Consider the following 55689-nt stretch of genomic DNA (forward strand, 5'->3'; position numbering starts at 1 on the left):
TAGTGAATAGTGAATAGTGAATAGTGAATAGTGAATAGTGAATAGTGAATAGTGAATAGTGAATAGTGAATAGTGAAGCAGGTCTCTTTGTGGCCTATGGTCAAGCACGATTTTCACCATTCACCATTCACTATTCACCACTTCACCATTTACCGCTTGATACACCTCATCACGACCCCTGCAGCGATGTCGCCAGACGGTCTGTCGACGGCCATGCGTCTGGCCACCTCGGCAAAACCGTCCTTCTGCCATGCGCGATAGGCGGTGTCGGAAAACAGCGCCTCCAACTGCCGCGCCAGATAGTGCGGTCGCACATATTCGTTGTAGCTTTCCGGCACGATCGGGCGGTCGGCGATGAGATTGGGCAAGGAGGCGCTCCATACGGTGACCAGGCGTTGGGCCATCCGCATGACCGGATCGAGCCGGTAGCAGGAGATCATCGGCACACCCGACAGCGCCAGTTCCAGCGACACCGTTCCCGATGCGATCAGCGCTGCGTCGGCCTTGCCGAAGGCCTGCCATTTGCGCTCGGGATCAAGGATGATCTCCGGCTTCTCGTCCCAGCTTGCCACCGAAGCCCTGACCAGGTCGGCGACATGCGGCACCGTCGGCAACAGCAGGCGCAAGCGGTGTCCGCGAGCACGCAGGATCGAGATCGTCTTGCCGAACGGGCCGGCCAGCCGTCGCACCTCGCCGCGACGCGAGCCGGGCAGCACAAGCAGTGTCTTCACACGATCGTCGGACAGGTCGCGCGGCAGGCTTTGCGCCTTGGCGGCGCCGAGCACGCCCGGATCGTGGGTAAGGCGATGGCCGACATAGGTGCCGGTCGGACCGCCGAGGCGGGCGAGTTCCCTCACTTCGAAAGGCAGGATGCAGAGGATGTGGTCGACATACGGTTTCATCGCCACCGCCCTGCCCGGCCGCCATGCCCAGACGCTCGGGCAGACATAGTGGACGATCGGGATTGCCGGATCGGCGGCACGCACCTTTTTCGCCACGCGCAGCGAAAAATCCGGGCTGTCTATGGTGATGAGGCAGTCCGGCTTTTCATTGGCGACCGCACCGGCCGTCTGGCTGATCCGTCGTATCAGGCGCGGCAGATCGCGCAGGATGGCGCTCAATCCCATCAGCGCGATCTCGCCGCCGTCGAACAGCGGCGTGAGGCCGAGCGCCTGCAAATGCCGGCCGCCGATGCCGACGAGCCGGACCTCGCGGCCGGTCACGCGCTTGAGCGCCTCTACGATGTCGGCGCCAAGCAGGTCGCCGGATTCCTCGCCGGCGACGATGGCGATCTTCAGCGGTCGCTCAGTCGCCATGCACCGGCTCCGCAGCAGGCAGGCCGATCACGAACAGGCCGAGCGCGTTGGCGCGAGCGACGACTGTCGGGCCTTCGAGAACCAGCGAGCGGCCGGCTTCGACGGCAATGCCGGCAAGTCCGGCGGCATGCGCCGCCTCGATCGTCTGCGGGCCGATGGAGGGCAGATCGGCGCGCAACTCCTGGCCAGGCTTGGCGCATTTGACCAGGACGCCGCGCGTTCTGCCGGCCAGCCTGCCATGGCCGCGCAACTGCCGTGTTCGATCGAGCAATCCGTCGGTACCCTCGATGCCTTCCAGCGCGATGGCGCGGCCGCCGATCGCAACAGCCGCCTGGCCGATATCCAGCGCGCCGATGGCCATTGCCGCTGCGTGGGCCGCTTTGATGTCGCGCCAGTCGGATTTCCGCGGCGCTGCCTTGGTCAGCGCGCCTTCGGCGGCGACCAGTTCCGGCACGATCTCATGGGCGCCGACCACCTTGATGCCGCTGCGCTCGACCCTTCGCACGAACAGTTTCAACACGGTGTCGTCGCCTTGGGTTACGCCGACAAGAAGGCTGGGCACCCAGGCGAGCAGGCCGAGATTGAGGCGCATGGCGCTCAGCCTGGGGCGGCGTGTGATATGGCCCGCTGTCACCAAATGGGTAACATGACTATTTTTGAGCGTCGGCAGCAGTGAGCCGACATCCTCCAGCCTCAACGTCGCCTGCTCATAGGCGTCGAAGTCGGCTATCCGGTCGACCTCGCCCGCCACTATTACCACGAAGGGAGACTTGCCTTGCCCAGCAAGCGCCTTGGCGACTTCGACCGGCAAACTGCCGCCGCCGGCGATGATGCCGACCCTGGCGTCTGGCGCGAGATCAAGGCCCGTCCGGGTGCCCTCAATCTTCGTCATCTGCATCGTCGCCGCCGCCAGCCTTGAGCGACGGGACGGCATAGTGCCGCTTACCGCGACTGGCGATGAAATCGATGATCTTCATGGCGGTCGGTGACGAGGCGAATTCCGCCTTGGCGAACTCGATGTTTTCGCCGACGGTTCGGGAGCGATCGAAGATCGTCTTGTAGGCCTTGCGCAGCGTGTGGATCTCGGAGCGCGGCAGGCCGGCGCGCTTCAGGCCGATGATGTTGAGGCCGCGAAGGCTGGCGCGATTGCCGACGGCGATGGCGTAGGGAATGACATCGCCGACGAATGCCGAGCAACCGCCGAGAAAGGCGTTGTCGCCGACGCGGACAAACTGATGAACGGCGCTGAGACCACCGATATAGACGTTGTCGCCGATCTCGCAATGGCCGCCCAACGTCGCCTGATTGGCGAAGGTGGCGTTCTTGCCGACGATGCAATCATGGGCGATGTGGGCGTAGGCAAGGAAGTTGCCGTTGTCACCGATCGTCGTCTCGCCGCGGCTGGAATCGGTGCCGACGTGCATGGTCACGCCTTCGCGGATCGTGCAGTTCTCGCCGACGACCAGCGTGGTGCGGCCGCCCTTGTGCTTGTTGTTCTGCGGCGGCGCGCCCAGTGTCGCCATCGGATACACCTTGGTCGTCGCACCGATGGTGGTCGCGCCCATCACCGAAATGTGGCTGACCAGTTCGACGCGGTCGCCGAGCACCGCGTCGGCGCTGATGTGGCAGAATGGCCCGATGCGGACGCCTTCGCCGATTTTTGCGCCGGCCTCGATGACCGACGATGGATGGATGACTGTCTGGATTTTCATAAGCATTCGATCGTCAGTCGCTCGCGACCATCATCGCCGAGATCTCGGCTTCCGCGGCCTTGACGCCGTCGACGAGAGCCTCGCAGGCGAATTTGAGAAGGTTGCCGCGTTTCTTGATTTTCTTCACATGGATCTTCAACTGGTCGCCGGGAACGACCGGTTTACGGAATTTGGCGTTGTCGATGGTCAGGAAATAGACCAGCGACGGTTTTTCGGTGCCTAGGCTGCGGATGCAGATGGCGCCGGCCGTCTGCGCCATCGCCTCGACGATCAGCACGCCGGGCATGACCGGCTGATCCGGGAAATGACCTTGGAAATGCGGCTCGTTTATGGTCACGTTCTTGATGCCGGTGGCGGACTCGTCGCCATCGATATCGATGATGCGGTCGATCATCAGGAACGGATAGCGATGCGGCAGGAGCTTCATCAGCCCCAATATGTCGACCGCCTCGAGCGTTGTCGCCGCAACCATCTCAGCTCTTCCCTCCGTCGCCCGATTTGCGCGCCCTGGCCAGTCTTCGCAGAGCCGCGATCTCCCGCATGGCTTCCGCCATCGGCTGCGCCGGGTACCCTCCCCAAATCTCGCCTGCGGGGACGTTGCTCATGAACCCGCTTCTTGCAGCAAGCTTGGCCCCTGTCCCTACCGTCAGGTGATCCGCAAGACCGACACCGCCACCCATGGTGACGTTGTCGCCCACCGTTACGGAACCGGAAATACCCGAAAGGCCGGCGATTATGCAATTGCGGCCGATGCGGACGTTATGAGCGATCTGGACCAGATTGTCGATCTTGGTGCCTTGACCGATAATCGTGTCGGACATGGCGCCGCGATCGACGGTGGTGTTGGAGCCGATCTCGACGTCGTCCTGGATGACGACCCGGCCGATTTGCGGCACGCGCTCCGGGCCCTTGGCGCCGGCCACGAAGCCAAAACCGTCCTGGCCGATGCGGGCGCCGCCATGAATGATGACACGGTTGCCGATCAGCGCGTACTGGATGCTGGCGCCTGGGCCGACATAGCCGTCGCGGCCGAACTGGCAGGAGGGACCGATAACGGCATGAGGAGCAATGACGGTTCCGCTGCCGATAGAAGCGCGAGGGCCGATGATCGCGCCGGCCTCGACGATCGCGCCGGCCTCGACGCGCGCCGATGGATCGATATGGGCATGCGGCGAGATACCAGTTTCGCCGGTCATCGGCGCCGGTGTCGCAGCCGCCGGGAAAAGCAGGCGGCCGACCATCGCGAAAGCCTGTTGCGGGCGCGGATGGATCAGAACCGCGATACCCGCCGGCGCCTTGCCGGCAAATTCGGCCGGGCATAGAACCGCCGCTGCTCGCAGCGATTGCATCAGCGCGAAGTTGCGTCTGCCATCGACAAAGACAAGAGCGTGCTCGCCGCCTTCGCTTGCCGGCGCCAAGGCTTCGATCGATCTATCGGAGAGGTCGGAATCGACAAGCACCGAGCCGGTCAGATTCGCGACTTCGCCAGCCGTAAACCGGCGTGATGGCGCGAAGAACACCGGATCGGTCATTCCAGAAGCTATATCCAGCTAGCGCACGACCCCGAAAATCGGAATCGATTTTCGGAAAGGATAATGCGCAAAATCAAAGTCCTGCAGCGTCCTTTGCGCGTCCAGGAGGACACGCGGCGCCGTAGTGTCGAATTACTTTCTTCCGGACCGCTACGGCCCGGACGTATCGTTGCCCGCCGATCAGAACCGGGACGATATGCCGAAGTTGAATTCCTGCACGTCGTCGGTGTCCTCCTTGAGGACCGGGATCGCATAGTCGATGCGGATCGGGCCAAAAGGCGACGCCCACATCAAGCCGACGCCGGCCGAGGCACGCCATTCCATGCTGGTTGTCGATGGATCAACACCCGCCACATCGTTGCCATAAAGTGTCGCCGCATCGGCAAAGACCGCGCCGCGCAGGCCGAAGCTCTCCGGAATGATCGGCATCGGAAACTGAGCTTCCGCCGAGGCGTTGAAATAGGTTGTGCCGCCGAGATGGTCGTCAAAGCCCTGGTTGTCGACAGGACCGATGCCGCCATAGGCGAAGCCGCGGATCATGCGGTCGCTGCTCTGGAAATGATCGAAGATGCGCAGGTCGTCGTTGCCGAAGCCCTGGATATGGCCAGCCCCGCCCGAAATCAAACCAACCAGATCAAGCTGCTCCGACAACGTCTGATAGACGCTGCCGCGCGTTGTCACCTTGACGAATTTGGCGTCGCCGCCGAGGCCGGCGAATTCCGTGGTGACATTGGCGAAGATGCCTTCATGCGGGTTCTTCATGTCGTCGATGGTGTTGTAGACCAGGCCGAGACTGACCGACGACTTGAGCCACGGGCTTTCCGCAATGCCATTTAGGATAGCCGTAGAGACGGTGCAGCCAGGGAGATCGCAATCATCGTCGAGCTTGTACTTCTCCTGCGAGATATTATACGCCAGCTGCGTCGAGATGTCGTCGGTGATCGGCAGGCCGAAACGCACTGTCGCGCCTAGCGTCTCGCTCTTGTAGTCGTCGTATTCCCTGGTCCGGTTGAAGACATCGAAACCGGCGGCAATGCGCCGCCCGAGGAAATAGGGCTCGGTGAAGGAGAAGCTGTAGTCGCGCGAATTCTTGCCGCCGCCCGCCGAAAGCCTGATGAACTGGCCGCGTCCGAGGAAGTTGCGTTCGCTGATCGATCCTTCGACGGTTGGGCCTTCGGTGTCGCCACCGCTCGAATAGCCGGCGCCGACCGAGAACTCGCCGGTCGACTTCTCGACCACGTCGACCACCAGCACCACCTGGTCAGGCTCAGAGCCGGGCACGGTCGAAACCTCGACTTTCTCAAAAAAATCGAGCGCTTCCAGCCGTTTCTTCGCGCGCTGGATGAGAACCTGGTTGAAGGCATCGCCCTCACTCACGTCGAATTCTCGGCGAATGACATAGTCGCGCGTCCGGTCGTTGCCGCGAATCTCGATGCGCTCGACATAGGCCTTGGTGCCCTGGTCGATCGTATAGACCACTGAAATGGTGTGGTTTTCGAAATTGCGGTCGCCGCGCGGCGTCACCTGGGCGAAGGGATAGCCGGAACCGGCGACCCTCTCGGTCAATGCAATGATGGTGTCTTCGACGTTCTCGGCGTTGTAGACATCGCCCTTGTGGGTTTCGACCACCGACTGCAGCGATGCGCCGTCGACTTCGGGAATCGTGCTCTCGACGCTGATGTCGCCGAAGGTGTAGCGCTCGCCCTCCTGCACGGTGATGGTCACCGTGTATTTATTGGTGGTTTCGTCGAGCTCGCCGACCGCGGAAATCACCTGGAAATCGGCATAGCCGTGATTGTAATAAAAACGGCGCAGCAACTCCTGGTCGGCGTTGAGCTTGTCTTCGTCATAGACGTCGTCGCGCAGCACGAACGAAAGGATGGTCGAGCGCTTGGTCGAAATGACATCGGACAGGCGACGGCTCGAGTAGGCGCTGTTGCCGACGAAATTGATCGCGGCGATCTGCGTGCGGCCGCCTTCGTTGATGTTGAACACCACGTTCACGCGGTTGTCGCCGAGATCCATGATCTGGGTGGTCACGGCGGCGTCGTCGCGGCCGATACGCCTGTAGGCGGCCTTGACCGCCTCGACATCGGCATCGAGCGCCTGCTGCGAGAACGTTCCACGCGGCTTCAACTGGACCGCGGCCGCCAGCGCGTTGTCCTTGAGCTTCTTGTTGCCCTGGAACAGCACCTGGTTCACGACCTGATATTCGGAAACCTTGATGACCAGCGTCGAACCGACCTGGTTGATCTGGACGTCCGAGAACAGCCCGGTGCCGAACAGCGCCTTGACCGCCTCGTCGATATCGGCGCTGGAAAACGGCCTGCCGGGCTTGATCGTGACGTAGTTGCGGATCGTCTCGGCGTCGACACGCTGATTGCCGCTGACTTCAACTCTTGAAACAACAGCGGCCTCGGCCGCCGATGTGGCAACGAACTGCACCGCGAGCGCACCTGGTACGACCAGGGCGGCGGACAGGGCCACCGCGGACGCGGCGCTCAGAAACTTGGATGCTGCCTTCATCGGGCTTTTGTACCTTTTCTCGAAGTCCCCACGGCGAGAAAACCGGACGTGCGGTAATTTCTCCTACCGTATTAACCGGATTTTCCCTACACGCAAGGCTCCTGGTTAATTTGTATTTACTTAACCCAATTGCGTGGCTTTCGCGTCACGCATATCCCCACGCATGGTAAACGGCGTCTCAACATGGGCTGTGCTGAAGCCAAATTTCTTCATGATTTCAGCATCCAAACAGGTCGTTCCAGAAAACGAACCCCATGAAGCCCAAGACGAGAAGCAGGCCAGCCCTGTAGCCCAACTCCATCATCCGTTCCGACACCGGTCGCCCAATGATGGCCTCCACGCCGTAGAACAGGAGATGGCCGCCGTCGAGCGGAGGAATCGGCAAAAGGTTCAGAATACCGATCCCGACCGACAGCAGGGCGACAAGTTGCACAAGCCAGTCGAAGCCGAGTTTTGCCGCCTGCCCCGACATCTTTGCGATCTTGATTGGGCCGCCCAGCTGGCATTTGTCTTCGCGACCGACAACGAAACGCTGCAGGAACTGACCGGTGCGCTGAATGATGTATCCGGTCTCCTCGACCGCCGCCCCTACCGCTCCGACCGGGTTATAGGTGATCAGCCTGGGCTGGCCGAATTCCTGGTTGTTGACGACGCCGATCACCGCCACCTTGACCTTGTTGCCCAGCCCGTCTTGCTGCTCCATCAATTCCGGCGTCGCCGTAACGGTGATCTCCTTGCCGTCGCGCAGCATGACGAAGGTGATGGGGTCGCCACCGCGGCCCGAGACCCGGCGCTGGACGTCGGCGAAGGTCTGGACCTTGCTGCCGTCGACGCTGACGAAGCGGTCTCCGGGCAGGATGCCGGCCCTGGCCGCTGGGCTGCCCGCAGTGACTTCAGCCACCATTGGCTCCAGCACGGGCCGGCCATAGGCGGAAAACAGCACCGCAAAGACGGCGATCGTCAGCAGAAAATTGAACAGCGGGCCAGCCACCACAGTTGCCGCGCGCTTCCAGACCGGCTGCGTGTGAAAAGCGATCTTGCGTTCGGCAGCCGTCAGCGTTTCGATCTCCTCCGAACTGGGCTGGCTCGAGGTGGCGTTCATGTCGCCGACGAATTTGACGTAGCCGCCAAGTGGAATGGCGCAGAGTTTCCAGCGCGTGCCATGGCTGTCATTAAAGCCGAAGAGCTCCGGGCCGAAGCCGATCGAAAAGACCTTCACGCCGATGCCGCACCAGCGGCCGACGAGATAATGGCCCATCTCGTGAACGAACACGACGACGGTCAGCACGAACAGGAAAGGCACCAGCGTGCCGAGGACAAAGCCCTCCGTGCTGAAAACCGCGTGAAGAATCTCGTTCAACTCATGTCCTCAAAATTCGTCCGCAGCACGGTGGTACCGCGACTGTGGCATCAATCCAGGCGAATCCATGGCGCATCCTGCGCAGGTCAAGAAACCAGGCCCGGAATCGATGCCGATCAAGCTGGAAACAGCCCCTGTGCCGGATGGTCGGCGGTCGCCGAAATCCAGCCGATGACGTACAGGGCGAACGCCGCCGCGACAAGCCCGTCGACCCGGTCCATGACGCCGCCATGGCCCGGTATCAGCGTGCCCGAATCCTTGCGGTTGTGGCGCCGCTTCACCCATGATTCGAAAAGGTCGCCAGCCTGGGAGACGAGCGAAAGCACCAGCGCGACGACGCCGAGCACTGCGAGATTGCCGGCTCCGGCCGCAGCGGCCAGAAGCAGCCCGGCAACCACGCCGCCGACAGCGCCGCCGAGCGCACCGCTCTGCGTCTTGCCCGGCGAGATCGATGGCGCCAGCTTCGGCCCGCCGACAGCGCGGCCGACGAAATAAGCTGCTATGTCGGTCGCCCAAACCACCGCGAACAGGAAGAGAATGGCGACGAGGCCGGAATGGTCGCCGTCGCGCAAAAGAGCAAGTGACAGTCCGGAAATGGCGGCATAGGCAAGGCCGGACGCGTCCCACTGTCCCGTTTGATGCATCGAAGTCTGGTGCATCGAAGCCACGACCACGGTGACAACGACCATCACCGCTACAAGAAGCAGCAGCCAGGACGCCGACAGGCCGGCGACCAAGGCGCCGACGAAAACCAGAAGCAGCGCTTCCGGCAGAAGACCAAGACCCGTGGCGGCGACCGGGCGGCACATTCGCGTCCATTCGTAGAAGATCAGGATCGTCATGGCGGCGCAAAGCAGCCGGAAGGGCAGTCCGCCGAGCCAGGTCAGGCCGAGCGTGACGACCGCAAGCACGACGGCAGAAATAACGCGAAGCTGGAGGTTGCTCATCCCTTGGCTGTCACGGCGACGCCTTCAGCGCCAAGCCCGCCGAAACGGCGCTCGCGACCGGCAAAGTCGCGCAATGCGTCAGCCAAATGCTCGCGGCTGAAATCGGGCCAGTAGCAAGGCAGGAAGACAAGTTCGCTGTAAGCCGCTTGCCACAAAAGGAAATTCGACAGCCTGAGCTCACCGCTGGTGCGGATGACCAGTTCCGGATCCGGAATACCCTGGGTGTCGAGAGAGCCGGCAAAGGATTCGGCCGTAATCGCCTCGCTGTCGAGCTCGCCGCGCGCCACCGCAGAGGCAAGCTTGCGCGCGGTGCGCACGATCTCGTCGCGTCCGCCATAATTAAAAGCGATGACCAGGGTCAGCGCTTCGTTGCGGACGGTCAGCGTTTCGGCCTCTTCAAGCAGGCTCCTGATGTCAGGTTGCAGCCCTGCCCTGTCGCCGATGATCCTGACCCGCACGCCATTTTGGTGCAGTTCGGCGAGGTCGCGGCGGATGAAGATTTTCAACAGGCCCATCAGGTCGCTGACTTCGGACTTCGGCCGCGACCAGTTTTCCGACGAGAAGGCGTAGACGGTGAGGAACGAGATGCCAAGGCCAGGAGCGGCGCGCACCGTGTTGCGCAGCGCCTCGACGCCGGCACGATGCCCAGCAAGCCGTGGCAAGCCACGCGCCTTGGCCCAGCGTCCGTTTCCGTCCATGATGATTGCGACATGCGCGGGGCTTGTCATGTTCTCGCTTTCGAGCCAGCAGTGGCCAGACCCTAAACCTGCATGATTTCAGCTTCCTTATCGGAAAGCAGATGGTCGATGGTGCCGATCATCTCGTCGGTGAGCTTCTGGACCTGGTCGGACCGCTTGCGATGATCGTCCTCGCTGATATCGCCGTCCTTTTCCGCCTTTTTGAGGAATTCCATGCCGTCCCGGCGCACGTGGCGCACGGCGATGCGCGCATTCTCGGCATAACCATGCGAGATCTTGACCAACTCCTTGCGGCGCTGTTCGTTGAGCTCGGGCAGCGGAATCCTGAGATTGGTGCCGTCGACGATCGGATTGAAGCCGAGATTGGATTCACGGATGGCGCGATCGACCGCACCGACCATCGACTTGTCCCAGACCGAAACCGAAATCATGCGCGGCTCCGGCACCGACACGTTTGCCACCTGGTTGATCGGCATGGTGGTGCCGTAGGCCTGCACCTGGATCGCATCGAGCAGGTTGCTCGACGCGCGGCCGGTCCGCAGCGAAGCCAGATCGTGCTTGAACGCAGCGATCGCCCCGTCCATGCGCCGTTTGAGATCATCGTATTCGCCACTCATCATCGTCTCCTCGACCCGTTAGCCGGATTCACTTCAGGGTAACCTGTATTCAAGCCTCGATCCGAAAACCGGTTCCCGTTTTTCGCCTACGGAAAACCTTCGGTTCGGCATCGGGCTCCCGATCAGTCGTCCGTGACGACCGTGCAACGTCCGCCGCCCCTCAGAATATCACCGAAACCACCCTTCTCGTGGATCGAATAGACGATTATCGGGATGTTGTTTTCGCGCGCAAGTGCAATCGCGGCCGTATCCATGATCGAAAGACCGCGTTTTATGACTTCGCCATGGCTGATGCGCTCGAAGCGGGTCGCATGCGGGTCCTTCTTGGGATCGGCGGAATAGACGCCATCGACCTGGGTGCCCTTGAACAGCGCGTCGGCGCCGATTTCCGCCGCGCGCAGCGCCGCGGCCGAATCGGTGGTGAAGAACGGATTGCCGGTGCCGCCGGCAAAGATGACAACCTTGCCCTGGTTCATGTAGGCGGTCGCCTGGCGCTGCGAAAAGCTCTCGCAAAGCTCAGGCATGGCGATTGCAGACAGCACCACCGCGTCGACCCCGATCTTGTTCAGCGAGGTGCGTAGCGCCAGCGAGTTGATGACGGTGGCGAGCATGCCCATGTGGTCGCCGGTGACGCGATCTCCGCCCTTGGAGGCAACGGCGACGCCGCGAAAGATGTTGCCGCCGCCAATGACAACCCCAACCTCGATGCCAAGGGTGCGGGCCTCGGCGATGTCGGCGGCGATGCGATCGACCACCGACACGTCGATGCCGAAATGCTGCTCACCCATCAGCGCTTCGCCCGACGCTTTTAGCAAGACACGTCGGTAGAGGGGCTTCACCGTCATCTGGTCCTCATCATTATGCGTGTGACGCGCCGGGGCGGCTTCCCGCGCAGGCGCTGCCCCGAAACATTTGGCGTTCCGATACACGAAGGGCGCTGCGATGTCACGCGGCGCCGGAACCGGCAAACGCTCTTCCAGCCATTGGCTTACACCGGCAAATGCAACTTGTGCGTGCAGATCCTTGCATGAGCAGATCCGGGCATGAGCAGATAGCCAACCGGCCTGTCGCCGACGCCTGGCCTTCATCGATACCGCGCAAGAAATCGGCCGGGCATCCTCGCGGACACCCGGCCGTAAAGTCTTTCAGAAAGATAGAGTGCGTTTTACTTCTTGACCGCCGCCGCGACTTCCGCCGCAAAATCGGTCTCGTCCTTCTCGATGCCCTCGCCGAGCGCGAAGCGCAGATAGGCAGTGATCTTGGCCGGTGCGCCGATTTCCTTCTCGGCATCCTGCAGCGCCTTCTCGACGGTGATGTCGGGATTGAGCACGAAAGCCTGCTTGAGCAGCACGACCTCTTCGTAGAACTTGCGCAGGCGGCCCTCGACCATCTTCTCGATAATCGCTTCCGGCTTGCCGGACTGGCGCGCCTGGTCGGCGAAGATCGCCTTCTCGCGCTCGACCGCCGCCGGGTCGAGTTCTTCCGCGGTCAGCGCCATCGGGTTGGTGGCGGCGACATGCATGGCGACCTGACGCGCAAAGGCGTTGGCGGCCTGCGCGTTGCCTGACGTCTCGATGGCGACCAGCACGCCGAGCTTGCCAAGGCCGTCGGCAACCGCATTGTGGACGTAGGTTGCGACGGCGCCCTGCTCGACGGTGAGCTTGGCCGAACGGCGGAAGCCAAGATTCTCGCCAATGGTGCCGACAGCGTCCTTGATGGTGTCGGCAACCGACTTGTCGGAACCCGGATACGGGGCGGCTGCAACGGCCTCGGTCTTGCCGCCATAGGCGAGCGCCACCTTGGCGACATTGGCGACGATCTCCTGGAAGGCAGCGTTGCGGGCAACGAAGTCGGTCTCGGAATTGACCTCGACGACCGCCGCCTCACGCACGCCGGAATCGACGCCGATGAGCCCTTCGGCCGCGGTGCGGCCGGCCTTCTTGTCGGCCTTGGAGATGCCCTTCTTGCGCAGCCAGTCGACGGCCTCTTCCATGTTGCCGTTGGTCTCGTTCAACGCCATCTTGCAGTCCATCATGCCCGCGCCGGTCAAGTCGCGGAGTTCTTTGACCTGTGCAGCCGAAATGCTCATTGTCGCCTCTTCGTTTAAAATGCACCGACGCACCACCGGTCCTCGATGATGCGCCTGGCGCCAGCGCTCAGCGCGCCAAAATATGAGAAGGATGAAGGCCGAAACCGGCCTTCGCTGTTACGCTTCCGGTGTCTGGGCGGCCGGTGTCTCGGCGGCCGGCGTCGGCTCGAGTGCCGGCTCGATCGGAGCCTCGGCCAAAGCGCCGACGTCGACGCCAAGCGCGCCCTGCTGACGAGCAATGCCGTCGATTGCAGCCTTGGCGATCAGATCACAATAGAGCTGGATGGCGCGGGCCGCGTCGTCATTGCCCGGAATCGGGAAATCGATCTTGTCCGGGTCGCAGTTGGAATCGATGATGGCGACGACCGGGATGCCGAGACGCTTGGCCTCGAGGATGGCGATCGCTTCCTTGTTGGTGTCGATCACGAACATCAGGTCTGGCGTCGAGCCCATGTCCTTGATGCCGCCCAGCGCCTTGTCGAGCTTCTCGCGCTCGCGGTCGAGGTTGAGGCGCTCCTTCTTGGTGAGCCCCTGGGCCTCGCCAGCCAGCATCTCGTCAAGCTTACGCAGGCGCTGAATGGAGTTCGAGATCGTCTTCCAGTTGGTCATCATGCCGCCGAGCCAGCGGGAGTTGACATAGTACTGGGCCGAGCGCTGTGCGGCGTCGGCGACGATGTCGGACGCCTGGCGCTTGGTGCCGACGAACAGCACGCGGCCACCCTTGGCGACGGTGTCGGAAACCTGCTTCAGCGCCTGGTGCAGCAGCGGCACCGTCTGCGAGAGGTCGATGATGTGGATGTTGTTGCGGGCGCCATAGATATAGGGCGCCATCTTCGGGTTCCAGCGGTGGGTCTGGTGGCCGAAGTGAATGCCAGCTTCCAAAAGCTGGCGCATGCTGAAATCAGGCAGAGCCATTGTTATGTCCTTTTCCGGTTAGCCTCCACGGACACAGGCATTTCTGGACTTTGTCCTCGAACGCCACCGGAGGTTTCAGCCGGATTTCTCCCGGGCAGACACCAAAGTCCGTGTGTGGAATGAGCGCGCATATAGAGGGGATGCGCGGCAAACGCAAGCGCTGCGGTGTCTTGCGGCTCAGCGTGCGGCGATCAGCGCACCGGTGCCGATCATGGCGCCGCCGGCAAACCTGTTCATCAAGCGCATCCGCCTTGGCGTCTTGAACCAGCCCGAAGCCTGCCCGGCAAGCACCGCATAGACGCCCATAGTGATAATGTTGACGCCGATCACGACCGTAACCACGAGCAGCCCCTCAGCGAAGTTCATTGCATTGAGATCGAGGATCAACGGCATGATGGAGGCGTGGAACAGGATCGCCTTGGGATTGCCCAATGCGATGGAGATGCCGAGGTAAAACGATCGAGACAGTCTTGCCTGCGTAACCTCCAGTCCATTCGATCGCGCGGAAGCCGATCTCCACATCCTGACGCCAAGAAACATCAGATAGGCTGCACCCGCATATTTCAGGATGAGAAAAACCCATTCGAAGGTCTGTGCCAGTGCCACCAGGCCGAGCAGCGCCAAAGTCACCAGCACCGCGTCGCCGGCGGCGATACCGAGGCCAGCCAGGAACGCGCGAACGAACCCGCGCGAGACGCCGTTGGCAATGACCGTGAATACCGCCGGGCCAGGCGTGGCGGCGGCAAATGTGATCGCAGCGCAGTAAGCCAGAAATGCCGTCAACGTCATGGTCGTATCTTCCCCTTCGGCACCCGGACCCGCCGGAAAACAGCAACGATCTCCTCGCGGCTGCATTCGACGGCGCCTAGCCGCACCGCGCGGTCGCGCTCGAAGCCGGTTATGTCATAATGCGGCGCCGATGTCTTCGGCGGCCCCTGATAGGACGAGCGCTTGACGCCGAGCTGTGCTGCAAAACGATGCAGCTCGTCGGTGTCGTCGGCCAGCAGGTGACACCAGCGGTGGCCGACCCATTTCCAGATCGCCGCGTCGACATAGACCGCCATGAGGCTTGCCGCACTCCTTCATCTTGCGCCGACCAGCGGAGCCGCAGCTCACCCGCAGCCGAGATCCAACGTCAGCGATGCCAATGCTAGAGATGCCAATCCTAGCGATGATAGAAGGGATTCGGATAGAAAATGAAGCTGCCGGCGGCTTCGAGTTCGGCCACGGTCGTGGTGATGGTCTCCTGCATGCGCCGGTGCAGTTCGGCGAGAGCATCGTCGATAGAGCCCGGAAAGGCGTGCAATCCCAACGGCTCCGGCACCCGGATATGCGCGCAGCGCGGCCCGGCCGGTTGCGGTACGAAGCAATTGACCGTGTCGCGCAGCGTGCCCTTGCAATAATCGTTGCGGATACGCTTCAGATGCTCTGCGATCTCCTCTTGCGCAATGCGCGGATTGGCTGAGGCCCACGGTCCGACGCGTTGGAGACGCTGGATCGTGTCCGCCAGCGAGCGGATCTGTTTTTGTCGCTCGGCGTCGCCGGTGCCTTCCCGCAGCCAGCGGCGCGCCCGGCGCAAAAGCTCGGCGATCTCGCTGGCGCCGGGATCGACCGAAATACCCTCCCCCAGGCGCCGGCTCAATTCGAGCAGCAATTGCTTGTGCCGCGTAGCATACGTAGCCCGTTCGTCGGGCGCCATGCCGCAGGCAATCTCATCGCGCGACAGCAGCGTCGCATATATATGGTGGACGCGCTCCGGCAGCGTATCGGCGGCACGACGCTCAATCTTCAGGCTCTTCTCGACATAGGCGCATTCCTGCGCCAGCGCCGGCTCGACATTTTTGGTGAAGGCGAGCTTCCAGACAACCGGCGCGATCCAGACTTTGAAATCCTGATCCGTGACGCGACCGCGCTTGAGCGCTTCGAACCCCATCTCGACCGCCCCCGGAAGAAGCGGAGCGACGACATTGCCATGCCAGCCGACGCCGCCTTCGGGATGCAAGAGAACGCCATGCCCTTTCAGCGCCCAGGCGATCGAGTGTTCCTTGGCAGCGCCGCTGTTGCCGGGTATCTGGGCGATCAGATTGTTGGCCAGCCAGAATTTCTGCATGATCCGGCCGAGGCCGTTGACGACGCCATGCGTGGCCCAGGATGCCGCGAGCGGACTGACCCTCGAGACGATCTCCTTGTCGATCATCCAGTCGGTGAAGAATTCCGGATGGTTGGGCGTGATGAACGTTGCCTTGCCTGCGCCGCAACAGGCCTTCAGCCGCTGCCGGTCGTCGTCGGGAAAGTCGATATGGCGGACATTGGCGACACCGCGCAATCCGGCCACGCGGTTGAACGGCAACAGGTCGCGAAACCCGGGAATGCCACGCAGCATGACGACCCGGTTGACGACAGTCATGATCCTGATCAGCGCCGGATTGGGCGTCGGCGCCACGAACACATCGATTTTGCTCAACCCACCCCCCGATCGATCCCTCGGCGTAGAGGTTGAAATGCAATTGCGGCGTGTTCAAGTCATTCGCCGCCGCCTTGCGGGCGTGGCTAACCCAAGGCTCTATTTCGGCGGACAGGGTTTCGTCTGATCGAACAGCGAAAGATTGACCAGCTTGCCGGTCATCGAGAAGTCGTTGTAGTCCATGAGCAGGTCGCGCGTGATGCCGTTCTCATGCAGCTTGAAGCTGATCCGGTATTCCGGCACCTCCTCGCCTGACTTGTCGGTGCTGTCGAAATAGGCGATGTCGACTGGCCAGTATTTGTCGGTGGCGAGTTTTGCCAGTGCCGGCACTTCCGGATCGGTCTTGTCGGCATCGGCCTTCTTGCCGACGACGACGGTGGTGGTCATCACCTTGTTGGCATCTTCCGAACCGTCGAACAGGTTGGTTTCGTAGAAATTTTCGCCCTTTTCGGCCTTGTCGATCAGTTCGGCCAGATGCTGCGTCGGAAACTGTGTGGCCGGCAGTTCGACGCTGCTCTTCTCCGGCTTGTCGATGTCGACCTTGAGGCCGTTTGTCTCCTTCGTCGCGGTGCCCTTGACCTCCTTGTCGAGAGTCTGGTCGACAAAGGATTTTGTCACGAACGAGAAGGTCTTGCCTTCGGCGTCCTCGAAAGTGGTCGTCTGCTGGTCGGTCAGCCTTGTATTCTCGTTGGTGACGATCTGGGTGACGAAACGGAACTTCACCGTATAGCCTTCGCAAGGCGAGCCGTTGAACTCATAGACCATGCGGCCGGAAATGCCGGTGATGCCGGAGCGGTCGGAGGCCTTGTCCAGGGTCAGATCGTAAACCGCGCGATGCGCCTGCAGCGCCGGTACGGCAAAAGCCGGCGCCATCGAGAACACCGCTGGCAGCAGGACAGCGTGGAATGCGAGGCGTGTTGCGCGCATGAGGGGCTCCGATCTTCGCGCCTGATGGCAGGCCGCAGGAAAGAGGGTCCAGCTTAAAAAAAGTCGTGGCGGAAGCGAGGCAAAAATTGCAATTTCGGCCCGGCCTGCGCAGCGTCATCAAGCAATAGGGAAATACCATGAGTGAAACAATCGAAAAGCGGCTAAGCGATCTCGGCGTCACGCTTCCGGTCGCTGCCGCGCCCGCCGCCAACTACGTGCCCTGTTGCAGATCAGGCAATCTGCTGTTCATCGCCGGACAGCTGCCGCTCAAGCAGGGCAAGCTGCAGGCGAGCGGCCTGCTCGGCCGTGATGTCGACATCGCAACCGGCCAGGAAGCGGCAAAATACTGCGCGATCAACATATTGGCGCAGGCCAAGGCAGCACTTGGCGATCTCGAGAAAATCCGCCGCGTGGTGAAGATCACCGTCTTCGTCGCCTCGGCGCCGGATTTTTTCGAGCAGCACCTGGTTGCCAACGGCGCCTCGGATCTACTGGTTGCAGTGCTCGGCGATCCCGGCAAGCATGCTCGCGCCGCCGTCGGTGCCGCCTCCCTGCCGCTTAATGCCGCAGTGGAAATCGAAGCCATCTTCGAAGTCGAATGAGCCCGGCATGACCGACCTTTCATGGCTGACCGCCCGACCCATTGCCCATCGCGGCCTCCACGACATGAACAAGACGCGCTGGGAGAACACGCTTTCCGCCTTTGCCGCTGCGGCTGAACGCGGCTATGCGATCGAATGCGATGTGCATCTGTCGTCAGACCGCATCCCGGTGATCATCCACGATGGCGATCTGAAGCGGCTGACCGGCCAGGACGGTTTCGTCTGGCAGCGCACGGCAGCAGAAATGACGGCCCTCAAGATCGGCGGCACATCAGATCGTCTGCCGACGCTGCAGCAGGCCCTCGACCTGGTCGATGGTCGCGTGCCGGTGGTCGTCGAGTTGAAAGGGGTTCCCGGCCGTGACGAAGGCTTGGTGGAAAGCGTCGGCAAGATGCTCAAGAACTACAGGGGCAAGGCGGCGATCATGTCGTTCGACCACTGGCTGATCCGCGACTTCCCAAAACACGCGCCCGGCATTCCGGGCGGGCTGACCGCTTATGGCAACGAAGTCAAGCTGATCGAGGCGCATTTCGCCATGCTGGCGCACGACATCGCCTTCGCCTCCTACGCCGCCGGCGACCTGCCGAACCAGTTTGTCAGTTTCGTGCGCGAAAGGCTCAAAATGCCGGTCATCACCTGGACCGTGCTCGACCAACCGGCGGTCGACCTGACCTTCAGATATGCCGACCAGATGACGTTCGAAGGATTTGAGCCGGATCTTGTGCAGGTCGCTTGAACTGAGCTTGCATGGACCGGCACGGAGCTTAAATAGGCCTCATGGATCAAGGCGATGAAGGCGACGGGCAAACGGCGAATGGAGAGTATGCGATCCGGGTTGCCTCCGGCATCGGAGCCTTCACCTGCGCCGAATGGGATGGCCTCGGCGGGACCTCACGCGGCGATACAAAAAACGGATACAACCCACTCGTTTCATTCGCTTTTCTGAGCTCGCTTGAGGATTGCGGCTGCGCCGTGCGGCGCACCGGCTGGCAGGGCCATCATCTCAGGCTCGAGACAGCGCAGGGAAAGCTGCTCGGTGCCATTCCTTGCTACCTGAAATCGCACAGCCAGGGCGAATATGTATTCGATCACGGCTGGTCGGACGCGTTCGAGCGCGCTGGCGGGCGTTACTATCCAAAACTGCAATGCGCCGTGCCGTTCACGCCGGTCACCGGCCCTCGCCTGCTGGTCAACACGGGCGAGGACAGTCGCGCCGTGAAGGCCGGCCTGGCAGCCGGCCTGAAGGCGGTGACGGAAAAACTCGGCGTTTCCTCCGCGCATGTGACTTTCGCGCAGCTGAGGGATGTCGAAGCGCTGGAAGCGGCGGGTTTTTTGCACCGCACCGACCAGCAGTTCCACTTCTTCAATGAGGGTTATTCGACCTACGACGATTTTCTCGCCACTCTGGCATCGCGCAAGCGCAAGGCGATGAAGAAGGAGCGGCGCGAGGCGCTCGGTCACGGCATCTCGATCGACTGGCTGACCGGCAAGGACCTGACCGAAAGGGTCTGGGACGACTTCTTTGCCTTCTACATGGATACCGGCAGCAGGAAATGGGGGCGGCCCTATCTCAGCCGCGCGTTTTTCTCGATGATCGGCGAGCGCATGGCCGACGACATCCTGCTGGTGATGGCCAAGCGCAATGGACGCTACATTGCCGGTGCCATCAATTTCATCGGTTCGGATGCGCTCTACGGGCGCAACTGGGGCTGCATCGAGGACCACCCCTTCCTGCATTTCGAGGTCTGCTATCACCAGGCGATCGACTTCGCCATCGACCGTAAGCTGAAGGTGGTCGAAGCCGGCGCACAAGGCGAGCACAAGCTGGCGCGCGGCTACAGGCCGGTGACCACGCATTCGGCGCATTACATCGCGCATCCCGGCTTGCGTAACGCGGTCGCCGACTATCTCAGGCGCGAGCGCCGCGAAGTGGAGCGGATGGCCGGCTATCTCGAAGAGCACACCCCGTTCCGCAAGAATCTGGCGGACGATTAGAGCGACGTGCGTCCAATTGGACGCACAAAGTACGCTCGAAAGCATCGTACTTTCCGAAGATCGATTCCGATTGTCGGGTCGATGCGGTAGGAGCAAGGCACAATCCGGAGCGCACGCCATGGCCGAACAAACCACCTACGACAGCAACAATATCTTCGCGAAAATCCTGCGCGGTGAAATCCCGTCGCATCGCGTCTATGAAGATGACGCGGTTGTCGCCTTCATGGATGTGATGCCGCAAGGTCCGGGTCATACGCTGGTTGTGCCGACGGCGCCGTCGCGCAACCTGCTTGACGCGGATCCGGCAACATTCGGCCCACTCTTCGCCGTCGTGCAAAAGGTGGCGGTGGCGGTGAAGAAGGCCTTCGGCGCCGATGGCGTCACCATCCTGCAGTTCAACGAGCCCGCTTCGGGCCAGACCGTCTACCACCTCCATATCCACGTCATTCCACGCTTCGAGGGCATCCCTTTGAAGCCGCATAGTGGGCAGATGGAGAAGCCGGAAGTGTTGGCTGAGAATGCTGGCAAGATACGGACGGCGCTGACAAACTGATGCCGGGCTTCGCGCGTTCAGCCACCCACCAGCTCTTCATCCAGCGAAAAAAGCCCCGTTTCCGGGGCTTTTTTACTTTCAGGCCATCATCCCTTGCGAGGCAGTTGCGGCACCAGGCTGCGCTTGCTGCCATCCTTGCCCTTGGGCTCCGCCTTCTGCGCGACCGCCTTTTTCGCGGCCGGCTTCTTGCCGGCAGCTTTCCTGGGCTTCGGCGTGTCGTCCGGTTCTTCCTTCTTCGGCTTGACCGGCGCCTCGTCGGCGAGTGACTCGAGCTTCAGCCCGGTTTCGCCGGTCTCCTTCTTGTCGACGGTGACACGCACCGTGCCGCCCTTCTTGAGCTTGCCGAACAGCACCTCGTCGGCCAGCGGCTTCTTGATGTGCTCCTGGATGACGCGGCCGAGCGGCCGTGCTCCCATGCGCTCGTCATAGCCCTTCTCGGCCAGCCAGGCGATCGCCTCCTGCGACAGGTCGAAGGTGACGCCACGCTCGGAGAGCTGGGCCTCGAGCTGCATGACGAACTTCTGCACCACCTGGTGGATGACCGGCACCGGCAACGAGCCGAACGGGATGATCGCATCGAGACGGTTGCGGAACTCCGGCGTGAACAGCCGGTTGATCGCCTCGACATCGTCGCCTTCGCGCTTGGTCGAGCCGAAACCGATCGCCGCGCGCTGCGCATCCGAGGCGCCCGCATTGGTGGTCATGATCAGGATGACATTGCGGAAGTCGATCTGCTTGCCGTTGTGGTCGGTCAGCTTGCCATGGTCCATGACCTGCAACAGGATGTTGAACAGATCCGGATGCGCCTTCTCGACCTCGTCCAGCAACAGCACGCAATGCGGATGCTGGTCGACGCCGTCGGTCAACAGGCCGCCCTGGTCGAAGCCGACATAGCCGGGAGGCGCACCGATCAGCCGTGAGACGGTGTGGCGTTCCATATATTCGGACATGTCAAAGCGGATCAGCTCGACACCGAGCGAGGCCGCAAGCTGCTTTGCCACTTCGGTCTTGCCGACGCCGGTCGGCCCCGAGAACAGGTAGGAGCCAATCGGCTTCTCCGGTTCGCGCAGGCCGGCCCGCGCCAGCTTGATCGCCGAGGTCAAAGCCGTGATCGCGGTGTCCTGACCGTAGACGACGCGCTTCAGCTCGATGTCGAGACCGGCCAGCACCTTCTCGTCGTCGGCGGAAACCGTCTTCGGCGGAATGCGGGCGATGGTGGCGATCGTCGCTTCGATCTCCTTGATGCCGATGGTCTTCTTGCGCTTGGCCTCCGGCACCAGCATTTGCGAGGCGCCGGTCTCGTCGATCACGTCGATCGCCTTGTCCGGCAGCTTGCGGTCGTTGATGTAGCGCGCCGACAGTTCGACCGAAGCCTTGATCGCTTCAGCCGTGTAGCGAACCTTGTGGAACTCCTCGAAATACGGCTTGAGACCCTTCATGATCTCGATGGCGTCCTCGATGGTCGGTTCGTTGACGTCGATCTTCTGGAAGCGCCGCACCAAGGCGCGGTCCTTCTCGAAGAACTGGCGGAACTCCTTGTAGGTGGTCGAGCCGATGCAGCGGATCGTTCCCGACGACAGCGCCGGCTTCAACAGGTTCGACGCATCCATGGCGCCGCCAGACGTCGCCCCTGCCCCGATCACGGTGTGGATCTCGTCGATGAACAGAACCGCGCCCGGATAATCCTCGAGCTCCTTGACGACCTGCTTCAGCCGCTCCTCGAAATCACCGCGATAGCGGGTGCCGGCCAGCAATGTCCCCATGTCGAGCGCGAAGATGGTCGCGTTGTGCAGCACTTCCGGCACATCGCCCTCGACAATGCGCTTGGCGAGGCCCTCGGCGATCGCCGTCTTGCCGACGCCGGGGTCGCCAACATAGAGCGGATTGTTCTTGGAACGGCGGCACAGCACCTGGATGGTGCGGTTGATCTCGGACTCGCGGCCGATCAGCGGATCGATCTTGCCGGCCTTGGCCTTGTTGTTCAGATTGACGCAATAGGCGGTCAGCGCGTCCTGCTGCTGCTTTTTCTTGCCGCCGTCCTCTTGCGGCTCGGCGCCGCTCTGGCCCTGCTCGTCATCGGCGCCGCGCGGCGACCGCGTCTCGGATGCGCCGGGCCGCTTGGCGATGCCATGCGAGATGTAGTTGACCGCGTCGTAGCGGGTCATCTGCTGTTCTTGCAGGAAATAGGCGGCATGGCTCTCGCGCTCGGCGAAGATGGCAACGAGCACGTTGGCGCCGGAGACTTCCTCGCGGCCGGACGACTGCACATGGATCACCGCACGCTGGATGACGCGCTGGAAACCGGCCGTCGGCTTGGAATCCTCGTCATAGCCGGTAACGAGATTGTCGAGCTCAGTGTCGATGTAGGTGAGAACCGTATGCTTCAACTCGTCGAGATCGACGTTGCAGGCGCGCATGACCGCGGCCGCCTCGGTGTCGTCGATGAGCGCGAGCAGCAAATGTTCAAGGGTTGCGTATTCGTGGTGCCGCTCATTGGCGAGCGTCAGCGCCTGGTGAAGCGCCTTTTCCAGGCCTTGGGAGAAAGCCGGCATGTTACCTCACTTCTTCTCCATCACGCATTGCAGCGGATGCTGATTCTGTCGGGCGAAATCCATGACCTGAGACACTTTGGTCTCGGCCACCTCGAATGTATAGACCCCGCACTCGCCCACTCCATGATTGTGAACATGAAGCATGATGCGTGTGGCGGCTTCACGGTCCTTCTGGAAAAAACGCTCCAGCACGTGAACCACGAACTCCATGGGCGTGTAGTCGTCGTTGAGAATGAGGACCCGGTAAAGGCTAGGCTTCTTGGTCTTGGTTTTGGTGCGCGTGATGACGGCCGTGCCGCGACCGGTCTCGTTGCCGTCGCTGCCGTTTTGCATCCGCACCACATCTGTTGTGGCAGTCAAACCTGTCGTCACGTAACCCTGCCTTTTCGAATCCCCATGCGCGTTCGACATGTAGGTGTTCGATGAATGATTTTAAGCCCTTCTGTTTAGCTGACAATATGGCTAGGTGGCCAAACTTGACCGATTTTTCGAAATCGTGAAGGCAGCAGAGCCCCTGATTTCAAAATCGAGGGCATCGGCACGATCCGACAGGCGTGGAGCACTTGCGGTTTATCGTGGGCGCGTCAGCCAACAGACGCGCTTTAATGCATGTCGCGCAAAAGTGTGTAGCGGTTTTGCGATCACGACATGCATAAAACAACAACCTAAAGCGCGTCGCATGAGGCCGGTCGAACGCGACGCGCTTTAGGTGCCAGCGAGACTGTTTAGGCCGGGCACACTCAGGATTTCCATCGTCCAACACGAGCGAGAACAGCGACAGGCAAGGTGCCGACGAGAACTATGGCAAGTGCCGCGATCGAGGCTTCCTCGTAGGTCCCGCGCGCCGCCTCGCCGTAGAGATGCGTCGCCAGGGTCTCGAAATTAAGCGGCCTCAACAGAAGCGTCGCCGGCAACTCCTTCATGCAATCGACAAACACGAGCAAGCCCGCAGCGACGAGCGACGGTTTCGAAAGCGACAGATGAATATGCCGGAATGTGCCAGTCACATTCTGGCCGAGGCTGCGCGCGGCGTGATCGAACGAGCGCGGAATGCGGCTGAAGCCCGCCTCGACCGAACCGACCGCAATCGCCAGGAAGCGTGCGACATAGGCGTAGCCGAGCGCTGCTCCGGACCCGATCAGCAGCAGGCCGGTTGGCGCGCCCAGCCATACGAGCGCGGTTCGGTCGATCATCTGATCGAGAGCCGCGACGGGCAACAATATTCCGATGGCCACCACGGTGCCGGGCATCGCATAGCCGACCGTGGAAATCCGCTGCAAAGCCGCCGTGACACGGCCGGGAAGCGAGCGCGCCGTATAGGCGATGATCACGCCGAAGAGCAGGATGGCGAGCGTCGCCATGGCCGACAGGGTGACGGTGTTGAGCGTTTCCGACAAAAGCCGGGGCGACAGCCCTGCGAAACGGACGCGCTTCCACGCCTCGACGGCAAGATAGCTCGCCGGGGCGATGAACCCGATGAACACCGGCAAAAGGCCGAGCGCAAAAACCACCAGACCCGAAACGGTGCCGAGACGATGCGGTGTGAAATTCCGCGCCTTTTGTGCGCTCGACCAATAACGCTGACGACGGCGCGCCCAACGCTCGATGGTGACGAGCGCGACCACCAATGACAGCATGGCGAGCGCAATCTGCGCCGCGCCCGGCAGGTCGGACCGCGTCACCCATGTCGTGTAGACCGAGACCGTCAGTGTCTTCACGCCCAGGAACTCCGAGGCACCGATGTCGTTCAGCGCCTCCATCAGCGCGAGGCTGACGCCGACGGCGATCGCCGGACGTGCCAGCGGCAGCGCAACGCGCCAGAAGACGCCGCCTTTGCCACTTCCAAGCGTGCGCGACACCTCGACCAGATTGGCCGCCTGGGTGAGAAACATCGCCCGCGTCGTCAGGTACACATAGGGGTAGAGCACGAAGCCGAGCAGCACGATGCAGCCGGCCATCGACCGGATGTCGGGAAGGCGGAATTCGTGTGGGCTGGTGAAGCCAAGGGCCGCTCTGAGCGCACCCTGGACCAAGCCGATCGGATGGAGAAGATCGAGATAGACGTAGGCGATTATGTAGGTCGGCACCGCGAGCGGGAGGAGCAGCGCCCATTCGAGAAACCTGCGGCCGGGAAAGTCATAGGCGGTGACAAGCCAGGCCGTCGAGGTGCCAAGAAGCGTGACGAGGACACCGACGCCGATGAGGAGCGCCGTGGTCTGCTGGAAGGCCTGTGGCAGCACATAGGCGAGGAGATGCGGCCAGAGCCCGCTCGATCCCCGCAGCGCCTGCCAGATAAGGGCGAGAACCGGAGTCGCCACCAGCACAGCGACAAGCACCGTCGCCATGAACCACAGTCGCCCGGACCAGTACCGGGCGACCTTCACAGTGGAGGCTTTCCGCAGGTCGACATCCGACATCGGGAGATCACCGGGCGCAGCACTGCCCACGCCCGGATCGCTCATCAGTTGTCGAAGCCGACCTTCTCGGCCAGTTCGCTTGCCTGCTTGCGATGCTTGACGATTTCCGTCATCGGCACGGGATCGACTTTCAACGCGCCAAACGAGGCGATGATCGGGTCGATCGGAGCGCCGGCCTTGACCGGGTATTCGAAATTTGCCTTGGCATAGAGTGTCTGGGCGTCGTCGGAGACCAGATATTCCAGCAGCTTGACCGCCTCACCCTTGTTCGGCGCATGCTTTGCGACGGCCGCGCCGCTGACGTTGACCTGCGTGCCGCCATCCTTGAACGTTGGCAGGACGACCTTGATCGCGTCGCCCCAGGCGACCTGCTCCTCACCGCCCTTGCCGGAGCGCATCAGTCCGACGTAGTAGGAATTGGCGATGCCTATCTGGCAAATGCCGCCGAGGATGTCCTTGGCCACATCGCGGTCGCCGCCGCCCGCCTTGCGGGCGAGATTCCCCTTGACGGCGGCAAGCCATGCTTCCGTCGCCTCGGCGCCGTTATGTGCGATGTAATCGGCGAAAAGAGCGGTGTTGTAGGGATGCTGGCCGGACCGGATGCAGACCTTGCCCTTCCATTTTGGATCGGACAGGTCCTCGTAGTTGAATGCGGCAAGATCGAGATCCTTGGCCGCGTAGAGTACGCGGGCCCGCATCGACAGAGCAAACCAGTTGTTGGCCGGGTCACGCAGGTTCTCCGGGACCGCGGCTTTCAGAACATCGGATACGACCGGCTGCGTCAGGCCTTTTTCGGCCAGGTCAGCGAGGTTGCCGACATCGACCGTCATGAGAATATCGGCAGGTGAGCTTTCCCCTTCCGAGGCCACACGCTCCGCCAGACCATCTTTCATGAAGACTGTATTGACCTTGACGCCGCTCGAGGCGGTGAAGGCGTCAAGCAGCGGCTGGATCAGCCCAGGCTCACGCGTGGTGTAGATGTTCAGTTCGGCCGCCATGGCGCTGGCCCCGCCAGCGAGGGCGAAGACGCCGCCCACCAGGGCGAGTCGCAATGTGGAAAGGCTCTTCATGAAGCGGTCCTCCATTAATTGATTGGTGCGGCCGGCATTGGTTGACAGCCCGGGAATTGCTCGATCATATGTGACTAATTTAGTCAAGTTACTTTGCGACCAAAGCGCTTGCGACTTATGCCGCAGCGAATATCAGGACGCCGCCTGGATCTATGGTCAGATGGATCGGCTCACCCGGCTTTACATCGATCCGGCTGGTGGTGCGCAAGCGCAAGAGGTCAGCAACGCCCTCGATCCTGACCAGCAATTGTTCGATCTCACCCAGAAAAGAGCGGTTGACGACAAGCGCCGACAGACCTTCGTCGGGACCTGAAAGGGAGATAGCCTGCGGGCGGATGCAGGCAAACGCCTTGCCGCCTTCCGGAAGATCGAGCCGGGCTGGAAAGGTGCCCAGCACCGTTTCGACCCGACCATCGCGGTAGATGCCCTCTACCCTGTTGCACGGGCACAGAAATTCGGCGGCGTAGAGTGAATTGGGATGATCATAGATATCGTAGCCCGTCCCGACCTGCACAACCCGCCCCTCCTGCATCAGCACAACCCGGTCACCGACGGAAAGGGCCTCCTCCGGGTCGTGCGTGACGAGGATCGCCGTCGTCCCCAAGGCTCTCAACGTCGAAATGGTCTCCTCGCGCACCCGCTCCCGCAGGCCACGATCAAGGTTCGAGAAAGGCTCGTCCATCAGCAGGATGACGGGTTTTGGGGCAAGCGCCCGCGCCAGTGCGACTCGCTGCTGCTCGCCACCTGAAAGCGTGTGTGGGTAACGGCCGGAAAGCGCCTGGATGCCGATTCGGGCGATCACCTCGGCCGCACGGGCGCTCGCCTCGCGCCGCGACAGCCGCTTGAGGCCGAAGGCCACGTTCTCCTCGACGGTCAGGTGCGGGAACAGGGCATAATCCTGGAACATGAATCCGATGTTGCGGTCTTCGGGCTCGACAAAGCTGTTCGCGCCCGCGATCTCAATGCCATTGAGCAGAATTCTTCCGCTGTCCGCAGTATCGACGCCTGCAATGATCCGCAAAAGCGAGGATTTGCCGCAACCGGACTGGCCGACGAGGCAGACGATCTCTCCAGGCGCAATCGAAAGCGAAACGTCATCCAGCGCCCGGGTGTCGCCGAAGCTTCGGCTGATGTGTTCCAGCGTTAGCGGAGCGCCGGCATCATTTATCGACCCATGCATCATTCGCCCTTAAGCTAAACCGACAAGCTGGCTCATTGCTGTTTAGATCAGCGTCGATCGGCTGGAAACTTAATTGCCATGAAAAAAACCCGGCCGCACGTTCGCGACCGGGTCCGTCTTGCTGGCCCAAGGGCCGTGTTCACATCTTGTAGCGAGATTATTTCGCCTTTGCGACGATCGATTCGAACGGCTTGTAGGCTTCCTTGGCGAGTTCGGCATAGAGGTCACCAATCTTGGTGGCTTCGGTGACGAAGGCTTCGTACGACTGCCTGGCAAAATCGGACTGGATCTCGATCGCCTTCTCCAGCGACTTGGCCGACAAAAGTTTCTCGGCTGCTGCGCTGCCGGCCTCCAAGCTTTTCTTGGTGTACTCGCCCGCCTCGGTGGCGATGGCCTGCGCGCCCTTGGAAAGGGATGCGAAGCTCTTCAAGCCGCTATCCGCAAACTCCTTGCCGTATTTGCTGAAATCTTCATAGGTCTGGGTCATTCACGCAATCCCTTGCCAGTTGTCCTTGAGCGGTGGACGCGGCCTTTTCCCGGGGCCGCGTTGTGCAATGCAAATAATATATTGTGCACTGCACAAAAGTCAAGTTTTTTACCGAGTGCGGGTTTCACCGGGTGCGGCCCCGGCCATCCGGCCAGCAGATCGGCGCAACCGTCGGGAAATAGCTAAGATTCGAATAAAGAAAAGCTCAAGCTCGAAGAAAATGGTGAACGCCACGGTTACCATAAACGGATTGGTAACGCTGGCCGCGATAGCTTGGCTTGAAGTGAGGCAGGACCCCTTTGCCGCCTCCACCGCAACAAAAATTCAAAGGAACCATCGGTGCGTCAGGCGTTGTCGGGCATTCTCTCCAAATCCGCGTCCTCCTTGAAAACGATCATGATCCTCGCTTTGGCGATGACATTCGTCGTTGCCGGAGCTGCTTCGTCCATGGCGGCGAGGTCGGCGGCCATCGTCATCGACGCCAAGACCGGCAAGGTGCTTTACTCTTCGAACGCCGATGGCCGACGCTATCCCGCCTCGCTCACCAAGATGATGACGCTTTACCTGGCCTTCGAGGCCATGGCGAACGGCAAGATCGGCAAGAACTCCCGCGTCGTCTTCTCGGCCAATGCTGCTGCCGAACCGCCGACCAAACTCGGCGTCAAACGGGGCGGCGCGATAACGGTCGAGACCGCGATCCTGTCGATGGTGACCAAGTCGGCAAACGACTCGTCAACCGCAATCGGCGAACTTCTCGGCGGCAATGAAACCAATTTCGCCCACATGATGACTGCCAAGGCGCGGGCACTGGGCATGAAGGGGACCGTTTTCCGCAACGCCCACGGCTTGCCAAATCCGGGTCAGTTCACCACCGCGCGCGACATGGCGGTGCTCGGCATCGCGCTGCGGGAGCATTTTCCCCAGTATTACAGCTATTTCTCGCAGCGTTCCTTTCTCTACGGCCGCAGGCGCATCAACGGCCACAACCGCCTGCTTGGACGCATCAAGGGCGTCGACGGCATCAAGACTGGCTACACCCGCGCCTCCGGCTATAATCTCGTTTCCTCGGTCGACGACGGCGATCGCCGCATCGTCGCGGTGGTCATAGGCGGGAAATCCGGCGGCAGCCGCGACAACCAGATGGCCGCATTGATCAAAGCCTACCTGCCGAAGGCGTCGTCGCGCGGCAGCGGCATGCTGATCGCCAAGGCCAGTGGTGGCAACCCGATCACCGCGCTGGCGAAAGTATTCCTGCCCAAGCGCGACGCGCCGACGCCGGACAGCAGGCCGGACGACGATGCGGCGTACAACGAGGCCCCGGACGGCGATGCCATTGCCTCTCTGGTGGAGGAAACCGAGCCCGTCGTTGAAGAAGCCACCCCCGTCGTGGAGACCAGGCCCGTCTCTCGGACCAAGAAGGTCGAAACAGTGGCCGCGGCCACGGCGGACGATGTGGCGACCGCACGGGTCGCAGCAGCCTATGGCGAACCGGCAACGGTCGATCCCGTCAACACGGCGTCGGTGCCGTCCGGCTGGGCAGTCCAGGTCGCCTCTTCGCCAAAACAGTCCGAAGCCCAGGCTCTCCTGGACGAGACGAGCAAACAGGCGCCTTCGGTCCTGGCCGATGCTGTGGGCTTCACCGTCGCCTTCGAGAAGGGCGGCGTGACCTACTACCGCGCCCGGTTCGGCTTTGGCTCGAAGACTGCCGCCTCGAAAGCCTGCAACGCCCTGAAGAAAAAGAAAATCGAGTGCTACGCCGTCCACCAGTAGGCGGCGTCGAAACATCTCCCGGAAGAATTCTGCGTCGAAGGAGACTAGTTGTGATTGGAGAGCAAGACGTCCTTGGCTTCGTTGATCCGCGCCGCCAGAAACGAAGTGCCGCCGAGATCGGGGTGCAGGCGCTGCATCAGGCGGCGGTGCGCCTTGCGGACATCCGCCGCGGCGGCCCCCGCTTCAAGACCAAGGATCTTGTAGGCCTCCTCCTTAGTCATGGCGCCCGAACCTGGCGAAACACCCAGCCCGTCGCCACCATTCGCCTCCGCGTCTTTGCGCCAGATGGGAAATCTGCCGTCAAGATACGTCTCTAGCAGCTGGCGGCTCTCAGGGTCGCCGGGGAGTTCGCGATAAAGCTGCTGCAATTCCGCAAGGCTCATCGTGCCTAGCATCTTGCCTTCATGGCGGCCGGCGAGCACGAGGCCCTCCAAATTGCCGGTATCGTGATCAAGCTCCATTTCGAGGGCCGCGGTGCGCACGGTTGAATACTTGCCCGGCTCCAGTTTCGCCGTCGGCCGCTTCATCCGCATCGAGCCATACCAGGCGAGCGCCGTCGACAGGATCAAGCCGCCGATGCCTGCGCGTCCAACCAGAAGCGCGGCGACGCCGATCAGCGCCAGCAGGACAGGCCCAACTGTCCTCATCCAGCTTGCGAGTTTCGCGGGGTCGGCGCGCAGAAACACCATTGCCACGCCGAGCAGCACCAAAAGCAACGCCACGAATGCGATAGTTGCGCCCATCATTTCCTGCCGCTCCGCAGATGCTCGATCATCAGCCGGTCTTCCGGCCTGCCCCTGGCCTCCAGAGCCTTCAGCCCGCCGGTCGCAAACACGGCGACCGCCGATAGCAGGCTGGCCAAGGTTGCTGCGGCCCGCCGGTCAAATCGGAACCAGGCGCCTTTGGACAGCCTCGCAATTTCCTTGAACGCCTTTTCCGCGCCGGCATCATGGCCCTCCTGAAAGACGAAGACAGGAACGCCGTGCAGGCCGAGGCTGCCGGCCTTTTCCGCCAGATCGTCGATATTTTCCTCCATCGCATCGCCGATATAGACCAGCGCGTTGACCTTGGCCGCCGCCGTCTGTTTCAGCGCATGGGCGAGCACCTTGCCGATCTGGGTGTGGCCGCTGCGGCATTCGATCCGCGTCATCAGCTGCTTCAGCGCGTTCGTATCGGTGACGAATGCGGATGAGCGGCACTCGCCAAAACCGCGAAAATAGACCAGTTGGACCTTGAGCGCCCCGGCCTTGCCGACGGCGTCGAACATCTCGCCCTGCAGCGCACAGGCGAGATCCCAGGTCGGCTGGCGGCTCATCGTCGCGTCGAGGGAAAGGATCAGCCTGCCAGTACCGGTCGCGGACGCAGCCAGCGTCCTTGCCTGACGGATAAACGCGTCGATCTCGCCGGTGCTCGATTGGGATTCGACCGGCGCAGGATTGGCCTTTGCGGGCACGGGCTGCTTCTTGTCGCTCATGACATTCAAGATGTGGCGTTGTCGCACAGCTTGCAAGCCCAGCAGAGGCGACCTCGAGGGCCGGCGACCACCGCAGCTTTGAATTTTGGGGATCTTCCTAGAGCAGGCCGAGATCGGCAAGCTCGCGCCTGAGTTTCGGCGGCATTTCGACCAATCCCGCTTTGCCCTTGGAGAGATCGGCCGGTGCGTCCGACGGTTTCAAATAGCGCCAGCCTTGAAAGGCGCGGCGCGGCTGCCATTCAGTCGGCACGACCGCGGGATCGAGGATCAGGTGACAGCGGCCGATACCCTCGTCATCGGTGAAAGGACGGATTTCGGTGATCAACTGGCGGCACTGCACGTTGCCCTTGATTACCCAGTAGAGGGAACCGCCATCGGTGACCTCGGCGCGGCGCGTCGGCGTCATGCGGGTGGTGTGGTAGTGCTCGACCGGTTCACCGGCGCGCCGCCGTTCGTCGAGGCGGAACGCGATCCACTCTTCGAGATCTTCGACGCTGTCGCAGCCAACGCAGAGCTTTATGAGATTGAGGGACATGGATCAAGGTTTAGTCCGGCGCGCGAAGGCGTCAACTGGCCCAATCGACTTTCTCCACAGTGCCGACTTTCTCCACAGTGCCGCTGTTCTCCACGGCGCCAATCCACAGTGCAAGATTTGGCTCAGCATTCCACGATATTGACGGCCAGTCCGCCGAGGCTGGTTTCCTTGTATTTCTCGTTCATGTCGAGGCCGGTCTGGCGCATGGTCTCGATCGCGGCGTCGAGCGGCACGAAATGAACGCCGTCGCCCTTGATGGCCAGCGACGCGGCAGTCACCGCCTTGACGGCGCCGAGCGCGTTGCGCTCGATGCAAGGCACCTGCACCAGCCCGCCGACCGGATCGCAGGTCATGCCGAGATGATGCTCAAGCGCGATCTCGGCGGCGTTCTCGACCTGCTCAGGCGTGCCGCCCATCACGGCGCACAGCCCCGCTGCCGCCATCGCCGAGGCCGAACCGACCTCGCCCTGGCAGCCGACCTCGGCGCCCGAGATCGAAGCGTTGGTCTTGATGATGCCGCCGACCGCTGCTGCGGTCAGCAGGAAATCGCGGATGCTTGGCTGGTCGGCCTCGGGATGGAAATGCAGCCAGTAGCGCAGCACCGCCGGCAGCGTGCCTGCAGCACCATTGGTCGGCGCGGTGACGACGCGCCCGCCGGCGGCGTTCTCCTCGTTCACCGCCATGGCATAGATCGACAGCCAGTCGTTGGCGAGCAGCGGATTGGGCCGGTTCTGCCGCCACTGCTCCTGCAGCTTGTCATGCAATTGTCGCGCGCGTCGCCGCACCTTCAGGCCGCCCGGCATGATGCCGTCCTGCGACAGGCCGCGCTCGATGCAGCTCTTCATCGCGCTCCAGATGCCGTCGAGGCCGGCGTCGAGCTCTTCACGCGACATCTGCGTCTCTTCGTTGACGCGCTTCATGTCGGCGATGGAAAGACCGCTTTTCGCGGCCATCGACAGCATCTCGACAGCATTCTTGAAGGGGTATGGAACGTTTTTGCCTTCCGTCGTCACCGAGCCCTTCGCCTTCATCCGCTGCAGCTCTTCTTCGGAAACCACGAAGCCGCCGCCGATCGAATAGTAGATGCGCTTGAGCAGCAGGCGGTCGTCGGCATCATAGGCAGAGAAAGCCATGCCGTTGGCGTGGCGGGAAAGCGGCGTCTTGCGATCCAGCACCAGATCCGTCGCCGGGTCGAAGCGATAGGACGGATGGCCGGGCGGCGAAATCCGCTTCTCGGCGGCGATACGGTCGACGATGCCGTCCGCCTGATCGGGGTCTACCGTCTGCGGCGTCTGGCCGGCAAGCCCGAGCACGACGGCGCGATCTGAACCATGGCCGATGCCGGTATAGGCAAGCGAGCCGTGCAGGCTGGCGGCGATGCGGTCGACCTTGGCGCCGGCCGGGCGTGGCCAGTCATCTCCCGCGACCTCGTCGAGAAAACGCCGCGCAGCCGTCATCGGTCCCATCGTGTGCGAACTCGATGGTCCAATGCCGATCTTGAACAGGTCGAAAACCGAAAGGAACACGCGTCGCTCTCCTATTGGAATTTACATATAGGAATTCCTGTGATGTTTCCGCTCTTTCGAAGATTGCGGCGCTGCACCTGCCGACCTTGTTTGCTCCGGCAGCGACATCGTTGCGTTCCGCCATCGAAGCGCCGCCACCGCTTGTGGTAAGAGGGTTGCATGGGCGATTCCTTCCATTTGTCGACGGCAGACCTCGTTGCGCTGGGTTTTTTCGTTTTCGTGTGGGTGCTGCATACGCTCGCCTCCGACGGAAAGCTGGTCAGGCGCATGTCGCTGACGACGGCGATGAACGTCCAGCGTCAAGCCTGGATGCGGAACATGGCCGAACGCGAGGTCCGCATTGTCGACACCGCCATCATGGCCGGCCTTCAACAGGGAACCGCCTTCTTCGCCTCCAGTTCGCTGATTGCGATCGGCGGGTGTTTTGCCCTACTCGGCGCCTCCGATCAGGTTGTTTCGGTGCTGAGCGACCTGCCGCTCGGCGCGACGTCGTCCCGCTCCGCCTTTCAGATGAAGGTGTTCGGATTGGTGCTGATCCTTGCCTATTCCTTTTTCAAGTTCGGCTGGGCCTACCGGCTGTTCAACTATTGCTCGATCCTGATCGGTGCGGTGCCGATCCCGCACGGCGAGGCTTCACGCAACCCGGTCAGCGAGACGGCGGTATGGCGGGCGGCGCGGATGAACATGCTGGCCGGAAAACATTTCAATTCCGGCATGCGCGGCGTGTTCTTCTCGATCGGCTATCTCGGCTGGTTCGTCGACCCAAAAGTGTTCGTGCTGTCGACGCTGCTGTTGCTGGCGGTTCTGGTGCGTCGCCAGTTCTTCTCGGCGGCGCGGCAAGCCGTGATCGGTCAGCCGCCCGAGCCGACACCCGGTCCGGGAAAAAGCCGATCGACGCGGCCCGACAGCCGGTAGGCGGCGTCCCTCACCGCTTCAGATGGGAGACGACACTACCACCACTTTTCCGGCTGGAACGTACCCGCAGCCTGTTCGATGACATGGGCGGTCTGGAACAAGGTTTCCTCGTCAAACGGCCGGCCGATGAGCTGCAGGCCGAGCGGCAGGCCCTTGGCGTCGAGCCCTGCGGGCACGGCGATGCCCGGCAGTCCGGCCATGTTCACGGTCACCGTGAAGATGTCGTTGAGGTACATCTTGACCGGGTCGGCGGTCATGTCCTCGTCGGCGATGCCGAAGGCCGCCGACGGCGTCGCCGGCGTCAGGATGACGTCGACGCCGGCAGTGAATGCGTTTTCGAAATCCCGCTTGATCAGGTTGCGCACCTTCTGCGCCTGCAGATAGTAGGCGTCGTAGTAGCCGGCGGAGAGCACATAGGTGCCGATCATGATGCGGCGCTTGACCTCGCGGCCGAAGCCGGCGGCGCGGGTCTTCTCGTACATGTCGACGATGTCCTTGCCCGGCACGCGCAACCCGTAGCGGACGCCGTCATAGCGGGCTAGGTTCGACGAGGCTTCGGCGGGCGCGACGATGTAATAGGCCGGCAGCGCATATCTGGTATGCGGAAGCGAAATGTCGACGATCTCGGCGCCGGCATCTTTCAGCCAGGCAATGCCCTTCTGCCACAGCGCCTCGATCTCGTCGGGCATGCCGTCGACGCGGTATTCCCTCGGGATGCCGACCTTCATGCCCTTGATCGGCTTGCCGATCGCCGCCTCATAATCCGGCACCGGGCGGTCGACCGAGGTGGTGTCCTTCGGATCGACCGAGGCCATGGATTTCAAGAGAATCGCGGCGTCACGCACGTCGCGGGCGATCGGACCGGCCTGGTCGAGCGACGAAGCGAAGGCGACGATGCCCCAGCGCGAGCAGCGGCCGTAGGTCGGCTTGATGCCGACCGTGCCGGTGAAGGCGGCGGGCTGGCGGATCGAGCCGCCGGTGTCGGTGGCGGTGGCGCCGGCACACAGGAACGCCGAAACGGCGGAGGCCGAGCCACCCGACGAGCCGCCCGGCACGAGTTGGGCGTTATCCAGCGTGCGCGCGGTCCTGGTGCCGCCGGCCGAGACAAAACCGCCATCGCCCTGATGCGTGGTCGGCATCACCATCGTGTCGACGCGTGAACGCCGCCACGGATTGACGACAGGGCCGTAGTAGGAGCTCTCATTGGACGAGCCCATGGCGAACTCGTCCATGTTGAGCTTGCCGAGCATGACGGCGCCGTCGGCCCACAGATTGGCGGTGACGGTCGATTCGTAGTGCGGCTTGAAGCCGTCCAGCACATGACTGCAGGCCTGGGTGTGGATGCCTTCGGTGCCGAACAGGTCCTTGATGCCGAGCGGAATGCCTTCGAGCGACCCGCCCTCGCCCTTCGCAAGCTTCGCGTCCGAGGCCTTGGCCATGTCGCGCGCCTTGTCATCGGTTACGACGACATAGGCATTGAGCGCCGGATTGGCCCGCTCGATTGCCTGGAGATAGGCTTCGGTGATCTCGGTTGCGGTGATTTCCCTGGCGCGCAGCTTGGCGCGGGCCTGCGATATCGTCAGGTGGGTCAGGTCGCTCATCAGGCAAGGCTCTTTTCGTAAAACACCGACCACCCGGAATCGGGATAGTCCAGCACCGGGCCGCAGCGCGAAAATCCGGCGCGTTCATAGACGGTCCACGCAGCCGGATGGCGGTCGCCGGTTTCCAGCACCAGACGCTTCAGTCCTTCATTGCGCGCCAGCGCCTCGATTCGCTCGACGATCCCGGCGCCGATCTTCTGCCCGCGATGCGAAGGCCGCGTGTACATGCGCTTGACCTCGCCGACGGCGCCATCGTGGCGTTTCAGCGCGCCGCAGCCGATGGCGAGGCCGTTGTCGCGAGCGATGAAGACAGTCGTGTCGTTGTCGGCCATCTGCTCGACGGTCATGTGGGAGCAGTGCTCCGGCGGCGTCAGTTCCAGCAGCGTGTCGTTGAGCTCCTTGACCAGCCCGCGCACGTCGTCCTGCAGCGGCGTTTCGATGGCGATCTCGATTGCCATCGGCCCGCTACTCCACGACCTTCGGAACGAGGAAGAAATTCTCTTCGGTCGCCGGTGCGTTGGCGACGATGTCGGCCGCCTTGCTGCCGTCGGTGACGACGTCCGGGCGCTTCTTCATCTCCATCGGAATGACCGACGTCATCGGCTCGACGCCGGCGACCTCGACCTCGTTCAACTGCTCGACAAAGCCGAGAATGGCGTTCAACTCGCCGGTCATGCGCTCGGCATCCGCCTCGCTCACCGCAATGCGGGCGAGACGCGCGACGCGCTTCACTGTCTGCAGATCAACGGACATATTTGCTTGTGCCTCGGGAAAACCAGTCCGCGCTATAGCGGCGCGGCGCGTGCCGCGCAACATGCATCGTGCCGAGAACTCAGCCAGAAGGTCTATGGCAGGGCCACACCGTCGCAGAGGAAAAAGCTGCCGCTGTTGCCGCTCGCCTCGCTTTCGTCTTCCGCAGGTCGGACCGAAACCAGATCGATCTGCTTCGGGCTCAATTGCGTTACGGAGAGAACGTCCGGAAAGACATGTCCCGGCTCCTGACATATGCTGTCACCGCCCAACTCGGCGATAGCGTCGCCTTGGTGATCTGAAGGAACTCGCAATCGTATTCGACGCTGTGCAGGCCACGCGCCGAGAGCACGATGTTGCCGGCGTCGATCAGCGCCTCCAGTGTGTACTTCTTGGCCTGCGCACAAAGGTCCTCGGACTGGAGATAGACGCCTTTGATGAAGTCCTCCGCGGCGGGAGCCGGGGAGGCCACAGAAAGAACAGAAATGAAAAGAAAGCCCCTTAAAACCATGTTTTCACTCCATTTTGGCGCCTTATACCTACCGTCTTCTACAAGCTAATCGTCCCGCCGATCTCCGGCAACGCCACCTTCACGCCGGAACCCTCCAGCCCCGCGACAAACTTGTCGGCGGTCTGGTCGATGATCGGAAACGTGCCGAAGTGACTGGGAATGACCGTCTCGAACTGAAAGAAGCGCCGGCAGGCAAGGGCTGCCACCGCGCCGCCCATGGTGAAGCGGTCGCCGATCGGCACGATGCCGATCTTCGGCTCGTGCAGTTCGTTGATCAGCGCCATGTCGGAAAAGATGTCGGTGTCGCCCATATGATAGAGCGTCTTGTCTTCCTGGAAATGCAGCACGAGGCCGCCGGGATTGCCGAGATAGGTGTTCTGGCCCTTGTCGCCCGGGAACGACGAGGAATGCAGCGCCTGGACGAAGGTGGTGGTGAAGCTGCCGCAATCGATCGTGCCGCCGATATTGCCCGGATTGATCTTCTTGTCGCTGACGCCCTTGCCGACCAGATACATGCAGATCTCGAAATTGGCGACCAGCATGGCGCCGCTTTTCCCAAGCACTTCAAGCGCGCCGCTGATGTGGTCGCTGTGGCCGTGGGTCAGCAGCACATGCGTGACCCCTTCCGCCGGCTCTTCCCAGCCGCCCGTCCATGACGGATTGCCGATCAGATAGGGATCGATGAGGATTTTCGCCTCGGTGGTTTCGATGCGAAATGCGGAATGTCCGTACCAGGTCAGTTTCATGGATGCCTTCCTCGATTTTTGCTTCGCCAAAGGATAGAACGCCGGCAGTGAAATTAAAGTCCCACAGCGTCCTTTGCGGCGTATGGTCCGAGGAAAGCCGTTGAGCATCATCACCATCGAGGAGTTGCCGGCGCGGCTCGGCGGCGGCAAGACGCTGGCCGGGCTCGACCTTGGCGACAAGACGATTGGCGTGGCGGTTTCCGACCGGGGCTTTGCCTTCGCCCACCCGCGTCCCGTCATCATGCGCAGGAAATTCTCGCTGGATGCCGCAGTGCTGCTCGCCTTGCTGGAGAAAGAGAATGTCGGGGCCGTGGTGCTCGGCCTGCCGGTCAACATGGACGGGTCGGAAGGCCCGCGCGCCCAGAAATCCCGCGCCTTCGCCCGTAACATGGCTGGTGTGACCGACCTGCCCTTCGTCTTGTGGGACGAGCGGCTGTCGACGGTGGCGGCCGAGCGGACGCTGATCGAGATGGATTTTTCGCGCCGCAAACGCGCCGGCAAGATCGATTCGGCCGCGGCGGCCTTTATTCTGCAGGGCGCGCTCGACCGGCTTCAGGCGCTCGGCGTCGACGCCTGGTCGAAATAGCGGTCGCGCATAATCCTGATCCAGCCACCGATCACCCGGCGGCGGCGAAATGCCCAAAACGCCATCAGCAGCAGGCTGTCGAGGATGCAGGCCTTCGCCACCATGCCGGGAATGAGCGCCGGATCGATGCCAAGCATCTCGCCATAGAGCTGGAAGACGAGGTCATGCAATTGGCGGCTCAGCATGACATAGCCGAAATTGATGTCGTTGAGAGACAGGAAGAACCAGCCCCAGAACAGGGCCAGCGGCGTCGCCCATAGCGCGAACAAGGTGCGCATCAGCGGTCATCCCTCAAGTTCGTGTCCGGCCTCAAGTTTGTGTCCGGCCGGCCGGAAATGCGCGAGAGCGCCGAGTTGTGCGCCGCCGCCTTCGCCATCATATGCGCTGCGGCACGGATTTCGCCGGTGCCCGGATCCACTGCGGCAAAAGCCGACCGCCGCTCTGCGAGCATGGCGACATAGGAAGCCAGCAGTGCCGCCAACTGCACCGCGACGGCCATGAACAGCCCGTTGATGCCTTGCGCGGCGCCGCCGACCACGATCAGCGACAGCACGCCGGAGGCGGAGATGAAGGCCACCCGCACAACGCTGTCGGTGGCGTCCGGATTTGTCGGGATGCTGAATAGAGTCTCGACAAAAGCCCAGCAGAACAGCACCGCGACGATAAGCAATGCCACGGCAAGCGGCGCCACCACGATAGCGTTTTCGAGGTCGACGAAGCGGGTGTTCTGGACGGCAACGCCGAGCACGCCAAGCGCTGCCGCAACGCCGCGATTCCCGTCGATGCAGATGAACGCCAGCAGGGCGAAAACGACCGCCCAGTGCAAGGCCAGAAAGGAGCTCAATATGTGCCGCATAGCGTTCCTGCTTCGGTAAACAGGACAGTGGGCTTTGCAGCTTGCGACCGCAATGGAAACCATTTGTTAAGGTTAACGGCTTTCCACAGAGCAGCGATCGACGAGGGAAATCCGTCCCGAAGCCTTCTCAGGTGACCGGCGGATAGAGCGTGTCGATGATCATGCGCGCGTCATGGCGTGAATCGAGCATGCCATAGGTGTTGCGCCACTGGCCGGCGAGGCGCGTCTCGACGAAGGCGTCGGCGATCCGCCCTGCCCCCAGCCTGCGAAGCTCCGCCGCCGCCGCCGACAGCGCCAGTTGCTCGGTGAGCAGACGCGCCGACCCCTCGTCGGTTGCCGCGACCTGCATGGCTGCCTTGAGCACACCGACGGTGCCGCGCCCGCCGGCGCCGAGATCGCGATCGATGCCGGCCAGCACCTCCTCGAACAGTCCGGGTGCACGCCCCAGCACGCGCAGCACGTCGAGCGCCATGACATTGCCGGATCCCTCCCAGATCGCGTTGACCGGAGCTTCGCGATAGTAGCGGGCGAGCGGGGCCTCCTCGACATAGCCATTGCCGCCGAGGCACTCCATCGCCTCATAGAGCAGCGGCGGTGCGATCTTGCAGACCCAGTATTTGACGACCGGCGTCATGGCGCGCGCAAAAGCCGCCTCGCCGCGGTCGCCGGCCGCCTCGTCGAAAGAGCGCGCCAGTCGGAATGACAGCGCGGTGGCGGCGGCGACGTCGAGCGCCATGTCGGCCAGCACGCGCTGCATTAGCGGCTGCTCGATCAGATTGGTTCCAAACACCTGGCGGTGACGGGTGTGGTGGACGGCTTCGGCCAGCCCGGCTCGCATGATCGCCGACGAGGCGATCGCGCAGTCGAGCCGGGTCAGCGTCACCATATCCATGATCGTCTTGACGCCTGCCCCGGGCTCGCCGACCATCTCGCCGATGGCATTGACGAACTCGACTTCGGACGAGGCGTTGGAGCGGTTGCCAAGCTTGTCCTTCAGCCGCTGGAAGCGAAAGCCGTTGCCCGAGCCATCGCCGAGAATGCGCGGAACGAGAAAGCACGAAAGTCCTTCCGGCGCCTGTCCAAGCACCAGGAACGCATCCGACATCGGCGCCGACATGAACCATTTGTGGCCGGTCAGCCGATAGAAGCTGCTGCCGGCGCGCTCGGCCCTGGTGACGTTGGCGCGGACGTCGGTGCCGCCCTGCTTCTCGGTCATGCCCATACCGAGCGTCAGCCCGGCTTTTTCGACCGGCGGCTTCTGGCTCTGGTCGTATTTGCGTGTCGTCACCCGCGGCGCCCATTCGCGAAACAGTTTTGGGCTTGCCATCAGCGCTGCCAGCGAGGCGCTGGTCATGGTGACGGGACAGAGATGCCCGGTTTCGAGCTGCGCCGTCAGGTAGAAACGGGCCGCGCGCACCTGATGGCGGCGGCCGATCTCGGCATCGCCATTTTCCCAGACCGACGAATGCAGCCCGTTCGCGACCGACCGGCGCATCAGCGCATGATAGGCTGGATGGAACTCGACCAGATCGATGCGCCGGCCCTGGCGGTCATGGGTCCTGAGCTTCGGCGTCTCGACATTGGCAAGGCGAGCCAGTTCCTGCGCCTCCTGCGTCAGCACGAAACGGCCAAGCCCATCGATATCCTTGCGCACCGGATCGGAAAAACGCTCGGCAAGCTGGATCAGCAACGGATCGCCTCGCCAGGCGTTGCCGCCTGCCAGCGGCGGCGGCTGGTTCGTCACGTCGTCGGTCACACACTGTCCTTATCATCACAAGGCCACGAATCCGAAGCCATCAGCTAGATATAGCCCAAGCGTTGCTGCGCGCGCGACGAAAATACCGGGGAGAAAGGCCGCAATCCAAAGCTGGTGCTTGCAGCCAAAGGTCCTCCACCCTATAGCAGCGCCTTGAGATGACCGACGCTTCGTCCCTGCCACTCTACCCTCACCGCCATCTTCTGGGCATCCGCGATCTTTCCCCCGCCGACATCGAGCTTTTGCTGGACAGGGCGGACCGGTCGGTCGCGATCTCGCGGCAGTCGGAGAAGAAGGCCTCGACGATGCGTGGCCGCACCCAGATCAATCTGTTCTACGAAGCTTCGACCCGTACCCAATCGTCGTTCGAACTGGCCGGAAAACGGCTCGGCGCCGACGTCATGAATATGTCGGTGGCCAGTTCTTCGGTGAAGAAGGGCGAGACGCTGATCGACACGGCGATGACACTGAACGCCATGCATCCCGACATCCTGATCATCCGCCACCAGTCGGCGGGTGCCGCCGCGCTGCTGGCGCAAAAGGTCGGCTGCTCGGTGATCAATGCCGGCGACGGCGCCCATGAGCACCCGACGCAGGCGCTGCTCGACGCGCTGACCATCCGTCGCGCCAGGGGCCCGCTGTCGAAGCTGATCGTGGCGATCTGCGGCGACATCCTGCATTCGCGCGTGGCGCGTTCCAACATCATGTTGCTTAATGCGCTCTGCGCGCAGGTGCGCGTCGTGGCGCCGTCGACGCTTTTGCCCGCCGGCATCGAGAAAATGGGCGTGATCGTCACCCGTTCGATGGCCGAAGGGCTCAAGGACGCGGATGTGGTGATGATGCTGCGGCTGCAGCGCGAGCGCATGGAAGGCGCCTTCGTGCCTTCGGTGCGTGAGTATTTCCACTATTTCGGCCTCGACGCCGAGAAGCTGAAGGCGGCCAAGGACGGCGCTCTGGTCATGCACCCCGGCCCGATGAACCGCGGCGTCGAGATCGCCTCGGAAATCGCCGACGGTCCGCAGAGCGTCATCCAGGAGCAGGTGGAGATGGGTGTCGCCGTGCGCATGGCGGTGATGGAAGCGCTGCTCGATCCCCGCCGCAATTATGAGGGCCGCAACCTTGAGGGCCGCGGCGCATGAGCACAACGGTGTTCAGCCGGGCCCGCATCGTCGATCCGTCGCGCGGCATCGATGAGGTCGGCACCGTCATTGTCGAGGGCCGCAAGATCGTCGCCGCCGGCAAGGCGGCCTTGAACCAGGGCGCTCCGCAAGATGCTAATGTCATCGACTGCGACGGCAAGGCAATCATTCCCGGCCTGATCGATGCGCGCGTCTTCATCGGCGAACCGGGCGGCGAACACCGCGAGACCATCGCTTCGGCCAGCGTGGCGGCGGCCGCCGGCGGCGTCACTTCCATCGTCATGATGCCCGACACCGACCCGGTGATCGACAATGTCGCGCTGGTCGAATTCGTGCTGCGCACCGCCAAGGACACGGCCATCGTCAACATCTTTCCGGCGGCGGCGATCACCAAGGGGCTCGAAGGCCGCGAGATGACCGAATTCGGCCTGCTGCGCGAGGCCGGCGCGATCGCCTTCACCGACGGGCGGCACACCATAGCAAGCGCACTGGTGATGCGCCGCGCGCTGACCTATGCGCGCGATTTCGGCGGCGTGATCGCGCATGAAACCCAGGACGCCGAACTCGCTTCGTCAGGCGTCATGAACGAAGGCCTCTATGCCAGCTGGCTCGGCCTTGCCGGCATTCCGCGCGAGGCCGAGTCCATTCCGCTGGAGCGCGACCTTGCGCTGGCGCGGCTGACTGGCGGCGCCTATCACGCGGCCAAGATTTCGACTGCGATGGCGGCAAACGCGGTAACGAGGGCCAAGGCCGACGGCACCAAAGTCACATCAGGCGTCTCGATCCACAATCTGTCGCTCAACGAGAACGATGTCGGCGAATACCGCACCTTCTTCCGGCTGACGCCGCCGTTGCGCGCCGAGGAAGACCGGCTGGCGATGATCGAGGCGGTCAAGGACGGCACCATCGACATCATCGTATCCTCGCACGACCCCCAGGATGTCGACACCAAGCGGCTGCCTTTCGCCGACGCCGCGGCCGGTGCCATCGGACTGGAAACGCTGCTCGGTGCAGCGCTGCGGCTCTACCACAATGGCGATTTGACGCTGCTCAGGTTGGTTGAGACATTGTCCACCGCGCCGGCAAGACTGTTCGGCCTGCCCGGCGGCACGCTGAAGCCGGGTGCGGTCGCCGACCTTGCGCTGGTCGATCTCGACGAGCCATGGATCGTCAGCGAAAGCGGCATCCGTTCGCGCTCGAAAAACACCTGTTTCGAAGGCGCGCGGCTGCAGGGCAAGGTCTTGCAAACGATGGTGGCGGGCCGCACAGTGTTTTCGGCCTAATGCATGTCGCGCAAAAGCATGCCCTCGGGCCTGACCCGAGGGTGCGCAGCGGTTTTGCGATAACGACATGCATAAAACAGCAACCTAAAGCGCGTCGCATAAGGCCGGTCAAACGCGACGCGCTTTAGGGCATATCCGGGGGAACAATGGCTTACGGCATCGTCTTGGCGCTGGTGTTCGGCTATCTGCTCGGCTCGATCCCGTTCGGCCTCCTGATCACCCGTGCCGCCGGCCTTGGCGACGTCCGCAACATCGGCTCCGGCAATATCGGCGCCACCAATGTGCTGCGCACCGGCAACAAGGGCCTGGCTGCCGCCACGCTGCTGCTCGACGCGCTGAAAGGCACGGCGGCAGTGCTGATCGCCGGTTACTTTGCCCCGGAGCTCGGGCTCTGGGCCGGCTTAGGCGCCTTCTTCGGCCATCTCTTCCCGGTCTGGCTCGGTTTCAAGGGCGGCAAGGGGGTCGCCACCTATCTCGGCGTGCTGATCGCTCTTGCCTGGCAGGTGGCGCTGATCTTTGCCGTCGTCTGGCTGGCCATGGCTTTCCTGTTCCGTTATTCCTCGCTGGCGGCGCTGACGGCAGCAATCGTCGTGCCGATCGCGCTCTATGTCCTCGGCACGCCCGAGATTGCCGGGCTGTTCGCGCTGATGAGCCTGATCGTCATCATAAAACACCGGGCCAACATTACCCGGCTGCTGGCCGGCACCGAGAACAAGATCGGAGCCAGGGAGTGAGCCAGCGCGCCGCCGGGACGCGGCTCAGCGACCGGCAGCGGTTGAGCTGGCTTCGTTTGATCCGCACGCCGAATGTCGGTGCGGCCACCTTTCGCGACCTGATCAACCGCTTCGGCTCGGCCGAGACGGCGCTCGAGATGCTGCCCGAGCTGATGGTTTCGGGCGGCGCCAGAAAGGCCGTCCGCATCCCGACGGTGGCCGAGGCCGAGGCGGAACTGGAGACCGCACGGCGCGCCGGCGCCCGCTTCGTCGGCATTGGCGAGGCCGACTATCCGCCGCTGATGAAAAACATGGACCATCCGCCGCCGCTGCTCGCGGTCAAGGGCGAAGGCGCGGTGTTCCGGCTGCCGGCGGTCGCCATAGTCGGCGCCCGCAACGCGTCGCTGGCCGGCATCAAGATGGCGCGGACGCTCGCCGCCGAACTCGGCCGCGACGGCTTCGGCATCGTCTCCGGCCTGGCGCGCGGCATCGACACGGCAGCACATCAGGGCAGCCTTGCGTCAGGCACGATCGGTGTGCTGGCCGGCGGCCTCGACCTGCCCTACCCGCCCGAGAATGCCGCATTGTGCAACGAGATTGCCGAGCGCGGCGGCGCCATCATTTCAGAGATGCCGTTCGGCTGGCAGCCGCGCGCCCAGGATTTTCCACGCCGCAACCGCCTTGTCGCCGGTGCGGCATTGGGGCTGGTCGTGGTCGAGGCGGCGCTGCGTTCCGGCTCGCTGATCAGCGCCAGGCTTGCCGGCGAGATGGGCCGGCTGGTCTTCGCCGTCCCCGGCTCGCCGCTCGATCCGCGCGCCGCGGGCGCCAATGCCTTGCTCAAGGACGGCGCCACCCTGGTCACCGAAGCATCGGACATTACCGGTGCGATCGCGCCGCTGGTCGGCGCACTGGCGCCAAGGACGCCGCTGCTCGAAGAGCCGCCCGACTTTTCGGCAACACCGCCACCCGGCGAAGACGACCGCGCCCGCGTCATCGAAGCGCTCGGCCCAACGCCGGTGGCGATCGACGAAATCATCCGCCACACCGGCCTGCATCCCGCCCAGGTTTTCATGGTGCTGCTGGAACTCGACCTCGCCGGCCGGCTGGAGCGCCACGCCGGCGGCAATGTGTCGCTGGTGTGATCGAGACGATTCTCGAGAGAACCTGGCTCGACGCCGCTGGAAAACCCAAGGCGTCATGAAGCATCTCGCTTTAGACCGGGAAACAGGAACGCTAACCTGTTGATTTTCACGCAAAAAATGGTGAGCGCGCAGGGATTCGAACCCTGGACCTACTGATTAAAAGTCAGTTGCTCTACCGGCTGAGCTACGCGCTCCCGCGGGCTCAGGATGCCGCCCTCGAAATTGCGCGGAACATAGGGAGAGTGTCACGAACGGTCAACCGGAAAAAGAGGCCTCGCGAGCCGGACTTTTCGCGGTCTGCTGACGCCTCGCAAACCGTCTCGACAAGATCGGAGTGGCTGTCTCGCACAAATGCCGAGACCTATTACAAATCAGCAGCTTGCTATTCTTCGCGGAACAATTGCGCAACATCCCCGTTTTTATCGCTACAAGGGACGACGTGTTCAAGGAGAAGACCATGAACAGGATCATGTCGGGCTTGCTGGCGACTGCGCTGTCAGCGTCGTTCGCTGTAGCACAAATCGTGCCCGTCAACGCCCAGCCCATTTATGTGCCGCTAGGCCAGAATGTCTCGTCGGATGTCCAGACTGTCGAACACAGACGATGGAGGCGTGGTTTCGACCGCGATTTCTCCCGTCGCGATTTCCGTCGCGATTTCTCCCGTCGCGAGTTCCGTCGCGATTTCTCCCGCCGCGATTTTTCCCGCCGCGATTTTCGTCGTTTCGCCGGTAACGACGATTTCAGGTATTATCGCGGCTATCGCGGCTATCGCTATTATCGTCCTGGCTATCGTCGCTACAACGACTACTGGTTCCCGCTGGCGGCCTTCGCTACCGGCGCGCTGATCACCGGCGCGATCATCAACAACCAGAGCCGCCTCATCCATCGCGGCGATGCCCACGTGGAGTGGTGCTACAGCCGCTACAGATCTTACCGCGCCTACGACAACACGTTCAAGCCTTACTACGGCCCCCGCCGGCAGTGCATCTCGCCCTATTGATAAGCCAGGGGCAGAGTTGAATAAAGCTTGTTGAAAAGCCTGCGCCGGCAACGGCGCAGGCTTTTCTTTTCGGAGCGCGAATCTACAGCGTGCTCAGTGTCCGTCGCAAAGCATGGCGCCAACCCGCCAGCTTTGCGGAACGGACCGATGCATCCATGTCCGGTCGAAACCGTCGCTCCAGCGCCCAGCTCCTGGCGAATTCCCTTGTCTTCGGCCAGACGCCGGCCTTCGAGCCGGCCAGCCATGCCGCGCCGAGCGCCGTCGTCTCCAGGATGGTCGGGCGGTCGACCGGCGCATCGAGGATGTCGGCAAGCCGCTGCATCGTCCAGTCCGACGCCACCATGCCGCCATCGACCCTGAGAACGGTCTTCGCTGACGCGCTCTTCCAGTCCCTGCGCATCGCATCGAGCAGGTCGCGCGTCTGGAACGCGACGGACTCGAGTGCGGCACGGGCAAATTCCGCCGGGCCCGAATTGCGGGTCAGCCCGAAGATGGCGCCGCGCGCCTCGGCGTCCCAGTGCGGCGCGCCAAGCCCGACGAAAGCCGGCACCAGGTAGACTTGTTGGGTCGGGTCGGCGCTCGCCGCCAGCACGCCGCTCTGCTCGGCCTTGCCGATCACCTTGATGCCGTCGCGCAGCCATTGCACGGCAGCACCTGCGATGAAGATCGACCCTTCCAGCGCATAGGTGGTCTTGCCGTTCAGCCTGTAGGCAATGGTCGTCAACAGACGGTTCTTCGAGCGCACCAGATCGCTGCCGGTGTTGAGCAGCGCGAAGCAGCCGGTGCCATAGGTCGATTTCATCATGCCCGGCTCGAAACAGGCCTGGCCGATGGTCGCCGCGTGCTGGTCGCCAGCCACACCGAGGATCTTTATCTCTGCGCCGAACAGGCTTTTCTCTGTGATTCCATAGTCGTCGGCGCAATCCTTCACCTGCGGCAGCATTCTTGCCGGTATACCAAGAATGGCTAGGAGCTCGTCGTCCCAGGCATTTTTTTCGATGTTGTAGACCAGCGTGCGCGAGGCGTTGGTGGCGTCGGTAGCGTGAACCTTGCCGCCGGTCAGCCGCCAGATCAGAAAGCTGTCGATGGTGCCGGCCAGCAATTCGCCGTTCTCGGCACGATTTCTGGCGCCCTTCACCTTGTCCAGCATCCAGGCGATCTTGGTGCCGGAGAAATAGGGATCGAGCAGCAGGCCGGTCTTCCTGGTGAACTTCTTCTCCAACCCCTGCTTCTTCAATTTCTGGCACAGCGGCGCGGTGCGGCGGTCCTGCCAGACAATCGCGTTATGGATCGGCCTGCCGGTCGCCCTGTCCCAGATGACGACGGTCTCGCGCTGGTTGGTGACTCCGATGGCCGCGATATCGGCGGCCTTTCGCCCGGCAGCAGCCAAGGCTGCCTTGCAGGTCGAAATGACCGTGTCCCAGATTTCCTCTGGATCGTGCTCGACCCAGCCGGAGGCCGGATAGTGCTGGGCAAACTCCTTTTGTCCGCTGCCCACGAGCTTCATGGATCCATCGAACACGATGGCGCGGCTGGACGTGGTGCCCTGGTCGATCGACAAGATGTATCCGGTCATGCTGTCTACCCCTCAGTTACAACGAAGGGAGACGGCTCGCGCCGCCTCCCTGTGGTCTCTTTCCGCTTTGGCGGTTCGGCAAGCCTACTGGGTGGTCCAGCGCTTGATCAGTTCCTCATAGACGATGGTCTCGCCTTTTGGCTTCTCGTTCTCGAGTTTGGCCTTAGGACCGTTCGGCTTGCCCAACCATTCGGTCGGATCTTTCGGCTCGTTGAGTCGCGGACCACAGCCGCCATAGACCTTAGCGGACTCGTCGGCGGCCTGCATGCGGGCCATCGTGATGTCCATTTCCTCAGCGAGGCGGTCCATCGCCTGCTGCGGCGTGAACGCCCCGGAGTTCACGTCGCCGATCTGCTGCCACCAGATCTGGGCGAGCTTCGGGTAGTCGGGCACGTTGATGCCGGTCGGCGACCAGGCGACCCGGTCTGGAGAGCGGTAGAACTCCACCCAGCCGCCGAGTTTGGGCGCACGGTCGGTAAACGACTGATGCCGAATGTCGGAATCGCGGATCAGAGTGAGCCCGACATGGGACTTCTTCAAAGACACGGTCTTAGACACGACGAACTGCGCATAAAGCCAGGCGGCCTTGGCACGATCGGCCGGGGTCGATTTCAGGATCGTCCAAGAGCCCACGTCCTGATAGCCGATCTTCTGCCCTTCCTTCCAGTACGGGCCGTGCGGCGACGGGGCCATGCGCCACAACAAATTGCCCTCATCATCGACCGTGTTGTTGCCTTCCGACTTGGGCTTCACCATGTCGGCGAGGAAAGCCGTGTACCAAAAGATCTGCTGGGCCACGTTGCCTTGGCTCAGCGCGGGCAGCGACTGGTAGAAATCGTAGCTCGCTGCTCCGGGAGGCGCAAAGTTGCGCAGCCACTCATCCCACTTTGCGATGGCATAGACCGACGCCGGACCATTCGCCTCGCCACCGCGCGAAACGCTCGCGCCGACCGGATTGCAGGTGCCCGCCTCCATGCGAATGCCCCATTCGTCGATCGGGATGCCATTCGGCTCGCCGGGGCTGCCAGTGCCGGCCATGGACAGCCACGCGTCAGTCATGCGCCAACCGAGATCGGGTGCGCGCTTGCCGTAGTCCATGTGTCCGAAGACCTGCACGCCGTCGATTTCCTTCACGTCCTTGGAGAAGAATTCGGCGATATCCTCGTAGGCGGACCAGTTCACCGGGACGCCGAGATCGTAGCCATACTTGGCCTTAAACTTTTCCTTGAGTTCCGGCTTGTCGAACCAGTCCTTGCGGAACCAGTAGAGGTTGGCGAACTGCTGGTCCGGGAGCTGGTAGAGCTTGCCGTCCGGGCCGGTCGTGAACTTGATGCCAATGAAGTCTTCGAGATCGAGCGTCGGAAGGGTGACATTCTTGCCTTCGCCGGCCATGAAATCGGTGAGATTCACGGCAAGCTGCAGCCGCGAATGAGTGCCGATCAGGTCGCTGTCGTTGACATAAGCGTCATAAAGGTTGCGGTTGGTCTGCATCTGTGTCTGCACCGCCTGGACGACTTCGCCCTCGCCGAGGATCTGGTGGTTGACCTTGATGCCGGTGATCGCCTCGAACGCCTTGGTGAGCACGGTCGATTCATAGGTGTGTGTCGGGATACCTTCCGACAGCACGTTGACCTCCATGCCGGCGAAGGGTTTCGCGGCATCGACAAACCATTGCATTTCGGCTTCCTGAGCCGAGCGATCGAGGGTCGAAAGGCCATTGATTTCCGTGTCAAGGAATGTCTTGGCTTCGTCCATGCCTGCGTAGGCCTGACTGGCCCCGAGCAGCAGGACTAGTGCCGTTGTCGATGTTAGTAGGTGACGTCGCATGAGGTTCCTCCCATTTCGGTTTCAAGTGCGATCGGAGCGGTCGTTGCGCGGCCGCTCCAACAGTTTCTCCCCCTAGACGAATCGAAAAACGCCGATGGCGTAGACGATCGAGAGGGCGAGTGCCCACCACAAGTTGGGTCCGACAAGACCCAGCCAAGCGAGATGGATGTAGGCGCTGCCTAGCAGCGAAATGAACAGTCGGTCGCCACGCGTCGTGTCGAGGCCGAGAATGCCATGGCGCGGCGCTCCGCCAGGACTGGCCCACTCCCACACGGTCATCCCGACCAGAAGAAGCAGGATCACGCCGAAGAAGGTGGCGGTCTGCCAAGTCCAGGCCATCCATGACAGATCCATCGTCTTTACTCCTTCGCTGCGCCGCCGCTAGACGCGGCCGAGCGCAAACCCCTTGGCGATATAGTTCCGGACGAACCAGATGACGATCGCGCCCGGCACGATGGTGAGCACGCCGGCGGCCGCCAGCAATCCGAGTTCGTAGCCCGATGTGCTCGCCGTCCGGGTCATCACGGCGGCGATCGGCTTCGCGGCGACAGACGTCAGCGTCTTGGCGAGCAAAAGCTCGACCCAAGAGAACATGAAGCAGAAGAACGCCGTGACACCGATGCCGGAAGCGATCAGCGGCATGAATATCTTCACGAAGAACCGCGGCCAGGAATAGCCGTCTATGAAGGCCGTCTCGTCGATCTCCTTCGGCACGCCGGACATGAAGCCTTCGAGAATCCACACTGCGAGCGGTATGTTGAACAGGCAGTGCGCCAGCGCAACGGCCCATGGCGTGTCGAAGAGATTGATGGCCGAGTAGAGCTGGTAAAACGGCAGCGCGAAAACCGCCGGCGGCGCCATGCGGTTGGTCAGCAGCCAGAAGAACAGGTGCTTGTCCCCAAGGAAGCGGTAGCGCGAGAAGGCATAGGCAGCGGGCAGCGCCACGCTGACCGAAATCGCAGTGTTGATAAATACATAGCTGATGGAGCTGATGTAGCCATTGTACCAAACGGGGTTGGTGAGGATCTCGACATAGCTCGCCACCGTGAAACTGCGGGGCCACAATGAAAAGCCGCCGAGGATTTCGTTCGTCGTCTTGAACGACATGTTGAGCAGCCAGTAGATCGGCAGCATCAGAAAGATGATGTAGACCGTCGGCACGAGCCAAAGGAAGCGCGCCTCCCGGCCGCGTCCGCTCATTACGCTCGCCGACTGGAGACCCGCCGCATTCGACGCCGGTGGCGGCGTTGTCTGTTCTCGCATCAAAACGTCGCCCCTTTTATCCCCAAGGCCTTCCTTCACTGATGTCATCTCAGCCCTCCGCTTCGGATTGGGTCATCAGGGTGTAGAAGAGCCACGACACCAGCAGCGTCATCAGGAAGTAGATGATGCTCATGGCCGCCGCGATTCCGAGGTTGAATTCGCCGAGCGCTGCCTTGACAAGATCGATCGACAGGAAGGTCGTGGCATTGCCCGGTCCCCCGCCTGTCAGTACGAACGGTTCAGTGTAGACCATGAAGGAATCCATGAACCGCAGCAGCATGGCAATGGTCAGCACGCGCTTCATCTTGGGCAGCTGGATAAAGCGGAACACCGACCAACGTGATGCACCGTCAATCTTTGCAGCCTGATAGTAGGCGTCGGGGATCGAGACGAGGCCTGCATAGGCAAGCAGCACCACCAGCGAGGTCCAATGCCATACGTCCATCAGGACGACGGTGAACCACGCCGCCAGCGGCTGGCTGGTAAAATTGTAGCTGATGCCCATCGCGTTGATAACATAGCCGAGCAGCCCGATGTCCGGCAGCGCAAAGATGTTCCACATGGCGCCGACGACGTTCCATGGGATCAGCAACGGCAGCGACATCAACACCAGGCAGACCGCGACCCATGGGCCGGAACGCGGCATGGCAAGCGCCACCGCCACGCCTAGCGGCACCTCGATCAGCAGGATTAACCCGGTGAAGGCGAACTGGCGCAGGAGCGATGCGTGGAAGCGCGGCGAATTAAGCACTTCCTGGAACCACTTAACGCCTTCAAAGAAGAACAGGTTGTTTCCGAACGTCTCCTGAACTGAATAGTTGACCACCGTCATCAGCGGGATGATTGCGTTGAACGCCACCAGCACCAGCACCGGCAGCACCATGAACCATGCCTTGTTGTTCCAGGTCTTATCCATGGAGTTCAGCCTCCCATCTCGACGCGCCAGGAATCGGCATAGATATTGATGCCGGCCGGGTCGAAAGCGATCTTCGGATCGGCGGGAATGTCCTCGTCCTCGCCGATAATCGCCGCGATGTCGCGGCCTTCGAAACTGGCGCGCACCACCTTGTGGCGGCCGATATCCTCGACCTTGCGGATTGAAACCGGCATGCCGCTGGCGCCAAGCCTGACATATTCGGGGCGGATGCCGAGTTCGATCGCACCGGTGATCCCGGCCTTGGGCGCGCCCGGCAATTCGATCGTCTGGCTGCCGAGCCGCGCGCTCCTGCCTTCGACCGCGACCGGCATGACGTTCATGCCCGGCGAACCGATGAAATAGCCGACGAATGTATGCTTGGGGCGCTCGAACAGTTCGGCTGGAGAGCCGATCTGCACGATCTCGCCTTCATACATGACGACGACGTTTTCGGCGAAGGTGAGTGCCTCGGTCTGGTCGTGCGTGACATAGACCATGGTGAAGCCGAAGCGCCTGTGCAGCTGCTTCAACTGCGAACGCAGCACCCATTTCATATGCGGGTCGATGACGGTCAGCGGCTCGTCGAACAGGATCGCGTTGACATCGGAGCGCACCAGCCCGCGTCCGAGCGAGATCTTCTGCTTCTGGTCGGCGGTCAGCCCCCTCGCCTTTCGCTTGGCCATGTCGGCCAGACCGGTCATGTCAAGGGTTTCACGCACCTTGCGGTCGACGTCGGGTTCCGCAACGCCGCGGTTGCGCAGCGGGAAGGCCAGATTGTCGTAGACGGTCATGGTGTCGTAGATGACCGGAAACTGGAACACCTGAGCTATGTTGCGCTCCTGCGTCGACAGATTGGTGACGTCCTTGCCGTCGAACAGAAGCTCGCCGTGCGACGGATACAACAGGCCGGAAATGATGTTGAGCAGCGTGGTCTTGCCGCAGCCCGACGGCCCCAGCAGCGCATAGGCGCCGCCGTCCTCGAAGGCGTGATGCACCTCCTTCAGCGCATAGTCCTTGTCCGACTTCGGATACGGCCCGTAGGCGTGGCGGATGTGATTGCAGTCGATGCGCGCCATGTGCCCTCCTCCTCAAGCCGCCAGCATCTGTGGCGGCGCGGCCGAGCGGCCGTTCGCGTCGAACACCATGATGTGCCGCGGGTCGATGAACACCTCGATGGTCTGGTCCGGCTCGAACACCAGGATGCCGTGCTCAAGCATGACCCAGCGGACATCGGCGAAATCGAGATGCACGAAACTTTCAGAACCGGTGATCTCGGTGACCGAGACCTTGGCTCTCACCGCCACCGCCGACGGGCTCGGCCGGGCAAGGGAGAGATGGTGGGGCTGGAAGCCGATCGTGTAACTCGTATCGGCAATACCGACGAGTTCAGCCGGCACCGGGAGGCTCACCCCACCTTCAAGAAGGAAGCTCGAACCGCTCTTCTTCAGCACGATCGTGTTGAGCGGCGGATCGGCGAACGTCCTGGCCGTGACGAGGTCGTTCGGCCTGCGGAAGACGTCGATCGTCAGGCCGAACTGGGTGATGCGGCCTTCGGAAAGCGTCGCCGTGTTGCCGCCGAGCAGCAAGGCTTCGTGCGGCTCGGTCGTGGCGTAGACGAAGATGGTGCCGGTCGCCGCGAAGATCTTCGGCAATTCCGCGCGCAGCTCCTCGCGCAGCTTGTAGTCGAGGTTGGCGAGTGGCTCGTCGAGCAGCACGAGGCTGGCGTTCTTGACGATGGCGCGGGCCAGCGCGGTGCGCTGCTGCTGGCCGCCGGAGAGGCTGAGCGGCGTGCGGTCGAGAAAGGGCGTCAGCTTGAGAAGGGCTGCGGCATTGCGCACCTCCTTGTCGATCTTTGCCCGCTCGGCACCGGCCACCCTCAGCGGCGAGGCGATATTCTCGTAAACGGTCATCGCCGGATAGTTGATGAACTGCTGGTAGACCATGGCGACGTTGCGCTTCTGCACCGGAATGCCAGTGACATCCTTGCCATCGAACCAGACCGAGCCGGATGTCGGCACGTCAAGGCCGGCCATCAGCCGCATCAGGCTGGTCTTGCCGGAAAGCGTCGGCCCGAGCAGGACGTTGAGCGAGCCGTGCTGAAGCGTCAGCGAGACGTCGCGTATATGCTCCGTCGCCCCGACCGTCTTCGTCACGTTTCTCAGTTCCAGCATGATGCCTCCTCCCAGGCTTTCTGCATGACTATTCGGCAGCCGCGACATGGCGCCGGCTTATCCCGCGCATGAATTCGTCGAGCGCTGCCGCCTGCTCGCGGCTCAGTTGCAGGCCGCGCTTTGTCCTGCGCCACAATACATCTTCGGCCGTCATCGCCCATTCATTTTGAACGAGGTAGCGTACCTCGGCCTCGTAGAGATCGGCGCCAAAGTTGCGGCCAAGGTCGGCATTCGACCTGGCGAGGCCCAGCAGCATCCTTGCGCGAGTCCCGTAAAGCCGGGTCAGGCGCCGCGCCAGACGCGCATCGAGGAACGGATAGGCCGTTTTCAGTTTCGCCACTTCGGCGTCGAAGCCGCGCGCCGGGAAATCGCCGCCCGGCAGCGGCGCGTTTGCCGTCCACGGCTTGCCGCGCTTGCCGAGAAAACCCTCGATTTTCTCGATCATCGATTCCGACAGCCGGCGATAGGTGGTGATCTTGCCGCCGAAGGTGTTGACGATCGGCGCCGTGCCTTCGCCGCCGTCGGTCTTCAGCACATAATCGCGGGTCGCTTCCTGCGCCTTCGAGGCGCCGTCGTCATAAAGCGGGCGCACGGCGGAATAGGTCCAGACGATGTCCGAACGCTTGACCGGTTGCGCGAAATATTCGCTCGCCGCAGCACAGAGGTAATCGATCTCGGCATCGCTGATCTTCACGTCGCGCGGGTCGCCGGAAAAGTCCTGGTCGGTGGTGCCGATCAGCGTGAACTCTTCCTCGTAGGGGATGGCAAAGATGATGCGGCCATCCTTGTTCTGAAAGAAATAGGCGCGCGGATCGTCGAATTTCTTGCTGATGACGATATGGCTGCCCTGTACCAGCCGGACATTGTGCACGTCGTTCAACCCGACCGTAGCCGACAGCACGTGGTCGACCCATGGGCCGGCGGCGTTGACCAAAAGCCGCGCCTTGACCTCCTCGGTGTCGCCGGTCTGCGTGTTTTGCAGCCTGACCGTCCAGAACTCGCCTTCACGGCGTGCGTCGACGACTTTCGTGCGGGTTCGTATCGTTGCGCCGCGATCGGCGGCGTCGCGGGCGTTCAACGCCACCAGCCGCGCATCGTTGACCCAGCCGTCGGAATATTCGAAGGCCCTGCGAAACAACGGCTTCAGCGGCTTGCCGGCTGGGTCGTTTGCCATGTCCAGCGTCCTGGTCGCCGGCAGCAATTTGCGCCCGCCAATGTGGTCGTAGAGGAAAAGGCCGAGCCTGATCAGCCAGGCCGGGCGCAGGCCCTTGGCATAGGGCAGCACGAAGCGCATCGGCCAGATGATGTGCGGCGCGTTCTTCCAAAGGATCTCGCGCTCCATCAGCGCCTCGCGCACCAGGCGGAACTCATAGAACTCCAGATAGCGCAAGCCGCCATGGATCAGTTTGGTCGAGCCCGAGGACGTGCCGCTGGCCAGATCGTTCATCTCGGCAAGAAACACCGAGAAGCCGCGCCCAACCGCATCGCGGGCAATGCCGCAGCCGTTGATACCGCCACCGATGACGAAGATGTCATGGATCGGGGATGCGCTCACAAAAAGTCCTCCCGGATTTCGCATTGCAGCATTCTTAGGTTTTTACGAAACCGTGTCGGGATTATTTCGAAATAGGAACGAATGTCAAACGAAATATAAAGAGCAGGAGTTGCCGCAAC

55 protein-coding genes, 1 tRNA gene and 1 pseudogene are annotated in these 55689 nt (G+C 62.4%); 12 read left to right on the plus strand and 45 right to left on the minus strand.

All coding sequences use genetic code 11. The features are described from left to right. Window positions 1-149 precede the first annotated feature (149 nt). The 17 genes from lpxB to AC0L3O_RS15195 all read right to left on the minus strand — a co-directional run bounded on the left by lpxB (window position 150) and on the right by AC0L3O_RS15195 (window position 17103). Complete coding sequence (lpxB, locus tag AC0L3O_RS15115; protein WP_128168157.1) at window positions 150-1316, minus strand: lipid-A-disaccharide synthase; 1167 nt, start codon at window positions 1314-1316, stop codon at window positions 150-152. Continuing rightward, entirely contained in the window at window positions 1306-2208 is a 903-nt protein-coding gene (locus AC0L3O_RS15120; protein ID WP_128244898.1) for an LpxI family protein, read from the minus strand. The genes lpxB and AC0L3O_RS15120 overlap by 11 nt, the downstream gene beginning before the upstream one ends. Further along, a complete protein-coding gene (gene lpxA, locus AC0L3O_RS15125) occupies window positions 2195-3028 on the minus strand; it encodes an acyl-ACP--UDP-N-acetylglucosamine O-acyltransferase (RefSeq protein ID WP_287342935.1) in 834 nt (277 codons plus the stop codon). The genes AC0L3O_RS15120 and lpxA overlap by 14 nt, the downstream gene beginning before the upstream one ends. Before the next feature lie 13 nt (window positions 3029-3041). Further along, complete coding sequence (fabZ, locus tag AC0L3O_RS15130; RefSeq protein WP_023801228.1) at window positions 3042-3500, minus strand: 3-hydroxyacyl-ACP dehydratase FabZ; 459 nt, start codon at window positions 3498-3500, stop codon at window positions 3042-3044. Window position 3501: 1 nt separating this feature from the next. Next, window positions 3502-4560: a UDP-3-O-(3-hydroxymyristoyl)glucosamine N-acyltransferase gene (gene lpxD, locus AC0L3O_RS15135; protein ID WP_128172412.1), complete on the minus strand. Its 1059-nt coding sequence runs from the start codon at window positions 4558-4560 to the stop codon at window positions 3502-3504. Window positions 4561-4740: 180 nt separating this feature from the next. Beyond that, a complete protein-coding gene (bamA, locus tag AC0L3O_RS15140; protein WP_473615921.1) occupies window positions 4741-7086 on the minus strand; it encodes an outer membrane protein assembly factor BamA in 2346 nt (781 codons plus the stop codon). Window positions 7087-7303: 217 nt separating this feature from the next. Continuing rightward, window positions 7304-8446, minus strand: coding sequence for an RIP metalloprotease RseP (gene rseP, locus AC0L3O_RS15145; RefSeq protein WP_473615922.1), 1143 nt, complete (start codon window positions 8444-8446; stop codon window positions 7304-7306). Between the two features lie 116 nt (window positions 8447-8562). Then, window positions 8563-9393: a phosphatidate cytidylyltransferase gene (locus tag AC0L3O_RS15150; RefSeq protein WP_473615923.1), complete on the minus strand. Its 831-nt coding sequence runs from the start codon at window positions 9391-9393 to the stop codon at window positions 8563-8565. After that, window positions 9390-10121 carry an isoprenyl transferase gene (locus AC0L3O_RS15155; protein ID WP_128168154.1) on the minus strand — a complete coding sequence of 244 codons (732 nt, stop codon included), beginning with the start codon at window positions 10119-10121 and terminating at the stop codon, window positions 9390-9392. The genes AC0L3O_RS15150 and AC0L3O_RS15155 overlap by 4 nt, the downstream gene beginning before the upstream one ends. 32 nt (window positions 10122-10153) lie before the next feature. After that, window positions 10154-10708: a ribosome recycling factor gene (frr, locus tag AC0L3O_RS15160; protein ID WP_077384157.1), complete on the minus strand. Its 555-nt coding sequence runs from the start codon at window positions 10706-10708 to the stop codon at window positions 10154-10156. Between the two features lie 122 nt (window positions 10709-10830). After that, entirely contained in the window at window positions 10831-11553 is a 723-nt protein-coding gene (pyrH, locus tag AC0L3O_RS15165; RefSeq protein ID WP_023801221.1) for a UMP kinase, read from the minus strand. A 320-nt stretch (window positions 11554-11873) separates the two neighbouring features. Continuing rightward, entirely contained in the window at window positions 11874-12797 is a 924-nt protein-coding gene (gene tsf, locus AC0L3O_RS15170) for a translation elongation factor Ts (RefSeq protein ID WP_023801220.1), read from the minus strand. Between the two features lie 117 nt (window positions 12798-12914). Next, entirely contained in the window at window positions 12915-13712 is a 798-nt protein-coding gene (gene rpsB / locus AC0L3O_RS15175; protein ID WP_027151898.1) for a 30S ribosomal protein S2, read from the minus strand. Window positions 13713-13889: 177 nt separating this feature from the next. Then, a complete protein-coding gene (locus AC0L3O_RS15180; RefSeq protein ID WP_287174260.1) occupies window positions 13890-14501 on the minus strand; it encodes a LysE family translocator in 612 nt (203 codons plus the stop codon). Continuing rightward, the gene (locus AC0L3O_RS15185; protein WP_027151900.1) at window positions 14498-14776 is read right to left on the minus strand and encodes a DUF4031 domain-containing protein; all 279 of its coding nucleotides are present in this window, start codon (window positions 14774-14776) and stop codon (window positions 14498-14500) included. Before AC0L3O_RS15185 ends, AC0L3O_RS15180 begins: the two co-directional genes overlap by 4 nt. Before the next feature lie 101 nt (window positions 14777-14877). Further along, window positions 14878-16176, minus strand: a complete 1299-nt coding sequence (locus AC0L3O_RS15190) for a hypothetical protein (RefSeq protein WP_473615925.1) — start codon at window positions 16174-16176, stop codon at window positions 14878-14880. A gap of 99 nt (window positions 16177-16275) precedes the next feature. Continuing rightward, complete coding sequence (locus AC0L3O_RS15195) at window positions 16276-17103, minus strand: cell envelope integrity EipB family protein (protein ID WP_023801218.1); 828 nt, start codon at window positions 17101-17103, stop codon at window positions 16276-16278. Window positions 17104-17240: 137 nt separating this feature from the next. Between AC0L3O_RS15195 and AC0L3O_RS15200 the strand changes: the two genes are divergently transcribed. The 4 genes from AC0L3O_RS15200 (at window position 17241) to AC0L3O_RS15215 (ending at window position 20253) form a co-directional block, all read left to right on the plus strand. After that, window positions 17241-17705: a RidA family protein gene (locus AC0L3O_RS15200; protein WP_128168149.1), complete on the plus strand. Its 465-nt coding sequence runs from the start codon at window positions 17241-17243 to the stop codon at window positions 17703-17705. A 7-nt stretch (window positions 17706-17712) separates the two neighbouring features. Beyond that, window positions 17713-18441, plus strand: a complete 729-nt coding sequence (locus AC0L3O_RS15205; protein ID WP_023801216.1) for a glycerophosphodiester phosphodiesterase — start codon at window positions 17713-17715, stop codon at window positions 18439-18441. 41 nt (window positions 18442-18482) lie between these two features. After that, window positions 18483-19700, plus strand: a complete 1218-nt coding sequence (locus tag AC0L3O_RS15210) for a GNAT family N-acetyltransferase (protein WP_473615926.1) — start codon at window positions 18483-18485, stop codon at window positions 19698-19700. A gap of 118 nt (window positions 19701-19818) precedes the next feature. Beyond that, window positions 19819-20253 (plus strand): HIT family protein, encoded by a 435-nt coding sequence (locus AC0L3O_RS15215; protein WP_473615928.1) that lies wholly within the window; start codon window positions 19819-19821, stop codon window positions 20251-20253. An 86-nt stretch (window positions 20254-20339) separates the two neighbouring features. Here AC0L3O_RS15215 and clpA read toward each other — a convergent pair whose 3' ends face one another. The 7 genes from clpA to AC0L3O_RS15250 all read right to left on the minus strand — a co-directional run bounded on the left by clpA (window position 20340) and on the right by AC0L3O_RS15250 (window position 28429). Then, complete coding sequence (gene clpA / locus AC0L3O_RS15220) at window positions 20340-22805, minus strand: ATP-dependent Clp protease ATP-binding subunit ClpA (RefSeq protein WP_027151907.1); 2466 nt, start codon at window positions 22803-22805, stop codon at window positions 20340-20342. A gap of 6 nt (window positions 22806-22811) precedes the next feature. Beyond that, window positions 22812-23138: an ATP-dependent Clp protease adapter ClpS gene (clpS, locus tag AC0L3O_RS15225; protein ID WP_023801212.1), complete on the minus strand. Its 327-nt coding sequence runs from the start codon at window positions 23136-23138 to the stop codon at window positions 22812-22814. Window positions 23139-23545: 407 nt separating this feature from the next. Further along, on the minus strand, window positions 23546-25150 hold the full coding sequence (locus AC0L3O_RS15230) for an ABC transporter permease (RefSeq protein ID WP_473616033.1): 1605 nt from the start codon (window positions 25148-25150) through the stop codon (window positions 23546-23548). A 116-nt stretch (window positions 25151-25266) separates the two neighbouring features. Beyond that, window positions 25267-26292, minus strand: coding sequence for an extracellular solute-binding protein (locus AC0L3O_RS15235; RefSeq protein ID WP_473508474.1), 1026 nt, complete (start codon window positions 26290-26292; stop codon window positions 25267-25269). Between the two features lie 115 nt (window positions 26293-26407). Continuing rightward, window positions 26408-27475 carry an ABC transporter ATP-binding protein gene (locus AC0L3O_RS15240; RefSeq protein ID WP_473615930.1) on the minus strand — a complete coding sequence of 356 codons (1068 nt, stop codon included), beginning with the start codon at window positions 27473-27475 and terminating at the stop codon, window positions 26408-26410. Window positions 27476-27629: 154 nt separating this feature from the next. Beyond that, window positions 27630-27959, minus strand: coding sequence for a phasin family protein (locus AC0L3O_RS15245; RefSeq protein WP_473615931.1), 330 nt, complete (start codon window positions 27957-27959; stop codon window positions 27630-27632). Between the two features lie 344 nt (window positions 27960-28303). After that, window positions 28304-28429 carry a hypothetical protein gene (locus AC0L3O_RS15250; RefSeq protein WP_280809885.1) on the minus strand — a complete coding sequence of 42 codons (126 nt, stop codon included), beginning with the start codon at window positions 28427-28429 and terminating at the stop codon, window positions 28304-28306. Here AC0L3O_RS15250 and AC0L3O_RS15255 point away from each other — a divergent pair. After that, window positions 28407-29729, plus strand: a complete 1323-nt coding sequence (locus AC0L3O_RS15255) for a D-alanyl-D-alanine carboxypeptidase (RefSeq protein WP_473615932.1) — start codon at window positions 28407-28409, stop codon at window positions 29727-29729. The genes AC0L3O_RS15250 and AC0L3O_RS15255 overlap by 23 nt on opposite strands. Window positions 29730-29773: 44 nt before the next feature. On the opposite strand, the gene AC0L3O_RS15260 is transcribed toward AC0L3O_RS15255, so the two are convergent. The 4 genes from AC0L3O_RS15260 to AC0L3O_RS15275 all read right to left on the minus strand — a co-directional run bounded on the left by AC0L3O_RS15260 (window position 29774) and on the right by AC0L3O_RS15275 (window position 33264). Next, window positions 29774-30475 (minus strand): DnaJ domain-containing protein, encoded by a 702-nt coding sequence (locus AC0L3O_RS15260; protein ID WP_236374133.1) that lies wholly within the window; start codon window positions 30473-30475, stop codon window positions 29774-29776. Next, the gene (locus AC0L3O_RS15265) at window positions 30472-31203 is read right to left on the minus strand and encodes a vWA domain-containing protein (RefSeq protein ID WP_419693396.1); all 732 of its coding nucleotides are present in this window, start codon (window positions 31201-31203) and stop codon (window positions 30472-30474) included. Before AC0L3O_RS15265 ends, AC0L3O_RS15260 begins: the two co-directional genes overlap by 4 nt. A gap of 97 nt (window positions 31204-31300) precedes the next feature. Continuing rightward, complete coding sequence (locus AC0L3O_RS15270) at window positions 31301-31738, minus strand: DUF1489 family protein (protein ID WP_473615934.1); 438 nt, start codon at window positions 31736-31738, stop codon at window positions 31301-31303. Between the two features lie 122 nt (window positions 31739-31860). Continuing rightward, window positions 31861-33264, minus strand: coding sequence for an L-serine ammonia-lyase (locus tag AC0L3O_RS15275; protein ID WP_473615935.1), 1404 nt, complete (start codon window positions 33262-33264; stop codon window positions 31861-31863). A 159-nt stretch (window positions 33265-33423) separates the two neighbouring features. On the opposite strand from AC0L3O_RS15275, the gene AC0L3O_RS15280 reads away from it, so the two are divergent. Continuing rightward, window positions 33424-34179: a DUF599 domain-containing protein gene (locus tag AC0L3O_RS15280; protein WP_473615937.1), complete on the plus strand. Its 756-nt coding sequence runs from the start codon at window positions 33424-33426 to the stop codon at window positions 34177-34179. 35 nt (window positions 34180-34214) lie between these two features. Here the strand turns inward: AC0L3O_RS15280 and AC0L3O_RS15285 are convergent, their stop codons facing one another. From AC0L3O_RS15285 to AC0L3O_RS15305, 5 genes and pseudogenes are all read right to left on the minus strand, one after another. Then, complete coding sequence (locus tag AC0L3O_RS15285; protein WP_473615938.1) at window positions 34215-35780, minus strand: amidase; 1566 nt, start codon at window positions 35778-35780, stop codon at window positions 34215-34217. Beyond that, window positions 35780-36238 (minus strand): GNAT family N-acetyltransferase, encoded by a 459-nt coding sequence (locus tag AC0L3O_RS15290; protein ID WP_023801201.1) that lies wholly within the window; start codon window positions 36236-36238, stop codon window positions 35780-35782. The genes AC0L3O_RS15285 and AC0L3O_RS15290 overlap by 1 nt, the downstream gene beginning before the upstream one ends. A gap of 7 nt (window positions 36239-36245) precedes the next feature. Then, the gene (gene gatC / locus AC0L3O_RS15295) at window positions 36246-36533 is read right to left on the minus strand and encodes an Asp-tRNA(Asn)/Glu-tRNA(Gln) amidotransferase subunit GatC (protein ID WP_023801200.1); all 288 of its coding nucleotides are present in this window, start codon (window positions 36531-36533) and stop codon (window positions 36246-36248) included. Between the two features lie 92 nt (window positions 36534-36625). Continuing rightward, a pseudogene (locus tag AC0L3O_RS15300) lies at window positions 36626-37041 on the minus strand (hypothetical protein). A 38-nt stretch (window positions 37042-37079) separates the two neighbouring features. Continuing rightward, window positions 37080-37787 (minus strand): metal-dependent hydrolase, encoded by a 708-nt coding sequence (locus AC0L3O_RS15305; RefSeq protein WP_473615940.1) that lies wholly within the window; start codon window positions 37785-37787, stop codon window positions 37080-37082. A 100-nt stretch (window positions 37788-37887) separates the two neighbouring features. Here AC0L3O_RS15305 and ruvX point away from each other — a divergent pair, with 100 nt between their 5' ends. Beyond that, window positions 37888-38373 (plus strand): Holliday junction resolvase RuvX, encoded by a 486-nt coding sequence (gene ruvX, locus AC0L3O_RS15310; protein ID WP_128183032.1) that lies wholly within the window; start codon window positions 37888-37890, stop codon window positions 38371-38373. Here ruvX and AC0L3O_RS15315 read toward each other — a convergent pair. The 3 genes from AC0L3O_RS15315 to AC0L3O_RS15325 form a co-directional block, all read right to left on the minus strand. Then, window positions 38340-38651 (minus strand): DUF6105 family protein, encoded by a 312-nt coding sequence (locus AC0L3O_RS15315; RefSeq protein ID WP_023801196.1) that lies wholly within the window; start codon window positions 38649-38651, stop codon window positions 38340-38342. The two genes, ruvX and AC0L3O_RS15315, sit on opposite strands and share 34 nt — an antisense overlap. Then, window positions 38651-39229, minus strand: coding sequence for a hypothetical protein (locus AC0L3O_RS15320; RefSeq protein ID WP_473615941.1), 579 nt, complete (start codon window positions 39227-39229; stop codon window positions 38651-38653). Before AC0L3O_RS15320 ends, AC0L3O_RS15315 begins: the two co-directional genes overlap by 1 nt. A 127-nt stretch (window positions 39230-39356) precedes the next feature. Continuing rightward, window positions 39357-40985 carry a DNA alkylation response protein gene (locus AC0L3O_RS15325; RefSeq protein ID WP_473615942.1) on the minus strand — a complete coding sequence of 543 codons (1629 nt, stop codon included), beginning with the start codon at window positions 40983-40985 and terminating at the stop codon, window positions 39357-39359. Window positions 40986-41143: 158 nt separating this feature from the next. Between AC0L3O_RS15325 and AC0L3O_RS15330 the strand changes: the two genes are divergently transcribed. From AC0L3O_RS15330 to dprA, 4 genes are all read left to right on the plus strand, one after another. Then, window positions 41144-42124 (plus strand): aspartate carbamoyltransferase catalytic subunit, encoded by a 981-nt coding sequence (locus tag AC0L3O_RS15330; protein ID WP_473615944.1) that lies wholly within the window; start codon window positions 41144-41146, stop codon window positions 42122-42124. After that, window positions 42121-43407: a dihydroorotase gene (locus tag AC0L3O_RS15335; protein ID WP_473615945.1), complete on the plus strand. Its 1287-nt coding sequence runs from the start codon at window positions 42121-42123 to the stop codon at window positions 43405-43407. The genes AC0L3O_RS15330 and AC0L3O_RS15335 overlap by 4 nt, the downstream gene beginning before the upstream one ends. A gap of 146 nt (window positions 43408-43553) precedes the next feature. Continuing rightward, window positions 43554-44141 carry a glycerol-3-phosphate 1-O-acyltransferase PlsY gene (plsY, locus tag AC0L3O_RS15340; protein ID WP_419693404.1) on the plus strand — a complete coding sequence of 196 codons (588 nt, stop codon included), beginning with the start codon at window positions 43554-43556 and terminating at the stop codon, window positions 44139-44141. After that, on the plus strand, window positions 44138-45262 hold the full coding sequence (gene dprA / locus AC0L3O_RS15345) for a DNA-processing protein DprA (protein WP_473615946.1): 1125 nt from the start codon (window positions 44138-44140) through the stop codon (window positions 45260-45262). Before plsY ends, dprA begins: the two co-directional genes overlap by 4 nt. Before the next feature lie 118 nt (window positions 45263-45380). On the opposite strand, the gene AC0L3O_RS15350 is transcribed toward dprA, so the two are convergent. Continuing rightward, window positions 45381-45456, minus strand: a tRNA-Lys gene (locus tag AC0L3O_RS15350). Window positions 45457-45719: 263 nt separating this feature from the next. On the opposite strand from AC0L3O_RS15350, the gene AC0L3O_RS15355 reads away from it, so the two are divergent. After that, complete coding sequence (locus AC0L3O_RS15355) at window positions 45720-46262, plus strand: BA14K family protein (RefSeq protein WP_473616034.1); 543 nt, start codon at window positions 45720-45722, stop codon at window positions 46260-46262. Between the two features lie 82 nt (window positions 46263-46344). On the opposite strand, the gene glpK is transcribed toward AC0L3O_RS15355, so the two are convergent. The 8 genes from glpK to glpD form a co-directional block, all read right to left on the minus strand. Next, window positions 46345-47838 (minus strand): glycerol kinase GlpK, encoded by a 1494-nt coding sequence (gene glpK / locus AC0L3O_RS15360; RefSeq protein WP_473615948.1) that lies wholly within the window; start codon window positions 47836-47838, stop codon window positions 46345-46347. A gap of 84 nt (window positions 47839-47922) precedes the next feature. Further along, window positions 47923-49665, minus strand: a complete 1743-nt coding sequence (locus AC0L3O_RS15365; protein WP_473615949.1) for an ABC transporter substrate-binding protein — start codon at window positions 49663-49665, stop codon at window positions 47923-47925. A 72-nt stretch (window positions 49666-49737) separates the two neighbouring features. Beyond that, window positions 49738-50019: a DUF2160 domain-containing protein gene (locus AC0L3O_RS15370; protein WP_027151937.1), complete on the minus strand. Its 282-nt coding sequence runs from the start codon at window positions 50017-50019 to the stop codon at window positions 49738-49740. 27 nt (window positions 50020-50046) lie between these two features. After that, on the minus strand, window positions 50047-50865 hold the full coding sequence (locus AC0L3O_RS15375; RefSeq protein WP_065007668.1) for a carbohydrate ABC transporter permease: 819 nt from the start codon (window positions 50863-50865) through the stop codon (window positions 50047-50049). Between the two features lie 112 nt (window positions 50866-50977). After that, window positions 50978-51844: a carbohydrate ABC transporter permease gene (locus AC0L3O_RS15380; protein ID WP_027151935.1), complete on the minus strand. Its 867-nt coding sequence runs from the start codon at window positions 51842-51844 to the stop codon at window positions 50978-50980. Window positions 51845-51849: 5 nt separating this feature from the next. Then, complete coding sequence (locus tag AC0L3O_RS15385) at window positions 51850-52920, minus strand: ABC transporter ATP-binding protein (protein WP_473615950.1); 1071 nt, start codon at window positions 52918-52920, stop codon at window positions 51850-51852. Window positions 52921-52932: 12 nt separating this feature from the next. Continuing rightward, window positions 52933-54015 carry an ABC transporter ATP-binding protein gene (locus AC0L3O_RS15390; protein WP_473615952.1) on the minus strand — a complete coding sequence of 361 codons (1083 nt, stop codon included), beginning with the start codon at window positions 54013-54015 and terminating at the stop codon, window positions 52933-52935. Window positions 54016-54043: 28 nt separating this feature from the next. Then, a complete protein-coding gene (glpD, locus tag AC0L3O_RS15395) occupies window positions 54044-55570 on the minus strand; it encodes a glycerol-3-phosphate dehydrogenase (RefSeq protein WP_287342972.1) in 1527 nt (508 codons plus the stop codon). Window positions 55571-55689: the final 119 nt, after the last annotated feature.

It is taken from the genome of Mesorhizobium sp. WSM4810 (genome assembly GCF_055811235.1).

What these genes read in the sequence shown, in the direction of transcription:
- AC0L3O_RS15195 (WP_023801218.1), bottom strand. Translation starts at nt 17,103, where the DNA reads ATGCGCGCAACACGCCTCGCATTCCACGCTGTCCTGCTGCCAGCGGTG.
- AC0L3O_RS15120 (WP_128244898.1), bottom strand. Translation starts at nt 2,208, where the DNA reads ATGACGAAGATTGAGGGCACCCGGACGGGCCTTGATCTCGCGCCAGAC.
- AC0L3O_RS15200 (WP_128168149.1), top strand. Translation starts at nt 17,241, where the DNA reads ATGAGTGAAACAATCGAAAAGCGGCTAAGCGATCTCGGCGTCACGCTT.
- fabZ (WP_023801228.1), bottom strand. Translation starts at nt 3,500, where the DNA reads ATGGTTGCGGCGACAACGCTCGAGGCGGTCGACATATTGGGGCTGATG.
- AC0L3O_RS15255 (WP_473615932.1), top strand. Translation starts at nt 28,407, where the DNA reads ATGGCGGCGAGGTCGGCGGCCATCGTCATCGACGCCAAGACCGGCAAG.
- AC0L3O_RS15330 (WP_473615944.1), top strand. Translation starts at nt 41,144, where the DNA reads ATGACCGACGCTTCGTCCCTGCCACTCTACCCTCACCGCCATCTTCTG.
- AC0L3O_RS15380 (WP_027151935.1), bottom strand. Translation starts at nt 51,844, where the DNA reads ATGGATAAGACCTGGAACAACAAGGCATGGTTCATGGTGCTGCCGGTG.
- AC0L3O_RS15355 (WP_473616034.1), top strand. Translation starts at nt 45,720, where the DNA reads ATGAACAGGATCATGTCGGGCTTGCTGGCGACTGCGCTGTCAGCGTCG.
- AC0L3O_RS15240 (WP_473615930.1), bottom strand. Translation starts at nt 27,475, where the DNA reads ATGATGCATGGGTCGATAAATGATGCCGGCGCTCCGCTAACGCTGGAA.
- AC0L3O_RS15390 (WP_473615952.1), bottom strand. Translation starts at nt 54,015, where the DNA reads ATGCTGGAACTGAGAAACGTGACGAAGACGGTCGGGGCGACGGAGCAT.
- AC0L3O_RS15235 (WP_473508474.1), bottom strand. Translation starts at nt 26,292, where the DNA reads ATGAAGAGCCTTTCCACATTGCGACTCGCCCTGGTGGGCGGCGTCTTC.
- AC0L3O_RS15265 (WP_419693396.1), bottom strand. Translation starts at nt 31,203, where the DNA reads ATGAGCGACAAGAAGCAGCCCGTGCCCGCAAAGGCCAATCCTGCGCCG.
- lpxB (WP_128168157.1), bottom strand. Translation starts at nt 1,316, where the DNA reads ATGGCGACTGAGCGACCGCTGAAGATCGCCATCGTCGCCGGCGAGGAA.
- bamA (WP_473615921.1), bottom strand. Translation starts at nt 7,086, where the DNA reads ATGAAGGCAGCATCCAAGTTTCTGAGCGCCGCGTCCGCGGTGGCCCTG.
- plsY (WP_419693404.1), top strand. Translation starts at nt 43,554, where the DNA reads ATGGCTTACGGCATCGTCTTGGCGCTGGTGTTCGGCTATCTGCTCGGC.
- lpxA (WP_287342935.1), bottom strand. Translation starts at nt 3,028, where the DNA reads ATGAAAATCCAGACAGTCATCCATCCATCGTCGGTCATCGAGGCCGGC.
- AC0L3O_RS15230 (WP_473616033.1), bottom strand. Translation starts at nt 25,150, where the DNA reads ATGGCGACGGTGCTTGTCGCTGTGCTGGTGGCGACTCCGGTTCTCGCC.
- lpxD (WP_128172412.1), bottom strand. Translation starts at nt 4,560, where the DNA reads ATGACCGATCCGGTGTTCTTCGCGCCATCACGCCGGTTTACGGCTGGC.
- AC0L3O_RS15270 (WP_473615934.1), bottom strand. Translation starts at nt 31,738, where the DNA reads ATGTCCCTCAATCTCATAAAGCTCTGCGTTGGCTGCGACAGCGTCGAA.
- AC0L3O_RS15335 (WP_473615945.1), top strand. Translation starts at nt 42,121, where the DNA reads ATGAGCACAACGGTGTTCAGCCGGGCCCGCATCGTCGATCCGTCGCGC.
- pyrH (WP_023801221.1), bottom strand. Translation starts at nt 11,553, where the DNA reads ATGACGGTGAAGCCCCTCTACCGACGTGTCTTGCTAAAAGCGTCGGGC.
- AC0L3O_RS15375 (WP_065007668.1), bottom strand. Translation starts at nt 50,865, where the DNA reads ATGAGCGGACGCGGCCGGGAGGCGCGCTTCCTTTGGCTCGTGCCGACG.
- AC0L3O_RS15155 (WP_128168154.1), bottom strand. Translation starts at nt 10,121, where the DNA reads ATGACAAGCCCCGCGCATGTCGCAATCATCATGGACGGAAACGGACGC.
- AC0L3O_RS15245 (WP_473615931.1), bottom strand. Translation starts at nt 27,959, where the DNA reads ATGACCCAGACCTATGAAGATTTCAGCAAATACGGCAAGGAGTTTGCG.
- frr (WP_077384157.1), bottom strand. Translation starts at nt 10,708, where the DNA reads ATGAGTGGCGAATACGATGATCTCAAACGGCGCATGGACGGGGCGATC.
- clpS (WP_023801212.1), bottom strand. Translation starts at nt 23,138, where the DNA reads ATGCAAAACGGCAGCGACGGCAACGAGACCGGTCGCGGCACGGCCGTC.
- AC0L3O_RS15285 (WP_473615938.1), bottom strand. Translation starts at nt 35,780, where the DNA reads ATGAGCGACCTGACCCACCTGACGATATCGCAGGCCCGCGCCAAGCTG.
- AC0L3O_RS15320 (WP_473615941.1), bottom strand. Translation starts at nt 39,229, where the DNA reads ATGCGGCACATATTGAGCTCCTTTCTGGCCTTGCACTGGGCGGTCGTT.
- AC0L3O_RS15305 (WP_473615940.1), bottom strand. Translation starts at nt 37,787, where the DNA reads ATGAAACTGACCTGGTACGGACATTCCGCATTTCGCATCGAAACCACC.
- AC0L3O_RS15185 (WP_027151900.1), bottom strand. Translation starts at nt 14,776, where the DNA reads ATGGCGGTCTATGTCGACGCGGCGATCTGGAAATGGGTCGGCCACCGC.
- clpA (WP_027151907.1), bottom strand. Translation starts at nt 22,805, where the DNA reads ATGCCGGCTTTCTCCCAAGGCCTGGAAAAGGCGCTTCACCAGGCGCTG.
- AC0L3O_RS15250 (WP_280809885.1), bottom strand. Translation starts at nt 28,429, where the DNA reads ATGGCCGCCGACCTCGCCGCCATGGACGAAGCAGCTCCGGCAACGACG.
- AC0L3O_RS15210 (WP_473615926.1), top strand. Translation starts at nt 18,483, where the DNA reads ATGGATCAAGGCGATGAAGGCGACGGGCAAACGGCGAATGGAGAGTAT.
- AC0L3O_RS15385 (WP_473615950.1), bottom strand. Translation starts at nt 52,920, where the DNA reads ATGGCGCGCATCGACTGCAATCACATCCGCCACGCCTACGGGCCGTAT.
- gatC (WP_023801200.1), bottom strand. Translation starts at nt 36,533, where the DNA reads ATGTCCGTTGATCTGCAGACAGTGAAGCGCGTCGCGCGTCTCGCCCGC.
- AC0L3O_RS15205 (WP_023801216.1), top strand. Translation starts at nt 17,713, where the DNA reads ATGACCGACCTTTCATGGCTGACCGCCCGACCCATTGCCCATCGCGGC.
- AC0L3O_RS15180 (WP_287174260.1), bottom strand. Translation starts at nt 14,501, where the DNA reads ATGACGTTGACGGCATTTCTGGCTTACTGCGCTGCGATCACATTTGCC.
- AC0L3O_RS15150 (WP_473615923.1), bottom strand. Translation starts at nt 9,393, where the DNA reads ATGAGCAACCTCCAGCTTCGCGTTATTTCTGCCGTCGTGCTTGCGGTC.
- AC0L3O_RS15215 (WP_473615928.1), top strand. Translation starts at nt 19,819, where the DNA reads ATGGCCGAACAAACCACCTACGACAGCAACAATATCTTCGCGAAAATC.
- AC0L3O_RS15280 (WP_473615937.1), top strand. Translation starts at nt 33,424, where the DNA reads ATGGGCGATTCCTTCCATTTGTCGACGGCAGACCTCGTTGCGCTGGGT.
- AC0L3O_RS15365 (WP_473615949.1), bottom strand. Translation starts at nt 49,665, where the DNA reads ATGCGACGTCACCTACTAACATCGACAACGGCACTAGTCCTGCTGCTC.
- AC0L3O_RS15290 (WP_023801201.1), bottom strand. Translation starts at nt 36,238, where the DNA reads ATGGCAATCGAGATCGCCATCGAAACGCCGCTGCAGGACGACGTGCGC.
- glpK (WP_473615948.1), bottom strand. Translation starts at nt 47,838, where the DNA reads ATGACCGGATACATCTTGTCGATCGACCAGGGCACCACGTCCAGCCGC.
- rpsB (WP_027151898.1), bottom strand. Translation starts at nt 13,712, where the DNA reads ATGGCTCTGCCTGATTTCAGCATGCGCCAGCTTTTGGAAGCTGGCATT.
- AC0L3O_RS15315 (WP_023801196.1), bottom strand. Translation starts at nt 38,651, where the DNA reads ATGCGCACCTTGTTCGCGCTATGGGCGACGCCGCTGGCCCTGTTCTGG.
- AC0L3O_RS15370 (WP_027151937.1), bottom strand. Translation starts at nt 50,019, where the DNA reads ATGGATCTGTCATGGATGGCCTGGACTTGGCAGACCGCCACCTTCTTC.
- AC0L3O_RS15260 (WP_236374133.1), bottom strand. Translation starts at nt 30,475, where the DNA reads ATGATGGGCGCAACTATCGCATTCGTGGCGTTGCTTTTGGTGCTGCTC.
- tsf (WP_023801220.1), bottom strand. Translation starts at nt 12,797, where the DNA reads ATGAGCATTTCGGCTGCACAGGTCAAAGAACTCCGCGACTTGACCGGC.